The 57671-nt window shown below is 38.4% G+C and carries 52 protein-coding genes, 1 tRNA gene and 2 pseudogenes (1 of these 55 running past the window's edge); 24 read left to right on the plus strand and 31 right to left on the minus strand.

Translation table 11 applies throughout. The features are described from left to right. The first annotated feature begins 429 nt into the window (after nt 1-429). A complete protein-coding gene (gene cobT / locus H6G59_RS21785; protein ID WP_242038948.1) occupies nt 430-1644 on the plus strand; it encodes a nicotinate mononucleotide-dependent phosphoribosyltransferase CobT in 1215 nt (404 codons plus the stop codon). A gap of 318 nt (nt 1645-1962) precedes the next feature. Here the strand turns inward: cobT and H6G59_RS21790 are convergent, their stop codons facing one another. After that, entirely contained in the window at nt 1963-2337 is a 375-nt protein-coding gene (locus H6G59_RS21790) for a hypothetical protein (RefSeq protein ID WP_190718330.1), read from the minus strand. Between the two features lie 348 nt (nt 2338-2685). Between H6G59_RS21790 and H6G59_RS21795 the strand changes: the two genes are divergently transcribed. Further along, the gene (locus tag H6G59_RS21795) at nt 2686-3837 is read left to right on the plus strand and encodes an extracellular solute-binding protein (protein WP_190718333.1); all 1152 of its coding nucleotides are present in this window, start codon (nt 2686-2688) and stop codon (nt 3835-3837) included. 215 nt (nt 3838-4052) lie between these two features. Here the strand turns inward: H6G59_RS21795 and H6G59_RS21800 are convergent, their stop codons facing one another. Next, nucleotides 4053-4592, minus strand: a complete 540-nt coding sequence (locus H6G59_RS21800; RefSeq protein ID WP_190718336.1) for a hypothetical protein — start codon at nt 4590-4592, stop codon at nt 4053-4055. Between the two features lie 133 nt (nt 4593-4725). On the opposite strand from H6G59_RS21800, the gene H6G59_RS21805 reads away from it, so the two are divergent. The 5 genes from H6G59_RS21805 (at nt 4726) to H6G59_RS21825 (ending at nt 7957) form a co-directional block, all read left to right on the plus strand. Next, complete coding sequence (locus H6G59_RS21805; RefSeq protein WP_026104076.1) at nt 4726-4962, plus strand: DNA-directed RNA polymerase subunit omega; 237 nt, start codon at nt 4726-4728, stop codon at nt 4960-4962. A gap of 90 nt (nt 4963-5052) precedes the next feature. Next, nucleotides 5053-5547, plus strand: a complete 495-nt coding sequence (locus H6G59_RS21810; protein ID WP_190718339.1) for a hypothetical protein — start codon at nt 5053-5055, stop codon at nt 5545-5547. 47 nt (nt 5548-5594) lie between these two features. Then, nucleotides 5595-5960, plus strand: coding sequence for a DUF1818 family protein (locus tag H6G59_RS21815; RefSeq protein ID WP_190718342.1), 366 nt, complete (start codon nt 5595-5597; stop codon nt 5958-5960). A 125-nt stretch (nt 5961-6085) separates the two neighbouring features. Next, a tRNA-Pro gene (locus H6G59_RS21820) sits at nt 6086-6159 on the plus strand. 151 nt (nt 6160-6310) lie between these two features. Then, nucleotides 6311-7957, plus strand: coding sequence for a metallophosphoesterase family protein (locus H6G59_RS21825; RefSeq protein WP_190718345.1), 1647 nt, complete (start codon nt 6311-6313; stop codon nt 7955-7957). 24 nt (nt 7958-7981) lie between these two features. Here H6G59_RS21825 and mdh read toward each other — a convergent pair whose 3' ends face one another. The 6 genes from mdh to H6G59_RS21855 all read right to left on the minus strand — a co-directional run bounded on the left by mdh (nt 7982) and on the right by H6G59_RS21855 (nt 13084). After that, nucleotides 7982-8965: a malate dehydrogenase gene (gene mdh / locus H6G59_RS21830; protein WP_190718348.1), complete on the minus strand. Its 984-nt coding sequence runs from the start codon at nt 8963-8965 to the stop codon at nt 7982-7984. A 58-nt stretch (nt 8966-9023) separates the two neighbouring features. After that, nucleotides 9024-9239 (minus strand): NAD(P)H-quinone oxidoreductase subunit O, encoded by a 216-nt coding sequence (gene ndhO, locus H6G59_RS21835; RefSeq protein WP_190718351.1) that lies wholly within the window; start codon nt 9237-9239, stop codon nt 9024-9026. A 285-nt stretch (nt 9240-9524) separates the two neighbouring features. Then, nucleotides 9525-10448 carry an RpnC/YadD family protein gene (locus H6G59_RS21840; protein WP_190718354.1) on the minus strand — a complete coding sequence of 308 codons (924 nt, stop codon included), beginning with the start codon at nt 10446-10448 and terminating at the stop codon, nt 9525-9527. Nucleotides 10449-11011: 563 nt separating this feature from the next. Continuing rightward, nucleotides 11012-11848: a DNA-formamidopyrimidine glycosylase gene (locus H6G59_RS21845; RefSeq protein WP_190718357.1), complete on the minus strand. Its 837-nt coding sequence runs from the start codon at nt 11846-11848 to the stop codon at nt 11012-11014. Nucleotides 11849-12018: 170 nt separating this feature from the next. Further along, a complete protein-coding gene (locus H6G59_RS21850) occupies nt 12019-12234 on the minus strand; it encodes a photosystem I reaction center subunit IV (RefSeq protein ID WP_190718360.1) in 216 nt (71 codons plus the stop codon). A 265-nt stretch (nt 12235-12499) separates the two neighbouring features. Continuing rightward, nucleotides 12500-13084 carry a PAP/fibrillin family protein gene (locus H6G59_RS21855; RefSeq protein ID WP_190718363.1) on the minus strand — a complete coding sequence of 195 codons (585 nt, stop codon included), beginning with the start codon at nt 13082-13084 and terminating at the stop codon, nt 12500-12502. A 240-nt stretch (nt 13085-13324) separates the two neighbouring features. On the opposite strand from H6G59_RS21855, the gene H6G59_RS21860 reads away from it, so the two are divergent. Next, nucleotides 13325-13570, plus strand: a complete 246-nt coding sequence (locus tag H6G59_RS21860) for a DUF3134 domain-containing protein (protein WP_190718366.1) — start codon at nt 13325-13327, stop codon at nt 13568-13570. A 76-nt stretch (nt 13571-13646) separates the two neighbouring features. After that, entirely contained in the window at nt 13647-14750 is a 1104-nt protein-coding gene (gene mraY / locus H6G59_RS21865; RefSeq protein ID WP_190718368.1) for a phospho-N-acetylmuramoyl-pentapeptide-transferase, read from the plus strand. 76 nt (nt 14751-14826) lie between these two features. Here the strand turns inward: mraY and H6G59_RS21870 are convergent, their stop codons facing one another. Together H6G59_RS21870 and psb28 are read right to left on the minus strand one after the other, a co-directional pair. Further along, nucleotides 14827-15336, minus strand: a complete 510-nt coding sequence (locus H6G59_RS21870) for a MogA/MoaB family molybdenum cofactor biosynthesis protein (protein WP_190718371.1) — start codon at nt 15334-15336, stop codon at nt 14827-14829. Nucleotides 15337-15496: 160 nt separating this feature from the next. Then, nucleotides 15497-15832: a photosystem II reaction center protein Psb28 gene (psb28, locus tag H6G59_RS21875; protein WP_190718374.1), complete on the minus strand. Its 336-nt coding sequence runs from the start codon at nt 15830-15832 to the stop codon at nt 15497-15499. A gap of 68 nt (nt 15833-15900) precedes the next feature. Between psb28 and H6G59_RS21880 the strand changes: the two genes are divergently transcribed. Then, the gene (locus tag H6G59_RS21880; protein ID WP_190718376.1) at nt 15901-17667 is read left to right on the plus strand and encodes an alkaline phosphatase; all 1767 of its coding nucleotides are present in this window, start codon (nt 15901-15903) and stop codon (nt 17665-17667) included. 99 nt (nt 17668-17766) lie between these two features. On the opposite strand, the gene H6G59_RS21885 is transcribed toward H6G59_RS21880, so the two are convergent. Continuing rightward, complete coding sequence (locus H6G59_RS21885) at nt 17767-18888, minus strand: CobW family GTP-binding protein (protein WP_190718379.1); 1122 nt, start codon at nt 18886-18888, stop codon at nt 17767-17769. 83 nt (nt 18889-18971) lie between these two features. Then, nucleotides 18972-19188 (minus strand): annotated as a pseudogene (locus H6G59_RS27460) (Uma2 family endonuclease); the annotation flags it as partial. A 247-nt stretch (nt 19189-19435) separates the two neighbouring features. Here H6G59_RS27460 and cysS point away from each other — a divergent pair. The 3 genes from cysS (at nt 19436) to H6G59_RS21900 (ending at nt 23847) form a co-directional block, all read left to right on the plus strand. Then, nucleotides 19436-20896, plus strand: coding sequence for a cysteine--tRNA ligase (gene cysS, locus H6G59_RS21890; RefSeq protein WP_190718382.1), 1461 nt, complete (start codon nt 19436-19438; stop codon nt 20894-20896). 70 nt (nt 20897-20966) lie between these two features. Beyond that, entirely contained in the window at nt 20967-22403 is a 1437-nt protein-coding gene (locus H6G59_RS21895) for a TldD/PmbA family protein (protein WP_190718385.1), read from the plus strand. Between the two features lie 94 nt (nt 22404-22497). Next, a complete protein-coding gene (locus H6G59_RS21900; RefSeq protein WP_190718387.1) occupies nt 22498-23847 on the plus strand; it encodes a TldD/PmbA family protein in 1350 nt (449 codons plus the stop codon). Between the two features lie 203 nt (nt 23848-24050). Here the strand turns inward: H6G59_RS21900 and H6G59_RS21905 are convergent, their stop codons facing one another. The 9 genes and pseudogenes from H6G59_RS21905 to H6G59_RS21945 all read right to left on the minus strand — a co-directional run bounded on the left by H6G59_RS21905 (nt 24051) and on the right by H6G59_RS21945 (nt 34160). Next, nucleotides 24051-24431, minus strand: a complete 381-nt coding sequence (locus tag H6G59_RS21905; RefSeq protein WP_190718388.1) for an STAS domain-containing protein — start codon at nt 24429-24431, stop codon at nt 24051-24053. Nucleotides 24432-24605: 174 nt separating this feature from the next. Then, a complete protein-coding gene (locus H6G59_RS21910; RefSeq protein WP_190718391.1) occupies nt 24606-26951 on the minus strand; it encodes a SpoIIE family protein phosphatase in 2346 nt (781 codons plus the stop codon). Nucleotides 26952-27030: 79 nt separating this feature from the next. Further along, nucleotides 27031-28617, minus strand: a complete 1587-nt coding sequence (locus H6G59_RS21915; RefSeq protein ID WP_190718394.1) for an Hsp70 family protein — start codon at nt 28615-28617, stop codon at nt 27031-27033. A gap of 162 nt (nt 28618-28779) precedes the next feature. Then, a complete protein-coding gene (locus H6G59_RS21920; protein WP_190718397.1) occupies nt 28780-29331 on the minus strand; it encodes a nucleotide exchange factor GrpE in 552 nt (183 codons plus the stop codon). 157 nt (nt 29332-29488) lie between these two features. Beyond that, entirely contained in the window at nt 29489-29701 is a 213-nt protein-coding gene (locus H6G59_RS21925; RefSeq protein ID WP_190718400.1) for a DUF2997 domain-containing protein, read from the minus strand. A gap of 157 nt (nt 29702-29858) precedes the next feature. Next, nucleotides 29859-30233, minus strand: a complete 375-nt coding sequence (locus H6G59_RS21930; protein WP_190718403.1) for a DUF1257 domain-containing protein — start codon at nt 30231-30233, stop codon at nt 29859-29861. Nucleotides 30234-30378: 145 nt separating this feature from the next. After that, nucleotides 30379-31969: pseudogene (locus H6G59_RS21935) on the minus strand (AAA family ATPase). A 66-nt stretch (nt 31970-32035) separates the two neighbouring features. Continuing rightward, a complete protein-coding gene (locus H6G59_RS21940; RefSeq protein ID WP_190718406.1) occupies nt 32036-32761 on the minus strand; it encodes a hypothetical protein in 726 nt (241 codons plus the stop codon). A gap of 316 nt (nt 32762-33077) precedes the next feature. After that, entirely contained in the window at nt 33078-34160 is a 1083-nt protein-coding gene (locus H6G59_RS21945) for an SUMF1/EgtB/PvdO family nonheme iron enzyme (protein WP_190718409.1), read from the minus strand. 293 nt (nt 34161-34453) lie between these two features. On the opposite strand from H6G59_RS21945, the gene H6G59_RS21950 reads away from it, so the two are divergent. The 4 genes from H6G59_RS21950 (at nt 34454) to H6G59_RS21965 (ending at nt 36057) form a co-directional block, all read left to right on the plus strand. After that, nucleotides 34454-34705: a UPF0175 family protein gene (locus tag H6G59_RS21950; RefSeq protein ID WP_190718413.1), complete on the plus strand. Its 252-nt coding sequence runs from the start codon at nt 34454-34456 to the stop codon at nt 34703-34705. After that, nucleotides 34698-35198, plus strand: coding sequence for a PIN domain-containing protein (locus H6G59_RS21955; RefSeq protein WP_190718416.1), 501 nt, complete (start codon nt 34698-34700; stop codon nt 35196-35198). The genes H6G59_RS21950 and H6G59_RS21955 overlap by 8 nt, the downstream gene beginning before the upstream one ends. 202 nt (nt 35199-35400) lie before the next feature. Beyond that, nucleotides 35401-35661, plus strand: coding sequence for a hypothetical protein (locus H6G59_RS21960; protein ID WP_190718419.1), 261 nt, complete (start codon nt 35401-35403; stop codon nt 35659-35661). A gap of 57 nt (nt 35662-35718) precedes the next feature. After that, the gene (locus H6G59_RS21965; RefSeq protein ID WP_199332112.1) at nt 35719-36057 is read left to right on the plus strand and encodes a type II toxin-antitoxin system VapC family toxin; all 339 of its coding nucleotides are present in this window, start codon (nt 35719-35721) and stop codon (nt 36055-36057) included. A 184-nt stretch (nt 36058-36241) separates the two neighbouring features. Here the strand turns inward: H6G59_RS21965 and H6G59_RS21970 are convergent, their stop codons facing one another. After that, nucleotides 36242-36910 (minus strand): ATP synthase subunit B family protein, encoded by a 669-nt coding sequence (locus H6G59_RS21970; protein ID WP_190718422.1) that lies wholly within the window; start codon nt 36908-36910, stop codon nt 36242-36244. Further along, complete coding sequence (gene coaD, locus H6G59_RS21975) at nt 36820-37371, minus strand: pantetheine-phosphate adenylyltransferase (protein WP_190718425.1); 552 nt, start codon at nt 37369-37371, stop codon at nt 36820-36822. The genes H6G59_RS21970 and coaD overlap by 91 nt, the downstream gene beginning before the upstream one ends. A gap of 253 nt (nt 37372-37624) precedes the next feature. On the opposite strand from coaD, the gene lgt reads away from it, so the two are divergent. The 5 genes from lgt to rlmN all read left to right on the plus strand — a co-directional run bounded on the left by lgt (nt 37625) and on the right by rlmN (nt 47207). After that, the gene (lgt, locus tag H6G59_RS21980; RefSeq protein ID WP_190718428.1) at nt 37625-38497 is read left to right on the plus strand and encodes a prolipoprotein diacylglyceryl transferase; all 873 of its coding nucleotides are present in this window, start codon (nt 37625-37627) and stop codon (nt 38495-38497) included. 709 nt (nt 38498-39206) lie between these two features. Next, nucleotides 39207-40004 (plus strand): precorrin-4 C(11)-methyltransferase, encoded by a 798-nt coding sequence (gene cobM, locus H6G59_RS21985; RefSeq protein WP_190718431.1) that lies wholly within the window; start codon nt 39207-39209, stop codon nt 40002-40004. Between the two features lie 114 nt (nt 40005-40118). Further along, the gene (locus H6G59_RS21990; RefSeq protein ID WP_190718434.1) at nt 40119-40472 is read left to right on the plus strand and encodes a phenylpyruvate tautomerase MIF-related protein; all 354 of its coding nucleotides are present in this window, start codon (nt 40119-40121) and stop codon (nt 40470-40472) included. 194 nt (nt 40473-40666) lie between these two features. Next, on the plus strand, nt 40667-46090 hold the full coding sequence (locus H6G59_RS21995) for a trifunctional serine/threonine-protein kinase/ATP-binding protein/sensor histidine kinase (protein ID WP_190718437.1): 5424 nt from the start codon (nt 40667-40669) through the stop codon (nt 46088-46090). Nucleotides 46091-46136: 46 nt separating this feature from the next. Continuing rightward, nucleotides 46137-47207, plus strand: coding sequence for a dual-specificity RNA methyltransferase RlmN (rlmN, locus tag H6G59_RS22000; RefSeq protein WP_190718440.1), 1071 nt, complete (start codon nt 46137-46139; stop codon nt 47205-47207). Between the two features lie 95 nt (nt 47208-47302). Here rlmN and H6G59_RS22005 read toward each other — a convergent pair whose 3' ends face one another. Further along, nucleotides 47303-47482, minus strand: a complete 180-nt coding sequence (locus H6G59_RS22005) for a replication restart DNA helicase PriA (RefSeq protein WP_127053603.1) — start codon at nt 47480-47482, stop codon at nt 47303-47305. Nucleotides 47483-48089: 607 nt separating this feature from the next. Between H6G59_RS22005 and H6G59_RS27465 the strand changes: the two genes are divergently transcribed. Both H6G59_RS27465 and H6G59_RS27470 read left to right on the plus strand, forming a co-directional pair. Further along, a complete protein-coding gene (locus H6G59_RS27465) occupies nt 48090-49139 on the plus strand; it encodes a DNA cytosine methyltransferase (RefSeq protein ID WP_190718443.1) in 1050 nt (349 codons plus the stop codon). A 143-nt stretch (nt 49140-49282) separates the two neighbouring features. Continuing rightward, nucleotides 49283-49762 carry a hypothetical protein gene (locus tag H6G59_RS27470; protein ID WP_190718446.1) on the plus strand — a complete coding sequence of 160 codons (480 nt, stop codon included), beginning with the start codon at nt 49283-49285 and terminating at the stop codon, nt 49760-49762. Nucleotides 49763-49784: 22 nt separating this feature from the next. On the opposite strand, the gene uvrC is transcribed toward H6G59_RS27470, so the two are convergent. From uvrC to H6G59_RS22050, 7 genes are all read right to left on the minus strand, one after another. After that, the gene (uvrC, locus tag H6G59_RS22020) at nt 49785-51662 is read right to left on the minus strand and encodes an excinuclease ABC subunit UvrC (RefSeq protein ID WP_190718449.1); all 1878 of its coding nucleotides are present in this window, start codon (nt 51660-51662) and stop codon (nt 49785-49787) included. Nucleotides 51663-51775: 113 nt separating this feature from the next. Next, nucleotides 51776-52966: an NF038130 family PEP-CTERM protein gene (locus tag H6G59_RS22025; RefSeq protein WP_190718452.1), complete on the minus strand. Its 1191-nt coding sequence runs from the start codon at nt 52964-52966 to the stop codon at nt 51776-51778. A gap of 502 nt (nt 52967-53468) precedes the next feature. Continuing rightward, on the minus strand, nt 53469-54719 hold the full coding sequence (locus H6G59_RS22030) for an LL-diaminopimelate aminotransferase (RefSeq protein WP_190718575.1): 1251 nt from the start codon (nt 54717-54719) through the stop codon (nt 53469-53471). 287 nt (nt 54720-55006) lie between these two features. Next, the gene (locus H6G59_RS22035) at nt 55007-55342 is read right to left on the minus strand and encodes a thioredoxin family protein (RefSeq protein ID WP_190718455.1); all 336 of its coding nucleotides are present in this window, start codon (nt 55340-55342) and stop codon (nt 55007-55009) included. A 259-nt stretch (nt 55343-55601) separates the two neighbouring features. Beyond that, a complete protein-coding gene (locus tag H6G59_RS22040) occupies nt 55602-56393 on the minus strand; it encodes a PspA/IM30 family protein (RefSeq protein WP_190718458.1) in 792 nt (263 codons plus the stop codon). Between the two features lie 86 nt (nt 56394-56479). Next, the gene (locus tag H6G59_RS22045) at nt 56480-57307 is read right to left on the minus strand and encodes a PspA/IM30 family protein (RefSeq protein ID WP_190718461.1); all 828 of its coding nucleotides are present in this window, start codon (nt 57305-57307) and stop codon (nt 56480-56482) included. Between the two features lie 132 nt (nt 57308-57439). After that, nucleotides 57440-57671 carry the final stretch of a hypothetical protein gene (locus H6G59_RS22050; RefSeq protein WP_190718464.1) on the minus strand. Its footprint extends 947 nt past the window's final position, so only the last 232 of its 1179 coding nucleotides appear in the window; its start codon lies beyond the right edge, outside the window; the stop codon is at nt 57440-57442.

A 57671-nucleotide genomic window follows, 5' to 3' on the forward strand; every position in this document is an offset into this window, starting at 1 on the left:
CCTCACAAGGGTAGGTTTTTAATATTATCTGTGAAGGCAGGACTTGGAAGACAAGGAGGGAAGGTAGACAAGGAAGATTTTATACGCACAATGGTCTTTTGACGGACTGTTCTTGTTACCAAGAGAATATGATTTTGTACGGTTTTCCTCCTTTGTCCACTGTCCTTCCTTGTCCACCAAGTCTAGCCCTCACGACAATGTAAAATACATACCCTTGTGAGCTGCCCCCTGCCCCCTGCCTATTTATTCCCTGTTAGAAAGTTCCCTGTTAGAAAGTTCCCTGTTTACGAATTACGGAAAGCGGTAGCCTGCGGTCGGCATTATTACGAATTACGAATTACGTTGGCGGTAGCCTGCCGTAGGCACTATTACGAATTACGGAAAGCGGTACTAGTACAACTTCCCTGCCATAAGTGATAAATGACGATAATGATTAATATTTATACACAAATCGAACAGGGTGAAGCATGGCTACGGCGTTATCGCGGTAGTTTACCTATTTTTGCCTGTATTTTAGGTTTTACAGACACCTGTTTACTCCCTGGTATTTCTGCCGCTGGTTTAACTCCAGAGGATCGAAAATATACGGCTTGTGCGGATGCTGAATTTTTATATTACGGTGCAGAACATCAGCCTGAGTTTCCTTTACCACCTTTGACGGCGGGGGCTTCCCCTGTGTTAATTTCCCGTGCTGTAGTTGCTGCGCTCAACATCCCACTGTATTTATTTAATGCGGGATTGCTCAAGATTCCGGCTGTGCCAATAATTGATTTAGGTGGTAGTCCGGCTAGGTGTTTAAGTACAGGTGAGGCTATGGAAATAGCAACGGTAAAACACCTGCTGGAACAGGGGTTGCTGTGGGGTTCTCGACTGAGTGCTGAGATTTCACATGGGTATGTGATTTTAAGTGAGTGTGTGGTTGGTGGGACTACAACTGCCTTGGGGATTTTATCTGGTTTAGGTATTGATGCCGCCGGAAAAGTCAATAGTAGCCACCCTATTTGTAACCATGAACAAAAGTGGGGGCTGGTGCAAGCAGGGCTAGAAAAAATCCAAAATCCTATAGATCCTTTACAACTTGTGGCAGCGGTAGGAGATCCCATGCAAGTGGTCGTGGCTGGGATGGCGATCGCAGCGAGTCGTTCTTGTGGAGTTTTATTAGCTGGTGGTACACAAATGTTGGCGGTTTATGCTCTGATTCAAGCGATCGCTCAAACTTACTCTTTACCTTGGCATCCAGAAGCAATAGTCGTGGGTACAACCCGTTGGGTAGCAGAAGATCCGACCGGCGCTACAGTTGACTTAGCCCTTAGCTTAGGCCAGAAAACCACAAACCAGGGTGAGACTATTCCTCCCCTGTTAGCTACACAATTGAGTTTTGCTGATTCCCATTATCCCCAACTTCAAGCGTATGAGCAAGGTTTTGTCAAGGAAGGTGTTGGTGCAGGAGCCGCTTGTATAGCCGCCTATCTAAGTCACAATTGGCAGCAAGATCAACTTTTGGTAGCCATTGAAGCCCAACTTAAGCAATTAGGGTTTGCTGAAAAAGTCTTTTCGTTAGGGGTTAGGAGTCAGGAGTCAGGAGTCAGGAGTCAGGAGTCAGGAGTCAGGAGTCAGGAGTCAGGAGTCAGGAGTCAGAATTAGAAGCAGCTTTTGAATAGTTGCTTTGGGGGAAAAGTGATCAGTTTTTGATGGGTAAAATGTCTATTCCTTGCACCTTCTTAACCTTTTTACCCCTGAATCCCTTGATTTATCTAGGTTTTACATTTATATGCCTAACGGCACGCTCCGCGAACAGCAAGCCCCAATTAAATCATAGCCAAATGATGACCAATAAAAATTGAAAATTGAAAATTAAAAATTAAAAATTTAAGACAGTTAGAGTAGGGGACACTTACCCCAACTCAACTGAGAGTACCTATAGACATAGGGGTCTTAAACTCTTGAATTTATGATAAATAATTAGTGGATTCTTTCTCTCATTAATTGTTCTTCTAAAGCTGCAATGCGATTGTATGCTGCTGTTAATTGCGCTGTAAGTCGTTGGATTTGAATTTCTGGGGTTATTTGCTTATCTCCAGCTTGAAAATTCATGTCTGGACAAATGCTATCTATCAGGACATCCTTATGCTCTAATTCTGAACTAAAACTGATACGTCCTTTTAACTGATAACGTTCAGTTTCGTTCTTTTCTTGATAATTATCTCTTGCCTGTAGTTGCTCTAAGGAACACTCAGATAACCTCTGAGATACTTTAGTGTCCAGGTTTTCAATCACCTGACAGAGGGCATCCAGTTTCTGGCTCAAAGTCAGTATCTGTTTTTGTAATGGCTCCATTTAACACCCTCATTTTAAAATAGTTTTTCTATGTTATTCAATTTACTGGCAATGTTAACTTTACTTAGGATTTATTTAATCTTTCATATAGTAATCCAAATAGAGTTGTGATAGCTGGCTTGGCGTAGCCATACGTACTCGTGGAGGTAGCACAGGGCAGAATTAAAAATTAGATATTAAAAATTAAAAAAGCCGATTATACAAGCTTTTACGGGATTTTTACTAGTCAGTTATTTTTGCCTGCCTGCACTAGGTGTGTAGTTGGTTTTTTCAAAAATCAAATAAGAGTCCCATATCTTTTTTGAGAATTACTTAATATACTAAGTGTAGTTGCAAATTTCAAAATCAATGGATCGACGGTCTTTTTTGGTAGGTACAAGTGGACTAGCAGTGTCTCAACTGCTAATTGGGTGCGCTGGAAAAAACCAGATACAACTCAATGTGCAGTTATTAAAAAATTCTATACCTGGTCAGGTTGTTAATCAATTTCGCAAAAATATAAAATCTGAGGCACAGTTAAAGTTTTCCCCAATCGATCAGATTAAAAATTTATTTCAGCAATTACAAACTTGGCATCAAGTAAAAGCCGAAAATCAGCAAGGATTGACTCGTTTCCTCCGAATGCTTCCAGGTCAAAAAACACCAAAGGCTGACTTAGTGACATTGGGAGATTATTGGCTAAAAGCTGCTATTGAACAAAAAATAATTCAACCGATAGAAACAGAACAAATCAAACAGTGGTCAGGCTTAAGTGAAAAGTGGCAGCAACTAGTACAGCGTGACAACCAAGGGAATCTAAATCCGCAAGGAAAGGTGTGGGGTGCGCCTTATCGCTGGGGAAACACAGTAATTGTTTATAATCGTGATAAATTTAAAGAATTTGATTGGCAACCAAAGGATTGGGAAGATTTGTGGCGAAGTGAATTGCGATCGCGTATTTCTCTACTCAATCAACCCAGAGAAGTCATCGGTTTAGTTTTAAAGAAACTAGGAAAATCCTACAACACAGAAAATCTTGACCAAATCCCTACACTGGAAACAGAATTACAGGCTTTAAATCAACAAGTAAAATTCTATGATTCTACTACCTACCTAGAACCACTAATCACTGGAGATACTTGGTTAGCCGTTGGTTGGTCAAGTGACATTATTCCTATCCTAAATCGCTATCCAAAACTTGCCATGGTTATTCCCCAATCAGGAACAGCAATTTGGGCAGATTTATGGGTAAGTCCCGCAGGTGTTGAAAAAAAGGCTTTAGCATCTGAATGGATTAATTTCTGTTGGCAACCAAATATAGCCAAGCAAATTGCCATACTGACTAAAACTAATTCGCCTATCGCTATAAACATTTCTGCTGATGAACTTCAGGAAACATTGAATAACCTTTTACTACAGAATCAAAAAACATTAGAAAAAAGTGAATTTTTACTACCATTATCATCAGCAACAACTAAACAGTATGAGTCTCTATTTATAAAGATGAAAAATTTGGGATGATATACCGGAGGCTCTATAGCAAATTATTTTAACTAATTCAGCCTTTAAGTCCCCCGCTTTTATAAACGGCAAGTATGTTAGGCGAGGTCTTTCTTACAAAGTTCAGATCGCCGATTTCTGGCGATCCGACTTGGCGCTAAATCTCCGTTACACAAATTAATTACGTGGAGTAGCCTGGGGTCGGCATTATTACGAATTACGAATTACGAATTATTTTAATTTTCCTGAGTGACTTGACGTAAGCCCAACCTACTTTGATTGTTCATTTGAATATTGCATAACTCTGGACTATTACTAAAGTTACAAGTGTAAGTTGCTAAAGGTTCTTGTTGATAATTGAAAATTCGGATATTATAACCAAAATTCCTAGCCATACTGCCCATTTGGTTAACAAAGTTGTAGCGTTCGAGATAGTCTAATAAACTCCAAATTTGCTGATTTACTATCAAGTCTACACGGGCTGGTTGTTTCTCAGAATTTGGATAAGCAATCCAGTTATCTAAAAGTTTGTTTTCCGAGTTTTCTTTTGCCCACCATAAACTAGGAATAGTTAATCCTTCTGGGTTAATGGTGTTAGCTGTAATTACCGAACCTGTTGGCTTATTTAATAAATTTAGTTCCAGTGGTGCATCAGAAGGCTGGGGTATACTTTCTGCACTTGAAGGTAGGATTGGTGACAGACAAAAAGTAGTGAGACTCAGGTTTAGTAATAGTGTCAGCGATTTATGTCTACTGATTGCGTTGTATTTAGGCATAAGTTGATTCAATATCTTAAGTTGTCAGTGAATGTGAGATTTAAATACTCAGATTTCAAAAAGTATTCTATTGTTTCCAGGATATGTAATTCAGTGCTGCTAAACTAGGGTAGAATCTCAGAAGTCACTAACTATGCTTAAGCGTTCCAAGTTCGAGACAACTCAGTCTCAGATTATGCTCCGTGCTGAGGAGCTTATTAGTGCCGCCTCAAATCGCTACCGCATTACGGTTCAAGTAGCAAATCGAGCCAAACGTAGGCGTTATGAAGATTTTGAAAATAACGAAGATGCGATTATGAAACCCGTACTCAGAGCGATTCTGGAGATGTCTGACGAAATGACTCAGCCAGAAATTATCGGCGAACTGTAAAAAACTCCGGCAATTAATTACTGAGATGAAAATTACCCATTCTGAGTAAAAAACTCTCAGTATCACTTTCATCTCAGAATCTTTGAAGCTATGCAAAAGAAAAAACCTTTATTTTGGCGGTTCAACTCAGCGCTCATAATTACCTTAATCACAGTGGGCGTAATAATTTTAGGTACAGCAAGTACTAGTTTACTAAGTATTTCCCCCGCCGTAGCTCAGAGAATCAGTCCTAGCGATGTTTGGCAACTAGTGTATCAGCAATTGCCTGACCTGCCAAAAGAAAATCAATATATCAGTAAAGAAACTAAGAAAGTTGCTGAAAACAATACTTTAGCTAGTCGGATGATTCGCTACCACATTTACGTGAAAGGGAGATCACCCTTATATCGCCTAGATTGGAAGTTAACTTTGGCGGATTATCTAGATGCAAATGAAACCATGTATGAATTATCCTATCCAGGTAATGATACATTACAGCAAAATCCAATTGAAAGCGATCGCACCGCTATTGCCAAACTTACCCGCAAGCAACGCAATAATCTAGTCCAAGTCCTAGTTGATATATTTAACCCTGTTCAAAATTAAAATAGGCGAGAATCTCCTCAGCATTCCTTGGCATTAAAGAAGCACCCATGCAACGAGTTATCAAAAGCGGAACAGGTTGGCGCATTGGCTGGAATCCCGACGCAGCAGAATTTAAAGGCTTAGTGGGTACAGACGATTGGGCGCTAGAATTAACCGAAGCGGAATTAAGTGACTTTTGCCGACTTCTCGCAAAATTAGCCGATACCATAAAGCATTTAGCCACAGAATTAATGGATGAAGAAAAAATTGCCTGTGAAGCGGAAAGCGATTTATTATGGATGGAGGTAGAAGGCTATGCTCACGCCTATAGTCTGCGCTTCATTCTGAATACAGGACGATGTGTAGAAGGTAAATGGGATGCCGCAGCCGTGCCAGAGTTAGTGCAAGCGACAGAGATTCTCAAATTTTTTTAAAAAAAGCTTGCAATTCTCCTTAACCTTGTGATATTCTCGTAAGAGTGACTTAAATAAGTTTTAGATCCACAAATTTGGATAAACCCTAAATCCAAAATTTAATCTAAAATCCGAAATTAAGTAGACGGGGCGTAGCGCAGCTTGGTAGCGCGCCACTTTGGGGTAGTGGAGGTCGTGGGTTCGAATCCCGCCGCTCCGATTGATTGAAGACTCATAAATTGACATTGCTGTGTTTCTTCACAACAGTTATGTTTAAAAGCGTAAACAGCAATCAAAGCTACTTAACTGCTGTACTTATTCTGTTGTTATGCCTTACTCTAGTAAGCGTGCGTTCTTTTGGGCAAACACTCATGATATCAGCACCCCAACTGCTGACCGACCCATTTTTGCAACTACCAACTGAAACTTCAGTGCGAGTAGTTTGGTTTACTGAGTTTGTAGGTGATAAACACTTAGTCATCTATGGTGAAAAACTTGATAAAAGTGCAATTGCAAAAACTACCAAACTCAGCCGCACCAGAGAAGACCAACAATCAAGAGTAGCAAATCAAACCAAGAATGGGCAAATTTATCAAAAACCTGTAAAACGTGAAATTTGGCGACACGAAGCCGAAGTTACAGGTTTAGTTGCTAATGTGCGGATTCCCTATCAAGTCACTAGTATACGAGAAGATGGCGCAAGGGTTAGCAGCGAAGTTTTTACTCTTGCACCCACTCCCAAACCTGGTACACCATTAAAAATCCTCCTCACCTCTGACCACCAACTTAAACCAATGACAGCAGCGAATCTGCAAAAAGTAGTAGAAACAGTGGGAAATGTGGACGGGGTATGGTTTGCAGGAGATTTAGTTAATGTACCTGACCGCGCTTCCGAATGGTTTGATGATAACCGAGGAAATGCTTTATTTCCAGGTTTGCAAGGTCGTGCTAATTATCAAATGGAAAATAACGGTGTAAAAGTAACTTACACCGGAGGGAAAATAATTCAAAATGCCCCTATGTTTACTTGTATTGGTAATCATGAAGTCATGGGTAGATTTGCCAGAACAGCAAGTTTAGATGATGAATTTAATGATACTATTCCTCGTGAAGTTGCCCAAAAATTGTATGGAGAAACAACACTAAAAAATAATTCTTTTAATACTTACACTTACGAAGAAATTTTTACATTACCCCAAACTAAAGCCGGGAGTAAAACCTATTATGCAGTTACATTTGGTGATGTCCGCTTGGTAGTTTTGTACATTACGAATATGTGGCGACATCCTCAATTAGATTCAGGAATTAAAGGTAGATATATAGAACCAAAAAAAGATTTTAACTATCCTGAAAATTGGGGTTATGGACAGTTAATTTATGAGCCAGTTTTTGCAGGTAGTCAACAATATAATTGGCTTAAACAAGAATTAAACAGTTCTGAGTTTGAACAGGCAAAATATAAAGTCGTGATGTTTCATCATCCGCCGCATACATTGGGTGATAATATTGTTCCAGCTTATACTAATCCAGTAACTATAATTGAAAGAGATAACGAAGGAAATATCAAAGCAGTTCGTTATGAATATCCTAAAAGTGCAGATTATATAATTCGTGATGTTATCCCTTTATTAGAAGCTGCAAATGTGCAGTTAGTATTTTATGGACATTCCCATTTATGGAATCGCTTTGTAAGTTCGAGTGGAATGCACTTTTTAGAAACTTCTAATGTTGGGAATTCTTACGGTGCAGCTTGGGGTGAAAGAAAGCGAGAAGTACCAACAGGTTATCCAGAAAATTATACAGCAATTGGCGATCCTAACGGTTTAGAACCAGTATTACCAACTATTGCGCCATTATTAGGAGAAGATGGAAAACCGATGCCTTATATTGCTAGTAATGAGATTACAGTTTTCAGCATTTTCGACACAGGAACAGGCATAATTAGCAGCTATCGTTTTGATACGAGAAAGCCTAATTCTGAAGTTTTGAAATTTGATGAATTTAAGATTAATTCGTAATTCGTAATTATTTACTTTCACCTGTCACCTGTCACCTATCGCAGATAAAATTTCCTGCGCCCTTTGAATATTTTGGCGCACAGAATGGGCTGAAGTTTGCAAAGCTGCGTTTTCTTCATCACTGAGAGTTAATTCTAAAATATTCTCAACTCCAGCACATCCTAAACGACAAGGAACACCAATGACAATATCATTTAAACCATATTCACCTTGCAGATAAGCTGCAACTGGCAACAAACGCGACTGATTTAACAAAATTGATTCTACCATCAGGGAGGTGGCAGAAGCAGGTGCAAAAAACGCGCCTCCGGTATGCATTAATTCTACAATTTCTGCGCCACCGTTGCGGGTTCTTTGTACTAAGCGTTCAATTGTGGCTGCGTCTAATAATTCTGTAATAGGAATACCGTTCACAGTTGCGTAACGGGCTAAAGGAACCATTAAATCACCGTGGCTACCTAAAACCATTGCTTTTACGTCCGCAGGTAAAACTCCCAATTCTAAAGCGATGAAAGTTTCAAACCTAGCTGAGTCTAACACCCCAGCCATGCCCATTACTTGATTTCTGGGTAAATTTGTAGCTTGCCAAGTTAAATAAGTCATCACATCCAGAGGATTGGTGACGACAATAAAGATAGCATGGGGAGAATGTGCGATCGCATTTTTGGCGGCATCAACTACAATCTTGGCATTAATTTTCAGCAAATCATCCCGACTCATTCCGGGTTTGCGGGGAAAACCAGCAGTAATCACCACAATTGCAGAATTAGCCGTATCTGCATAATTATTAGTACCGCTAATTTGCCGATTATGTAATTCAAGTCCCCTGGCCTCTAGCAAATCTAAAGCCAAACCTTGGGGCATTCCCTCCACAATATCTAATAACACCACATCAGCCAAATTTTTCTCTGCAATGCGTTGGGCTAAGGTGCTACCAACTCTACCCGCACCCACAATAGTCACACGGGGGGATTTACACAAAACTGTGGAAGAAGGGAAATCAGACATAATCATTTATCAGTTAGTAGGGTGGGCAATGCCCACCACCAGCATAGCTATGGAAAGCCTATTTAAACTCTTCCAATTGTTCTAATTTTAACCAAATATTGGGCGTTGGCACTTTTCCAAACTTCACCAAAGCGTAATCACCCTTGATATCTACCACTTCCCCTTGACTATCAAATAAATAAGCTGGGAAGCGAGAATCACTAGCTTTAGCTTCTAGACTATTTTCCAACTTTTCGCGGATAGCCCGCACCATATTTCCCTTTTTAACAGCCATGAGTTCCCCTCGTTCCAAAATAAACGCTTTTACTCAAAATTTTATCTCGCGCCAAGACGTAAAGGCGCAATTTCTTTCCTCAAATAAGATAACCGCCTATTCTCAGGTAAGCGGTTGAGGAGAAAGTTTATATTGTTTATTGCTAGATAGTTCTTCCTTATCGATGTCATGATAACAAATCTAAAATCAATTGTCAACCCTCCCCATACCTATATTCTGGACTTTGATTAATTTTCAAATTCTTTTAGAAATTGCATATTTGTCCATGTTTTTCCCATCAATTATTTATTGGGCAAATCTAGCTAATAATTCCTCACGAGATGATTGTAGAAGCAAAGGAGTAAATTCTTCTCTAGTCATGGCAATCAGAAAGTCGATAATTGCTGCTAATTCTGAATCAACTTCCCCAAAACGTACTTGCATGATACTTTCAATCATAGCGCGTCGTTCTCTTTCTATACCTTCTTGTCGTCCTTCCTGGAGTCCTTGTTTTTTTAGTTCTTCTAATTGTTGTTGATAAATTTCTGATAGTTTCATAATCAACTCCTGGTCATCTTTATCAATATCTTGCTCTTGACGTTGACGAGCCGATAAAACAGCAATCAGGTCATGTACTAATTGTACGATATGGGAAAGGAACGCACTGTTTTTAGGTATTGCTTCTAATTCTTCCACTGCTTGTCGTTGAACTTTCCCTTTACCTAATATCCTGAGAAACAGGGTTTCTGGTGTGCTGGGGAGTTGGTGAATAGCAATAATTACGGTTTTTAAGCCCTCTCCCAAAAAATAAATGCCTTTACTCCAGTTTTCTTCATCGACTGTAGTATTAAAACTTGTTAGTAGTTCCACTGAAGCCGTAGGAGAAAAAATCCACAACCTGGGTAATTCTGCCTCATTTATACGGGTATTGTTGCGGTTAGATTGACGCTCTATGTCCGCATGAATGTCAAATAATTTACCCATACAACTGCGAATTTCGCTTTTGGTGACTGCATTGCGGAATGGTTCAAATATAGCATAATTTGTCGCCATTCTTCCTAGTAGTCCGAGTATTTCTAGACTTTGTGTAGGTTGAGGTGAAGGAATAAATAAAACGTCAATTTGTCTTACTTCTGCTGTGATATCTTTGCTGGTTTCTACTTGACCATAAGGTGTTAATAGTTCCGTTAGATATTGTTTGGCAAATTGGTCATGTATAAAGCGAGTCATCAGATTTTGGATTTTGGATTTTGGATTGATTCCACAATGTAGGGGTTTAGCAATGCTAAACCCCTACCCGATAATTATTAGACATTGACCGAATTTAAATATGCATGATCCAGAACCCTTGTAGAGACGTGACCTGGGCAGGGATTCTCGGCTCTACAATCTTTTTCGGACAGGTAAGTAGATTGGCGTTAAAAATTGTCGTTGGGATAAGGCAGGGGGCAGTATTTAAGTGTATATATGTAGGGCTTGCTGTTCGCGGAGCGTGCCGGGCAGGCATATAAAGCTAAAACCGTTTATTAATAAGAGTTTCGCGGATTTTTATCACAAAAAAGTGCAAGGTTTTGGCAAATGGAGTCTCAAAACAGTTGCATTTTTCCTTGTCGGATCTGGAAAATTGAGGATATCCAGATAGCTGAAACTGTTCCCTGTTAAGAGTTCCCTGTTACCTCCCCTCACAGACAACTTTTATGGCTAACGCCTCCCGTAAGGGATACAGCAAACCCTATGTAGAAAATTGGTTAACGATTGATGATGGGGAAAAACTCTTTCCTATCACCTGTTCCCTAACTTTGACATTGAGAACAAAAATGACTAGAACGCCCACCTAACTTAATTCGCCCGATGATATTACCACAAACTTTACAAGGTTCCCCAGCGCGGTTATAAACCCACGCTTCACCGCCATAATTACCGTTAACACCTTTAACATTAAGGAAATTACTAAAAGTTGTCCCACCTGCGGCAATACTTGCGGATAAAACTTCAATTATTGCTGTTCTTAAAAGTTCGATTTGTGGGCTTTGTAAATCTGCACAGAGAGTAGTTGGTAAAATCCCACTTTTAAACAAAGCCTCATCTGCATAAATATTACCCAATCCTGCAACTATCGACTGATCTAACAATGCAGTTTTAATGGGACGACGAGATTTTTGCAGCTTATTGGCTAAATACTCAACGGTGAACTGTGGTGAAAATGGATCTACAGCCAGTTTTGCCAAACCTGTAATAATACTTTCTACTGCTACACCAGGGGGAACATACCACATTTGTCCGAAGGTGCGTTGGTCAACAAAGCGTAATTCTTGTTCTTCCCCAAAAAATAACCGAACTCTGGTGTGTTTATGCAAGGGTTCATCTCGGTTTAGCCAGAGTAATTGACCTGTCATTCGCAGATGCGCTCCTAACCAGGTCGAAGGAGGAGAAAGTTCAGCTAAAAGATATTTACCACGACGATGCCAAGATATGATGGCACTTCCTTTAATTTTTTCTATAAACTCTTCAACAGAAAACGGGTAGGCGACAGTGCGTTCTAGCAGCACATCTCCCCCCGTAATTGTTTGATTCAGGGTTAATTGATTTAAACCCCGTCGGACTGTTTCAACTTCAGGCAGTTCAGGCATTTTTAGAGTAATGATGGCGGTACAAGCCCAGAGGGAGGCTTCCCGCAGGGTGTGCTGAGTTCTGAGCAATGCTTCACGAAATAAATCGTAAAGATGGAACTAGCATATATATTTTACTGCTTTTCCCAATTTTTATACTCAGGACTCAGCACCGAACACTGTGCGAATGTTTACTTTTTCGCTGCTTTAGCTGGTGGAGGTGCAACCTCTAGTAATTCATCAGCAGCAAAGTTATTGGTATTGATCCCAGAGTAATTGACCTTATCAAACCGGACAATTACGGAGTACTTGATACCGCTTTGGTCAATAGAGGCCACAGTTCCTACATCTTGAAACCAGTAGGATTCGGGGCGGAGAACACGTACTTTAGAACCACGTTGAACCATGATTATTTTCCCTTTGAATTATCAATTGCCAATAAATTAGGGCTAATTGATTTCACTCTACAACCTGAAGGTCGTTGCTAGAGTGTTTGTTAAGTTATTTGTCATATTGGGGAATAGGGAACAGGGAATGGGGAACAGGAGGCAGGAAACAGGCTAATCTCCTCAACTGTCCTTGTCCCTTACACAAAACAATATCAAACTCTACTTGACAAAGTACCTATAATACAATAAGGTCGTTCGCAAACACTTCTTGCGAATAAATGCCCTATGCCTTACTCAAGACGAATACGCTACCCTCGTTACCTCTGCCAATGCGTAGATCATTATCTATATAGGTGATGTCCAACCATCCTTGTTGTTTGTCACTCTGAATAGGAAAATCAAGTGCAGTAAATTTTTTTCCGGATTCAATTTGTTGGATAAAAGTTGCAGGTGACTGATAGTCAATCAGCTTTTGTAAGCCAATAATAGAACGCTGGAATTTTACTTGAACTCGACGTTCTGAGACTGGTTCAAATTTAGCAGCTACGCTAACTAATCCTTCCAAAGAAGGTAGTCCGTAAATTTCTGCTATGTTATAAACGCTAGTAGTTTCTACTCGAATACATTGGTAAATTTGTCCAAGTTTGCAAAAGGGAAAACGATCCAAATTGAGTAAAGCCTTACTTGTGGTGTAAAGTAATCGCCAATCACCTTCTAGTAAGTAGCTGGCTGCCAAAGGGCGCGGTGTGGGGTTAAAATCCTCCAAACTAGCGATCGCTGCTAGAATAGCCTGTTTTTGGGTTTCAGTTGCCAGCAAACCGCGATTTGTAAGTGCGATCGCATCCAGGAGAGTAGATTTTGTCATCATTGCCCTGTACCTCAAAATATGCCTATGAAATCAGAATTAACAAGATATTAATGCTTTATGTATATAGCTATGCAATTCAACCGTTGAAGGGCTTACTGTTAGCGATAGGGTAATTAAATAATCTTTTTTGTTTAATTCGGATTTATCAATCAAAGAGTTGAATCATTAATTAAATTATCCCGTATCAAATGATAGACTCTTAATGTCTAGTTACATAAATCTCTTCGTGTCTTCGTTGATATGTTAAATTCGCCCCTACGTGAGGAACCCCGCAACCAGCGAGCTACTGTAATTCCCTCAAAGCAAGAGTCCTCTATATTAGATTGGTTGCAGTCTAGCCGTCGTCTTATAGCGCGTGACGTTCACGAACCTAATTTTTCGGAAGCGGAAGCAGTAATATCCGATTTTTTGGGTGGAGAAGACGGAATTGGCGATCTTGATTTTGATGACGATGACGGTATCAGCATAGATGAGGATGAGCCTTAAGAGGTGTGGAGACAGAGTTTTATCAATAGTCTCTGTTTGTCGGTTTTTTTAAGTGTGGAGTGAAGGAAAATTTTCTGTGGACGCTAAACTATCTCCTGACCAAAGTATAAATATTTCTGGAATTGGGCTGGCCTCTATGTTAGCCCTCTTGCTCAGTACAGCAGCCTTGACTTTAGATTGGCTGGGGAATAGACTACCCTGGCAACCTACATCTCTGACTTTGCCTTTATTGCTATGTGCCGTAGGTGCTGCGGCTGTGGGAACATGGGTAGTACCTCTACTGCAAGCGCTGAAAACAGGGCAAATCATCCGGGAAGATGGTCCCCAAGCCCATCTCAAAAAGGCTGGTACGCCAACTATGGGTGGTATTTTTTTCATACCTGTAGCAGTGATAGTTGGCTGTATATTGTCTAATTTTCATCGAGACGTACTGGCTGTATCGGCTTTAACAATTAGCTACGGTTTGATTGGCTGGATTGACGATTGGCAAATTTTGCGCCGTAGATCAAATAAAGGTATATCTCCAAAAATGAAACTGGCTTTGCAGATAATTTTTGCGGCTTGTTTTTGTGTGTGGATAATTTTTAACCGAGATTTTAGCATAACAAATATCGCCTTACCTTGGGTGAGTTTTACCCTACCTTTAGGATTCTGCTTCTGGCCTTTAGCTGGTTTTGTGTTGGTAGCAGAAAGTAATGCGACTAATTTAACCGATGGAATTGATGGGTTAGCAGGGGGAACGGTAGCGATCGCAATTTTCGCATTAGGCGCTGTCATTGCACCCACCTCACCGGAATTAATGATTTTCTGTGCGGCTATGAGTGGTAGTTGCTTAGGATTTTTAGCCCATAACCGGAACCCAGCCCGCGTTTTTATGGGAGATACTGGTTCTCTGGCGCTAGGAGGTGCTTTAGCTGCTGTCGCGCTGTTGACTAACAGTTTAGTAGCCTTGTTTATTCTGAGTGGGATCTTCTTTGTGGAAACCCTGTCTGTAATGGCGCAAGTTAGTTATTACAAAGCCACCAAGGGACCAGATGGTAAAGGTAAGCGGCTGTTTAAAATGGCTCCCTTACATCATCATTTAGAGTTAACTGGCTGGTCGGAATTGCAAGTAGTTGCTGTCTTTTATATAATCGCCGCGATTTTGGCTACCATCTGCTTGACAATTATTAAATTTTGAGATTTTTGATATTTGGGGAATATAGATCCCCGATTTCTCGGTGTAGAAGTCGGGGATCTTGTTTTTGTTTTGTTGATTATGATAGTTTTTGCATTTGAGTAACGAGATGAACGAGTTCGGGTAAAATCAGTTTTTCCATGCCGAGTAGTACTGCATTACTAGAACCGGGAAGAGAGAAGATAAGTTTATTTTTATAAATACCAGCTACAGCACGAGATGCGATCGCTCGTGAACCAATTTCTTGATAACTTAAAAAGCGAAATAACTCACCAAATCCCGGTAAAGTCTTTTCTAACAACTTTTCTATAGCATCGTAGGTGGTATCTCTAGGTGCAATTCCTGTCCCACCATTAAAAATTAAAGCATCTATATTGGCACTTTTACCCAGCAATTCTATCTGTGCTTGAATCTGTGCGGGTTCATCTTTGATAATTTTGTAAACTCCGACAGCATAGTTAGCACTCAAAAGCAATTTTTGAATCAGTTGACCACTCTTGTCTGTTTCTGTGGTGCGGGTGTCGCTGACGGTAATAACAGCGCAAGTTACAGTTATTTCCTGGGAATCTGGGTGTGGTTGGAGTTTCATCGGTATTTATTTAATACCCGGACAGAAAAATGATAGTGACAGATGAAAGTGGTAAAACACTTGTTTACTAACTCTTTGACAACCCCAAATCTAAAATGGTATAAGTTTTAGCCAGTGACCAATGACCTGTTTGACCAATGACCAATGACTAAGTGACTACTTAGGATTTACTCAATCCTAGATCGTTTTCCTGGGCATAACGATCCATAAAGCGCATAAATCGCTCCCATTCTTCGGGGGTTTTCATCAGGTAAACGGCTTCTAAAGCTTCTGGTCTACCGTTAACAAATTTACCCTTAACTTCACGAGTAATTATTTCCCCCTCTTCGTCAATCATGTACATCCCGGTGATTTCTTCAGTATTACCTTGTCCCAAAATCTGGGGATTGGTAAAAATAAATGTTGCTGTACCTTGATCACCACTGCGCGATCGCGTTAAGCGTACCTCTGGAACTACTGCTTCGTCAACGCCTTTAGAAAACTGGATTTTTGCCATGATAAGTGAATTTTAAGTTTTGTGATCATTATGTAATATTCTCTCATCATAGAGGAGGCATTTTACCTATGGCAGTTAAATCTAGTCCAAAAATTCGATTAGCGGGTAGTTTATTAGCTGGGATCTTAACCCTGGGAATTATTATAGTCGGAGCGATCGCTTCTAATTCCACCCCAGCTACAACCACAACTAACACCAAAAACGTAATTCTGATGATTGGGGATGGTATGGGTTGGGAAATGGCGCGCGCTGCTGCGATTGCCAAAGGATATAATTACACATCAGGGAAAGGACAAGGACTCAGCTTTCAAACCCTGGATAATTATGCCCTAGCTACAACCTATGGTACAACTGTTGCTCCTGGTAATGGCGTGTTCAGTACTGGTAACTCTGCATTAGATAACTCTATTTCTATGACAGGTGCTAGTCCAGTTTTACCGGGGTTCAAATTCCAACCCAAATTTAACCCAGGAAATAAACCATCTGGTGGTACAGAAAACCTCAGTGCTGATGCAGTTGGTAACTTAGTCGGTTATGATCCTGTTCGTGGTGGGATAAATCCTTGGACACCTGGAAATGACCCTGCATACATCAAGTACAGTTATCCTGATTCAGCAAATACGGCTACTACTCTTTACACCGGAGTTAAAAGCTATAACAACGCTATTTCCGTAGATATATTTGAGAAACCACTAGAAACAATTCTCAAAACTGCGGCTGATGCTGGTAAATCTACAGGAATTGTCACTTCTGTCCCCATTGATCATGCTACTCCTGGTGCAGCAGCAGCTAACGTCAATCGTCGAAATAAATATGATGCTGATTTTCCCAGTTTAGACAACATCTTACAGCAGGAACTCCGCATTTATCAACCTACTATCATTTTAGGTGGTGGTCATCCCCTGACAGGTGCTGGTAGCGAATCTTTACCAATGGGAGTAGAACCACCAACAAAATTTGAATATATTACTCAATCGACCTATGCAGAATTGAGTAAAAACCCCAATAGTAACCGCTATGATTATACATTTTTAGAAAGGGGGAAAGATGCTGCGGCTAAGTTAGCCATGACTGCGAATAAGTTAGATCCTCAAAAAGGCGATCGCTTGTTAGGATTATATGGAGCCAGGGGACAAGAGGGAAATCTCCCTGTGAGTACAGCGAATGGAGACTACAGCAATACAGGTTTGAGTATCTTTTCTCTGTTTAGTTCTCAAGGACAAAAACCTGATACAGTTCGTCCGCTGCTTCCTGGGGAAACAGACAAATCATTTATTGCTAGAGAACTTAATGAAAATCCCACTCTCCAGGATTTAACTAAAGCCGCTTTAGAAGTTTTATCTAAAGACAAAGATGGGTTTTGGTTAATGGTAGAAAGTGGTGATATTGATTGGGCTGCTCATGATGATAACCTAGATAATTTAATTGGGACAGTATTGGATTTTGATAAAGCCGTCAAAACCACAATTGACTGGATTAAAAATAACGGTGGTTGGGAAAATAACCTCCTCATTGTCACCGCAGATCATGACCATTACCTAACTTTAAATCCCAATTTTGAGGAACTTCTAAAAAACCAAGGTGCAGAAGCTTTAACTGCTGAATCTGAACCTATAAAAGCCGGTCATTTTTGGGGTTCAGATCCTCAAGTTAAATATGGTTGGGGAAGTCACTCTAACCGTCCAGTTCCGGTTTATTATCAAGGTAAAGGTGCAGAGGTTTTAACTAATTCTATCAGTAAGGGTTTTAAAAGTTATGGTTTTGATGTTCCGGGAATTGATGGTTTAGTAGACCAAATTCACATTTATCAAACTCAACTTGCAGCGATTAAATAAAGTTTTTAAATGTTGGGTTTTCTTGCGTCAAACGCCATTCGCCTCTACAAGCCGGGGAACCCGTCCACAGCGATGGCTCCCCAACCTACTGTCTATTTACTATTTCCCAAATCCTTTACCTCTACTGGTAGAAGGAAGACAAATACAGTTTTCTATCTGCTTGAGTAAAGTTTCACTATCTAGATTTTGACCAATTAGCACTAACTGATTTTTCTTTTCACCTTTCCACTCATCATCATCAATTGTGAAGCGTTTACCGCAAAGGTGGAAAATATGACGTTGGGGACTTTCATCAAACCACATAATCCCCTTAGCGCGAAAGACATTTGTGGGTAATTGGTTATCTAGAAAATATTGAAACTTGCGAATAGAAAAAGGTTTTTCGCTTTGGAAAGATATGGAAATAAAACCATCATTTTCTAAGTGGTTGGAATGATGGTGATGATGTTCATGATCATGATGGTCATGTTCACAGTTAGAATGATCGTGATCATGGTCATGTCCACAGGTAGAATGATCATGATCATGGTCGTGATGTTCTTCATGTTCTTCTTCCTCTGAATCGAAATATTTATCAGACTCAAACAAACCCACACTGAGAATTAAAGGAAGTGGAACTTGAGATTTTGTAGTCCGAATAATTCTTGAACCTTCCTTGAGGTCATTGATTTTTCTTTCCAATTCCTGCAAAGTGGTTTCATCAACTAAATCTGTCTTATTAAGAATAATTACATCACCATAGGTAATTTGACTTAAAGCGGCTTGAGAATTAAATAAATCCAAGCTATAATTTGCCGCATCAACTACAGTAATAATAGAATCCAACCGGGTCAAATCTCGTAATTCAGAACCCAGAAATGTCATAGCTACAGGTAGAGGATCTGCTAAACCAGTTGTTTCTACAACTAGATAATCTAGCTTTTCTTCCCTTTCTAAAACTTTGTAAACAGCGTCAACTAAGTCATTATTAATGGTGCAGCATATACAGCCATTACTTAATTCCACCATGTTTTCATCAGTAGCAACAACTAATTCGTTGTCGATACCAATTTCACCAAATTCATTCACTAAAACAGCAGTTTTCACGCCTTGCTGATTTGTGAGAATATGGTTGAGTAAAGTCGTTTTACCGCTACCGAGAAAACCTGTAATGATTGTTACTGGTAAACCTTGTTTGGGAGCGTCCATTGCGTGAGATTCTGAACTAACTGTTGTTTGCATAATCATGAACTATGATTTTGGTCTATTTGGGTGTATTTTAAATGTTATCTTGATTTTAGCTAGTTGGCATTAAGGTAACATATTTACATATCGGCTTGAAAAATCCGGTTAGCAGTTAAGCTCAATTTTGGAAAAGTTGGTGATGCTATAGTTTCATTTTTTCTAAATTGACTAACTTGATATTCCCCATTGATTAAATTCTAAATAGAAATAGTTGGTTGTTTGGGATTTCCTATATAGTGAGTTCCACTATTAAGCTAGGTAATCAATAATCCAATATTCAGGAATCTCAATTTCCTCCTAGTCTTTCACTTTACCTCCGGGTGTTGACAATATTACTATAGTGATCGTAAATGAATCGTGAACACAAATGTTGGGTTACGACGCAGTTTTATGATTTATGTGTGAGTGTTATAAATTAATTACCTCGTCTAACCCAACCTACAAGATGTTCACAACTATTGTGAGGTTACAAAATTTTCGTCTGCTCCCTCGCCAGCAACTTGCGTTATTATTGTTTATCGTCTGATTGTCCCATTACTCTGTTATGACCCTAACTCTCTACAATACTCTCACCCGTCGTCAAGAACCTTTTACTACCGTCGAACCTGGCAAGGTTAAGATGTACTATTGCGGTGTGACGGTTTATGATTACTGCCATTTGGGTCATGCTAGAGCGTGCATTGTCTGGGATGTAGTGCGTCGCTATCTTCAGTTTATCGGCTATGATGTGCGTTATATCCAAAATTTTACGGATATTGATGATAAAATTCTCAGACGCGCACGAGAAGAACATTCTTCAATGGAAGTTGTTGCAGAACGCTACATTCAAGCCTATTTTGAGGATATGTCCCGGTTGGGAATTAAAGAAGCTGATGAATATCCCCGTGCAACACACACCATGAACGGTATTCAGCGATTAATTCACGATTTAGAAACTAAAGGTTTTGCGTATCCATCTGATGGTGATGTGTATTATTCTGTACAGAATTTTGCGGAATATGGCAAACTTTCTGGACGCAAATTAGAGGATATGCAAGCAGGTGCGAGTGAACGGGTAAACGTCGAAGACGCAGAATATCAAAAGAAGAAATACCCCTTTGATTTTGCGTTGTGGAAGGCTGCAAAACCTGGCGAACCCGCGTGGGAGTCTCCTTGGGGAAAAGGCCGCCCAGGATGGCATATTGAATGCTCGGCAATGGTACGCGATCGCTTGGGTGATACTATAGACATCCATGCTGGTGGTGCTGACTTAATTTTCCCACACCATGAAAATGAAATTGCCCAATCGGAAGCAGTAACTGGTAAACCTCTTGCTAATTATTGGTTACACAACGGCATGGTGAAGGTAGATGGTGAAAAAATGTCCAAATCCTTGGGTAATTTTATCACTATTCGGGAATTGCTAGATCGAGGTGTAGATCCAATGGCCTTGCGGTTATTTGTGTTGATGGCACACTATCGTAAGCCTATAGATTTTACCGATGATGCGATCGTAGCAGCAACCAACGGCTGGCATACTATCAAAGAAGGTTTACTCTTCGGTTATCAACATAGTAAAAAACTAGGCTGGGACGAATCGAACCTCATCCAAAATCCAAAATCTAAAATCCAAAATTCCCATATTGAGAGATTTAAAGAAGCAGTTAATGATGATTTTAACTTTCCTGGTGGGTTAGTAATAATTTTTGAATTAGCCAAAGAACTAAATCGGGAAAGAAACATCATTGTTCATCAAGGAAAAACTGAAACCCCAGCCAATGAATTACTCCAAAAATGGCAAACCCTGGTAACATTAGCAGACGTTCTAGGTTTAACTGCCCAACCAGAAGCCGAAACTCCTAAACAGGATGGTATAAGTAATGCAGAAATTGAGGAGTTAATTCAAAAAAGATGGGAAGCAAGAAAAGCAAAAAACTTTGCAGAAAGCGATCGCATTCGTGATGAACTATTAACAAAAGGTATTACCTTAATAGACAGTAAAGAAGGCACACGCTGGCACAGATGATTAAATCAAAAAACTCTCTCTGTGCCTCTGCGTCTCTGCGTGCAAAAACTCTTAATTTTGAATTATAATCATGTTATCTGAACTTACAAAAGCAATTTCTCAACTCAATATTCCTGCTGATTGGATTGGGATTAGAGCCGTAAAAGAGACATCTAGATCTCATTATGTTCGTGACGGATTACCCCAAAGCAACGGACAATCCTTGACAATGGGAGCAATGCTAGAAGTAATGGTAAACGGCTGTTTGGGTTATGCTGCTACCAACTCCTTAGCATTACCATCCCTGCAAAATGCCGCCGAAATAGCCTATAAACAGGCATTAGCAGCTAGTGAATGGTGGATATATCCCGTTAGTGAAAGTATACGTCCCAAAGTTGTCGGTGAATATAAATCACCCTTCCTAGAACCATTAGATGCTGTTAGTCCAGGAGAAATCAACGATTTACTAATTCGCATTTGCCAAAAGCTGAAAATCAACGATAAAATAGTTCAAACCACCGCCACTGTTGCGACTAGCGATAAAGAAACTTGGTTTGTTAGCAGCAACGGCTCGGAAGTATATCAGAAAATTATCGCCCTGAATACGCATTTTGGTGCGATCGCTCAAGATGGTGCAATCGTCCAGCCACGCACCAATAACGGCGCTCATGCAAACTCTTATCAAGGGGGATGGGAACTTCTAAAAACCGATAATTTATGGCATCGAGTGCAGCAAGTTGGCGAACAGGCATTAGAATTATTGACTGCCGAAGAATGCCCAAATATTCGCACTAATTTAGTTTTAGCACCAGACCAAATGATGCTGCAAATCCATGAAAGTATCGGTCATCCATTAGAAATTGACCGCATTTTAGGAGATGAGCGCAACTATGCTGGTGGTAGCTTTGTCACCAAAGATGATTTTGGCAAACTAGAATATGGTTCGCCATTAATGAATATTACCTTTGATCCCACAGTAGAAGGTGAATTTGCTAGTTATGGTTTTGATGATACGGGTGCAGTAGCTACCAAAGAATATGTCATTAAAAAAGGCATTTTACAACGCGGTTTAGGCAGTTTAGAAAGTCAAGCCAGAGCAGATTTACCAGGTGTTGCTTGCGCTCGTGCTTCTTCCTGGAATCGACCAGCAATAGACAGAATGGCCAACTTAAATTTAGAACCAGGAAATGCTACCTTTGATGAAATTATAGCAGGAATAGAACATGGCGTTTACATGGAATCTAACCGTTCTTGGTCGATAGATGATCGTCGTTACAAATTTCAATTTGGTTGCGAATACGCTAAGTTAATCGAAAACGGTAAATTGACCAAAACTTTACGTAATCCCAACTATCGAGCGACAACACCAGAATTTTGGCACAGTTTAATTCAAGTTGGTAATAATTCTAATTGGCAGATGTATGGGACTCCTTTTTGTGGTAAGGGAGAACCTAATCAGGCTATTTGGGTGGGACATGGTTCTCCTGTTTGTGTATTTGCTAATGTGGAGGTTTTTGGGGGAGGTTAAGAGGAGTTTTTTAAACGCAGAGGTACGCGGAGGTTAGCGCGGAGGTGCGCTGAGAGTTTTTGCCTATTTGCTTGTTGTGATTTTAGGGTAATTTATGAAAGTTGAAGAATTAGCGATTTTAGAAAGTAATTTTAATCAATTAATAGAAACTCTGCTGATTAAAAAATCGGAAGGTGAACATTTTACTGTTAGGTTGAATAGTGAAGGCAGTCAATTTACTCGCTTCAATCATGCCAAGGTTAGACAAACTGGTTTTGTGGCTGATGCTTCTATTGTACTGACTTTAATGGCAGATAAGCGCAGGAGTTTTCGTCATTTTCCCTTTAGTGGAAATTGGGAAATAGATTGGCAACTAGCATATTCTGCTTTACAAGAATTACGTGATGAATTGCCTTTATTGCCTATTGATCCTTATTTAGTTTTACCTTCAGGAACTAATACTAGTCGAGAAGTAAATATAGGAAAGTTATTAACTCCAGAAATAGTTGTTAGTAATATTTTAGAATCTGTAGCTGATTTAGATTTTACTGGACTTTATGCTGGTGGTGTTATTATTAGAGCTTATGGGGATTCTAGCGGACAAAAACACTGGTTTGCTACTGATTCTTTTACGTTAGACTATTCTTTGTTTATGGAATCAGGACAAGCTGTTAAAGGAACTTTTGCCGGCAGCAATTGGGATGAATCTGCTTATCTAGCCAAAATAAATGATGGGAAAAAGCAATTAGCAATGCTATCTCTTCCAGTCAAAGAATTACCAAGAGGAAAATATAAAACTTATTTTGCACCTGCTGCTGTTGCTGATTTATTGGCTATGCTTTCTTGGGGTGCTATCAGTGAAGCAGACATTCAACAAGGTAATAGTGCTTTAGCTGTTTTATCACGTCAAGAAAAACAACTTTCACCAAAGTTTAATTTGCAAGAAAACTTCCAACTCGGTTTAGTTCCCAGATTTAATGAATTAGGAGAAATGGCTGCACCGGAATTACCGTTAATAGAAAAAGGAGTTTTGAGCAATACTCTAGTTAATTCTCGTACCGCTAAAGAATATAATAAACTCGCTAACGGTGCTAATGGTTCAGAAACATTACGTTCTCCAGAAATCAGCCCAGGAAATTTAGCATTTGATGATATTTTACCCAGTTTAGATACAGGATTATATGTTTCTAATTTACATTATTTAAATTGGAGCGATCGCCCTGCTGGTAGAATTACAGGTATGACACGTTATGCCTGTTTTTGGGTGGAAAATGGCGAAATAGTCGCCCCCATTGAAAATCTGCGTTTTGATGAAAGTCTCTACCGCTTTTGGGGTGCAGAAAATTTAGTAGATTTAACCGATTTTCAAGAATTTATTCCCGAAGTCGGAACCTATGAAAGCCGGCAATTAGGTGGTAGTTTAGTTCCTGGGATGTTGGTAGAAGACTTCACTTATACTTTGTAAAAATATAGTTTGTAGTTGCGCTGTCTTCACCCAACCGTAACTACCAACATCAACATTAAATTCATCATTTTTATTGCCAGCTTCATCAGTTGGGTGAACTAGATTTTTTCTGCATTGTTAGGTTGTGTTTTTAACTAATTCTTGCGGTCTAAATCTCCGTTACAAAACTTAATTACGTATCCTTAACGGAACCGTAGGCTGTATTAAGAATTATTTTCCTGATTTACACCAGCTTGCATGGCTGTTAAGTAGGCATCTAACTCCTGAGTATTGGCAAACACCTCAGAAAGGGGAACAGCTTTGACAATATCAAATACTTTTTGAACTTGAGGGGTAGGATGGGTAAAATATACCTTACCCTCTCTTGATTTCATCGTTTTTCGCGCCTTGGCCAACACACGTAGTCCAGCACTAGAGATAAAACTCAAGTTCTGGAGATTTAAAATCAGAGTTTGGATGTTAGGTGTCAAGCTTTTTTGAATAGATGTATCCAAATCAGTAGCTGTCAGCGTATCAAGCTTACCATCCAAAGCTAAACACAAGGTGGTAGAGTTAGTATTTTCTACGTGGATTTGCAATGACATAGATTTTATCTGGCAATTCAGTATTTATTTGTAGTTTAGCTAAAATTGGGTGATTCTAAGTATAATATTTCATTAATTCATAGCGGATTCTCAGCGTAACTCTGCGTGTACCTCTGCGCCACTTTGCGTTTAAATTTCTATAGTTAATTAGCCACCATCTTACCCAAAGCTGTACTAAGCTAATTGAGCGATCGCTTGGCGGACTGTCAAAATGTTCTTACCATTGAGATAAACATAGTCTACTTGCTCTGCGAGTTCTTGCACCAAGAAAAAGCCAAATCCGCCTAGAGAGCGATCTTCATCATCCATCATCATATCTGGTGAGGCAATTTCAGTTAAAGGATTAAAAGGCTTACCACTATCTTTAAAAGTCATCGTCAACTGTTGATCATTCATCTCAATCCGCAAATCGATACAACCGTCGCTGCGATTTTCATAACCATATTCAATAATATTGACCAAAACCTCTTCCACAATTAACTGGGCATCTTCAATCAATTCCACTGTCAGACTAGCTGCTTGCAAAATCTTGCCTAAGCTTTGTTTTACTTCCTCCAACTCGGTTAACTCACTATTGAGAGTCAGGTTCCATTCCATAACATTTGCCGCTTGAGAAAAAGGACTTGATGGTAGATACTGCACAGCTAACAAGGTAATATCATCTGATTGCGGTGCATCTCCCACAAACTGCTGGCAAAAATGCACAATTGTGCGAACTGCACGGGCTGGGTTGGTGGGAGGATAGGAAGTCATAATCTCAATTAACCGTTCCTCAGAAAATATCTCACCCTCGCGGTTCATCGCTTCTGTGATGCCATCAGTATAAAGTAGGATTAAATCGTTAGGTGCAAGTATACATTCACTTTCTGCAAATACTGAATCATCATATAACCCTAGCGGTGAACTAGTTTCCAAATCTAGATACTGAACTTGTCGATTGTGTATCAATAAGGGGGCATCATGACCGCCACTGGCGTAAGTAAACTTGCCGCTGCCTAGATCGATTACACCGCAAAATACGGTAACAAATAAACATTCTTCATTTTCGGCACATAGTTCCTGATTAACAGTGTGTAGGATTTCCCTAGGGGTATTGAAGGGTTTGGTGAGAGTGCGAATCAAGGTGACTGTGCGTGCCATTAGCAGTGCAGCGGGAAATCCTTTGTCAGCGACATCGCCAATAATGATGCACAAGCGATCGCTTCCTAAAAGAAAAAAGTCGTAGAGATCACCACCCACAATCCGCGCAGGTTTCAATAAGGCAGATATCTGATATGGCGAATTGCAACTACTGTCCACAGTAGTCCGGGGAACCATTGTGCGCTGAATTTGGGCAGCAATAGAAAGTTCGCTCTCTAGTTTTTGTTTAGCAGCAGTAGTCTCTTGCAGGTTCTGAATATAGAGTTGCAGACAATCGCGCATTTGCCGAAAAGATTGGGTTAAACGCCCCACTTCATCATCGGAAGTCACAGGAGGTAGGGTGGTATCAAGGTTTCCCTTAGCCATTTCCTGTGTGCTGGTGTTGAGTTTACGCAGAGGGCGGGTAGTCAGTTGAGAAATTAAGGCAATCACCACACACATCAACACCATATCCTTAGACATAGAAGCAATTACCAACCACAGGTATTGTTGCTCCAACTGTTCTGACTTAGCAGCAGGAAATGTGATACCGACAATCCAATCTGTAGAGGTAACAGTTCTCGTCATCAACAGTTCTTGAAAATTAGTTTTGGTGTTAATCAACCCTCGACTTTGTTGGCTATTATTTAAAATAATATTTTGCTGAGATAACCACGACTCAACTAATTGCGGATTTGCTGGTTTAACAATCCATTGCCTATTTGATGGTGAAAATACAAAAGAATTGCCCAATTCAAGATCATGCAATTCATTTGACTGGGCTAACTTTTCTGCTATAGTCGGAGATACCCAATCCAAATTTACCTCAATTGCCAGCCAACTTATAGTTACTGAATTAGTAGATAGAGGAATGCAATAGGTAATGGCTGATGAATTATTAACGGAATAGGGTTGCGTCCAAAACGGTGAATTAGCAGGTTTTTTACCATTGATTGTGCAACGAGTGAGCCAAATATTAGTTATTTCCTGGTTGAGATTGGTATATTTTCTCTGTCGGTCATAGTACCATCCAGAGTCAGGAATATTGTTAGCATTAATGAGTGCAATCGCCTGGAGTTTAGGCTGTTTTTCAAGCAGGGTTTTTAGCCGTAGCAAGAGTTCATTTTGATAAACAGAATTGGAATTTTTTTCTACCTTTTCAACAGAATGAATCGACAGGAAAATACTTCGCTCAATGGCTTGTAATTTTCTTTCGATCTCGTTTGCTACAGTGTTAATTCGAGACTGAGATAAATCAATCAACCAAGTACCTACAGTTTTATGCATCAGTTGGCGGGCTTGCCAATAGGAAACTCCATAAATTCCTATCGCCGCGACAACACAACTAAAGATCAACCGATGGGTAATACTTTTAAATCGCAAGATGGATGGCTTTTTCATAACTAATTTTTTTATAAAATGGTGTGAATAAACTCATATTTGCTATCATACTTAATGAGGATTTATTATTAATTACAAATTAGTTTAACTTATAAATTGCACTCCTATTCACCAACACCTCTCCTGTTAATAAATCCTTCACAGTGGCTAATAAAGTCCGTCGAGAGTCAACCTCAAATAACACCGATATTCTATCAATTCCCGCTTCGCCAGGTGGGTTAAGTTTAGCGACACAAACCTGTTGATTTTGAGTATCTAAAGAACGGTAACTTTCTTGATATTGAAGAGTGCTGCAAGTCATTTTTCCTGAAGCATCAAAAGCAATTTCTGTTTGTGACATATCACCTAATTCACCAATATCTAAACGAATCTCTTTTTGTCCATGATTAGCAACTTGCAGATTTAACCATTCTTGACGTTGACAAGGATATTTGTCACCTTTGGTAAATAACCGATGATAAATATAACTTTTGCTATAACTTTCCCATAATCTAATTGCGTAACTATGACGGAGAAAATCATCTATTTCAGTAATCTGCGTTATTGCTAACGCACCATGACATACAGCATCAAAAGGCTTATTTAATTTTACTTTATTTTTACCAAAATAGGAAATAATTAATTGTTGGACTGCGGGAATTAAACAACTTCCTCCTACTAATAAAACCTGTTCGATATCATTTTTACCAATACCCTTTCTTAAAGCAAAATTTAAAACCTCATCTAAAGCATCTCGTAACTGTTGTAAAAACTGTTTATATTCTAAAATCTCTTCTAACTTTTCTCGATTAACTTTTAATTCATAAGACATAAAAGATTCATCATCAAACCAACTTTCAGCTACAGATTGATTTTTTGATAATTGAATTTTTAAACGTTCTGCAATTTCTAATAAATTTTGATACCCAATTTTTCCAATTTGTTCCGGTGTTAAATTTTGAGAATGCAAATAATCATCAACTATCCAAACATCAATATCTTCACCACCAACATAAGCTTCCGACTTAGCTAAAACCTCAGCGCGTAAACTGTTAATTTCATCAGAATTAGTCACAGTTTTCACTAAGCTTAAATCTAGAGTTCCCCCACCAAAATCAACGACTAAAATTAACTTACCGGGACTTTTTACCGCATATCCTAAAGCCGCAGCAGTAGATTCATCAACAATGGAAACTTGAGGAACATTTAATTTTGTCCCTAAATCTCGAAACCAATCTAAATAACGTTCAAAAGCACCAACAGGAACAGTAAAAACTAAATGAATAGGTTCAATATTCTGCTTTTTGAGTTCCTTCCAAATAGTTTGGATAAACAACTCAGAAACAGCAACAGAATTATAACTTATTCCATCAATTTGACGTGGTGGTGGTTGATAATCTCCAGCTAAATCACGTTTAAACTTTTTAAATAACCGTTCTGGAGGGTAATTTTGAGAAAGTCCTAAACGTTGACTTTTCACAGCTTCACCTAATATAATATTATCAGGTGATTTAATAAATAATAAACTAGGAATAGCAGGAAATTCAAATCTTTCACCTTGAGGAGTGACACCCACAAATACACGGGATAAATTAGGAAAACGTAAACTTTTAGGTTGTTGAGTATCAGGTTCTAAAATACTAATTACAGTATTACTTGTACCAAAATCAATTGCAACAATAGTCATAATTAATAGTAGGTTGGGTTGAGGAACGAAACCCAACAAAAACAATAAATAATATCATCATGCTGAGTTTAAACAGAATAGATAAATTCTTTGCATCTTTGCGCGAACAAAATATATGATGTTGGGTTGCGCTTTGCTTAACCCAACCTACGATATTATCATTTAATTATTATCAAATCCTGCGGGTAGAGTGCGACTAACCTTAGCAGGATAGAGAATTTTATCACCATTTTGATAACCAATAAAACGAATATAGACTAATTCCCCTTCTTGAATATCATCACTATCAGCTTGATGTAATTGGGGATTATAATTAACTTGTTCCCAAGTTTCACCAATAGCATTATAACCCCAAGTTGTAATTAAATTATCTAAAGATGTTAATAGGGAAATTAGGTTCTTAGCTGGTAATTCAGGTTTAGCTAAAGCCATTTTTTTGACTGTAGGATAGTTGCTGAGTAAGGTTTGTAATTGGGTAAAGGTTTCATTTTGAAAATCGCTTTGTAGTTGTTGAGATTGTTGTTTTAATTCCTCCCTTAGTCGTTGACATTGAATTTCTAACTCTTTAATCTTCTGTTCTGTGTCTGGAGAGGTTACAGATTCATTATTATTAGATGTATCTTGATTATTTTCTGGGAATAATATCCGCAGAATAACATAAACGATGATTACGAGAATTACAGCAAAACCGATATGATTAATTTGTTCTAGCATATTATTTGTTTATGTAGTTTGTCTGCAAATCCCCGACTTTTTATTCTCGTTCTCAGTCTCCAGACTGGGAATGCAATTCTAGAGGTTCTACCTCTATTTTATCAGAAGAGGCAGAGCCTCTATATTGCATTCCTTGTCAGAGACAAGAAACGAGGAATTATTGTTGTTGTAAAGATTGATTTTCTGAAGTGGTAATTAACTCATCATCTTGATAATATTCTGATAACAATTTCTGAGATTCTATTTCTCCCAAGGATTTTTCTAACCCTTTTGTTGTTTCCACACAACTAGAACCAGTTGCATTTAAAACCCGTTCCACAATTTTACCATCTTTACCAATGCGATATTCAATCTTTTGATATTCAGCCATAATGATTTTTCCTGGTTAATAATATTAACATTTTAGATCCCCCTAAATCCCCCTTAAAAAGGGGGACTTTGAAGAATTTAGCCCCTCTTACCTTAAAAAGGGGGACTTTGATATTTAGCCCCCCTTAATAAGGGGGGTTGGGGGGATCAATTCTTATTTAAACCCATCTACCAACTAAAACCCGCACCGTACCATCTGCTAAAACTTCCTCTTCTTCCACATTAAAACCCTCCATTTGTATAGTTTCCATCAAAGTTTTATGGGCGTATTTTTGACTAATATTATTAATAAACTCCTGCTGATTAATTTTCGCACCCCAAAAATCAGCAACTAATTCATAACCTTCTCCATTTTTACGAAAACCTAAATCATAACCATTAGATTGCTTAATCACATATTCAGCATTAGTTCTATCACCCATATAACCGCGTACATTTGTATTTTGTTCAACTTGATAACCCAACTCTTTTAATACTTGAAGCAGCACTTCACCCTGTTTAATTTGCACCTTGATAGTTGTAAAATGAGACATAAAAAATTAACTCCTATAAAAAAATCTCTCTCCAAAACCTCTTCCCTATCTCTCCGAGACGCTGCGCGAACGTTCCTTCGTGGTTCATTTTAACTCTTAATTACGAATTACGAATTACGAATTACGAATTACGAATTACGAATTATTAATCCACCTCCAAAGGACCCAAACCTTGCTGCTGAGAATAAACCTTCAACTCCTCAATTAGCAGTGTATCAATAGAAGCCGTTCTTGCGCCAGCTTCCGCAGCCCAGCGTTTTAAAATGGTAATTTGTTCCTTAGCAATAGCCGCCAAAGGAACAGTTTCCGATACCGCAGCTAATATATCTTCTGTATTAAAATCCCGCCTATTACCATCAATTAAACTACCAAAAGCGCGGTGCATTCCATCAATAATTACTTGTTGAATTTCCGCACCGCTAAAGTTTTCGCTATTTTTGGCAAGTTTCTGTAAATCAAATTCTCGCAGTCGGGAAGGACGGATTTTATGAATGTGGACTTTAAAAATATCATGGCGTTCTTTTTCTGTAGGTAAATTTAAAAAGAATATTTCATCAAATCGCCCTTTTCTTAATAACTCCGCTGGTAATATTTGCACATTATTAGCAGTAGCCACCATAAACACCGGACTGGTTTTTTCTTGCATCCAAGTTATTAACGTTCCAAATACTCGGCGCGATGTTCCCGAATCACCATCAACCCCACTATTAATATTACCAAATGCTTTATCTATTTCATCCATCCACAATACACAGGGTGATATTGCTTCTGCTAATTGAATCATTTGGCGAATGCGATTTTCACTTTCTCCGACTATGCCACCAAATAATCTACCCACATCTAAACGTAACAATGGTAAACGCCATTCATGGGCGATAGTTTTGGCTGATAATGATTTACCTGTTCCTTGTATTCCTACTAATAAAACGCCTTTGGGGTTGGGTATGCCATAACGTCGTGCTTCTTCGGTAAAAGCATCTTGACGCATTCGCACCCACTGTTTAAGATTTTCCAAACCACCGACGTTTTTTAATGATTCATTGGACGTGTAAAATTCTAAATATTCCTGTTTGGCGAACTGCTTGTTTTTTCTCTTCTAAAACTCTATCAATATCTGTTTCGTTGACTTGTCCTTTTGCTGCTAAAGCGGCGGCTAAAACTCTTCTAATTCTGGCGCGACTTAATCCTTGACAGGCTTTGATTAATTGTTCTTTTCCTAGTCCATTTAAGTTAAGTTTTTCGGGGACTATTAATTGATGAATTAAATAATCTATTTCTTGGATGTTGGGTAAGGGAAAATCAATTACTGTAATTTCTTCTTGTAGTTCTGGGGGAATGGTTAATGTATGACTGGTGAGGATGAGGGTTTGGCGTGTGCATTTGAGTTGACGGGTGAGGTTTTTGATAGCACGAATTACGGGCGCATTTTTTTCTGTGTCGGGGTTTTTGAGGATAAAATGTATGTCTCGCAATACAAATATTGTGGTTGTATTTTCTGGGGTTTTGGTAATTCTTGATAATGCACCCATGACTGAACCTTTATCAGTGCCATTATCATCCCAACCGGTGACGATATCCCATAATAATAGTTGTCGTGGTGTCTGGGATATTTGGGTGAGTTGTTGGAGGACTTGTTCTATTGGTTCTTCTTCGACTCCGACTATATATAGTAGGGGATAGCGGGCGCGAAGCATGAGGTCTATTTGTTGGAGTAGTTGTTGATGGGGGTTATTCATTTATATAAATAGGGTGGATAGTTGTTAGTTTATTGGGTTTGCAGATACAGATAAAAAACCTATATTTCATTTAACTCCATCTGCTTGCTTTCTCTTAGCCCTCTGCTTGTCGAGCCTTTTCTGTTTTAGTTGTTGGATTGTATCGAAAAGAGACTCGTTAGCTTTTTTTGCCTCCATAAGATGTCTATTTAACTCCATAAGATGTCTCGTTGACTTGATCATTGAAGAAAATGCAATTTCCATTTCCGTAATTTTATGTTTAACGCTCTCTTCCTGTATATTCAAATCTTCAAGTTTTTTCTGCTCTTTGGTCTTTAACTTTTCTGTAGCGATCCTTAACTTCTCCGCAGTAAGCACATCAATTAATCGAGTAACTTTGATTAAATACCCTAAACTGAAATCTGCATCTGAATCTATTAATGCTTGATTAACTTTCCCTATTAATCTTTGTTCACTATTTTGATGTGTTGGGGTTTTAAAGATCAATTTTCCTATTTTATCAAGCAAGCCCAAGTCTGGTAGTTCATGTTTTTTAGTCCAAGCGACTAACAATGAATAAGCTTTTAATTGCACTTCTATAAATTCATCTTTTAATAATTCAATTACTAAATCTAAACCTTGTTCTCCATAATTCAAAGCTTGCTCCAGTGCAGCAATTCTCACACTTGAATGTGGATTTTTCAACCGCAATTTTACCCCATCAATACCACCTAAAACTGCTGCACCTTCTAGGGATGGAATATTACCTCCAAGCACAGCATCGTATTCTCGCGGTTGTTGGGGATTATTCATGATTGGTTAATAGTTGGTTTCATCTATACTTGATTAAAAATAGCATATTATTGTCTGAATCAGGATGACCAGGATTTGAGGATGTACAGGATGTAATTGTTTGATTATTTGTTAGTTGTTGATGATTAGTATGGAGAGAAACGAATATTTATGAAGTGAGATGGAAGAATAAATATATGAATCTCATCTATCAACCATCAAATTACAATCCTGTAAATCCTTTAATCCTGGACATCCTGATTCAGACAAAAAATTTTCTCCCTACGCGAGAGAGGTAAAAAAAGAAAAAGCAAGAGGGCAAAAGCGCATAGTGATACTAAGTCCCCGCCGCACCACTACATACCACCCGAAAACCGAGATTGTTGCTTCTGCCGTTACTGCTGTAGTCTTGGCTATAACCAGAACGGCAATTGCCAGGAATATAGTCCCACGAACCACCGCGCTTCGGTCTTCTGTAAGCATTCTCTTCAATATCTGGATGATTTTGACACCACTCCCATACATTGCCGTGCATATCGTATAATCCAAAGTTATTGGCTACTCCAAAACTCCCTACTTCTCTTGTTTTTTCTCTATAAACTCCTATTGGTTCTTGTCGATAAGTATAATTACCATGATAGTTAGCTAAATCTGTGGTAATCGTATCTCCAAAGTGAAATGGTGTGGTAGTTCCCGCTCTACAAGCATATTCCCATTCGGCTTCACTAGGTAATCTGTAGTTTTTTCCTGTCCTTTGGCTTAATTTTTGACAAAAAATACCTGCATCATACCAACTAACTCTTTCAACAGGGCGATTACTATCTTTGAAACAAGAAGGGTTATTTCCCGTGATAGCTTGATATTGTGCCTGTGTTACCGGATATTTTCCCATAAAGAAACTAGGAACTGTAACTTGATGCTGAGGACTTTCATCATCACGTCTTCCTATTTCATTTTCTGGTGAACCCATCATAAAAGTACCACCAGAGATTGCAGCCATTTCTAAGGTAACGCCATTACCTAAATCTTCAGTAAAATATCTAGCTATACGCGGCTGACGTTGAATAATTTCACCAAATTTGTCAACTGTAATTACTTCTATTTGTTCTAGTGTTAAACCTTCATGATTAGGCTTTTCTAATATTTGTTTAATTCTTGGTTCTGTTCTTTTATTTAATATTAAATAAGCTGCATTTTGTACATCCCAAGATTTATCTTTTAAACCTGCAATTACCAAATCTAAACCCTGTTCTCCATAATTCAATGCTTGCTCAAGTGCAGCAATTCTCACCTTTGAATCTGGATTTTTTAACCGCAACTTTACCCCTTCAATACCACCTAAAACCGCCGCACCTTCTAGGGATGGACTATTACCACCAAGCACAGCATCGTATTCTCGCGGTTGTTGTGGATTATTCATGATTGGTTAATGGTTGGTTTCATGTATGCTGTATTAAAAATAGCATATTATTGTCAGAATCAGGATGTTCAAGATTTAAGGATGTACAGGATGTGATTGTTTGATTATTGGTTAGGTGTTGATGATTAGTATGGAGAAAGGTTAATTTTTATGAAGTGAGATGTAAGAATAAATAAACGACAGCCATATTAAGTATCAAATAATCATCCTGTAAATCCTCTCATCCTGGTTATCCTGATTCTGACTATAATAAAGATTAATCAACACCCCAAACCCAATTAGACAATCATATTATGAGTACCGTATCCTTAGAAATACCTGAAGAAATCTTAATTAGTCTCAAAGAAACTCCAGAAAGTCTGACTAGAGAAATACAAATTTTAGCAGCAGTTAAACTTTTTGAACTTGGTAAACTTTCATCAGGAAGAGCAGCACAATTAGCGGGAATGTCACGGGTAGAATTTTTAACAATTTTAGGACGTTATCAAGTTTCTCCCTTTTCTTTAACTTTAGAACAATTAGAAAGAGATGTTAACAATGCCTGAATCTTTAGTGATTGTCAATACTTCTCCTTTACTATATCTTCATCAAGTTGGTTATTTAGAACTACTGCAAAACTTGTATGGAGAAGTTATCACACCTCCTGCGGTAATTGCAGAATTAGCAGTTGGTAAAAATCAAGGAATTAATGTTCCAGATATTCATTCTATTGAATGGATTTCTATTACTTCCGTTAAATCAAGCAGTTTAATTCCTGCTGTTATAGATTTAGGACAAGGAGAAGCAGAAGTATTAGCATTAGGATTAGAAAATCCTGGTAGTTTGTTGATTTTTGATGATCAATTAGCCCGAAGAATTGCTAATATATATCACTTAAAATATACAGGAACAGTGGGTGTTTTAGTTAAGGCGAAAAAACTGGGTTATTTGTCTTCTGTTGCTTCTGTAATTACCATACTACGACAACAAGGAATGTGGTTGACAGATAGCATTATTAATGATGTCCTCAAATTAGCTGGAGAATCTAAATTAGATTAGCATATTTAGCCTGGGAATAAATTCCCAGTCTCATAGCGAAAGTCCGTTAAAACGGACTAAAGAAATTTTGTAATAAACATCCTGTAAATCCTTCCTGGTTATCCTGATATGGCTTACGCCACGCTACGCTATCATACAATATGTTACAATCGGAATAGAGGTAAAATCAAAAATTCCGTAATTAAATTGATCAGAAAAGACAATGCAACAAATTAATTTTGATGCTCGTGTAGATGAAAATGGTTGTTTATACTTGAAACTTCCCCCAAATTTTGCCGGGATGGCAATAACAGGAAAACTTTTATATCAAGTTCATCCTCTTTCCTTACCAAATCATAAAGAGAATAAAATTGATATTAATCTTGTTCGGAGTATTTGTCATCAGATTAGAAACTTACCAGTTCTTAATAGCAGAACTCCTGATGAAATTATTGGTTATAACGAATTTGGAATCCCAGAATAATGGTTATTGATACTTCTGCTATTATGGCAATAATTTATTTATGCTGAACCTGAAGAATTGATATTTATTGAACTTATTAACGAAAGTGTAGATTGTTTACTTTCTTCTCCAGGTTATGTGGAAGCATCTATCGTTTTAGGTACTAAACATGGTCAGCAAGGTGTAGAAAATTTGAATTTATTAATTGCAGCATTATCTATAACTATTGTACCTTTTACTGTAGAACAGGCACAATTAGCAAGTGCCGCATTTTTGAAATTTGGTAAAGGCCGTCATCCTGCAAAACTGAATATGGGAGATTGCTTTTCTTATGCTTTAGCAAAATCTACAAATCAACCTTTATTATTCAAAGGTAATGACTTTATTCACACCGATATTGATCAAGTAAATTATTAATTGATGCTCTATTTGATGTAGACAATAAACATCCTGTAAATCCTATAATCCTGGGTATCCTGATTCTGACATTTTAATGTTTATAATAGATAATCATGAATGTACAAAGAATTGGATGCAATACCCAGAAAGGTAAGGCATCAAGATAATTTTCAACTTCGCCATAATTATGAATTAAGAATTATCATCTCTTTTTAGGATTGGGTGAATTACGCTGCTTGGGAATATCTCCTCGCAGTTGTAATCTGCCATTAGTAATAATTCGCAACATTTCTTGAAGATCCTGTTCGATATTTTCCAGGACATTATCAGCATATTGATCAGCACCATCTTCAATTTCTTGAGCTTGTGCGATCGCACTTTGTCTCATTTCCTCCAATTCTTGCATACAAGCACGCCGTTTACGCTCAATTTCCGCCTCCGTGTCTTGCATCATTGCGTCACACTCTTGCTGGACTTTTCGCCGCAGTTGTTCAGCTTCCCGTTCAGCTTGTCTGATAATATCGCTTTCCGCTAAAATTTGCGCTCTTTTAGCTTGCGCTGCTTCCACCACTTGCTGTCCATATTCCTCAGCTTCCAGCATGATTTCCTCCTTGTGTTGGAGTAGTTCTGCTGCTTCCTGAAACACAGATGGTAAGGAAAGACGGACAAAATCCAGCTGTTCTAGGAGCTTTTCTTCATCTATGAGCGTACGTCCCGTCAGCGGAATTCGTAAACTAGAGAGAACCATATCCTCTAGACGGTTGAGTTCCTGCTGAATATCTACCCCTGGCTGTCCATTGGGATGGTCTTGGGGGAGAGGATTGTTGCCGTTGTGATTGGACTCAGGACTGGAGAGTTTTGGTTGTAGCATTGGTATATATCCAGGGCAATGTGTGGGGGAACAAGATGATCAACAGAGCCACCAAACTTTGCAATCTCTTTTACCACACTACTACTTAAAAAACTATACTCATTGGAGGTAGCCAGAAAAACTGTCTCTATCTGAGTAGAAAGTGTTTTATTGGTGTGGGCCATTTGTAGCTCGATTTCAAAGTCGGAAACTGCTCTTAAACCCCTGATTAAAACTTGTGCTTGTCGCACATTGGCATAGTTGACAGTCAAACCATTAAAGCTATCTACTTCCACATTTGGTAAATGTTTTGTAGTTAGACGAATCTGTTCTAGCCTTTGCTGCACTGTAAACAGTGGCGTTTTGTTAGGATTTCCCAATACGGCGACTATCACCTGCTCAAACAGCCGACTACTGCGCCGAATTATGTCAAGGTGTCCCAAGGTGATGGGGTCAAAACTACCAGGATAAATCGCAATCACAATCGTAGATGCATCAATGTACTTTAGGTGATTATATCGACATAATCTAATTTAACTTACTTAAATCTAACATTTACGGCCAAAGGGAAGAAGGAGGATGCAGACGGTAGGTGTGCTTATGAATTTTGAATTGATTTGTCCCCATCTCCCCAAAATGTACAAATTCAAATCACGACAGCTTATGATTTTTAGGGTGGGTAGCGCCTAAGAATTTTAAAATCCTCCCGTAATCCAATCTTTTAGGTAATTTTGCATGGAACTGGATTTTTCCGCTTTGCCCTTAGCGTTTCAATTTACTTCTCCAGGACCAATTCTGGTAAAAATAGGGCCAATAGTTATCCGCTGGTATGGCTTGTTGATTGCCTCAGCCGTGTTAATTGGTGTGAGTCTTTCCCAGTACCTGGCCAAGCGTCGTCACGTTAATCCAGAGTTGCTGAGTGATTTGTCAATTTGGCTGGTAATTGGCGCTATTCCAGCAGCCAGGATATATTATGTTTTATTTCAATGGTCAGAATACTCCCAACACCCAGAGCGAATAATTGCTATTTGGCAAGGAGGTATTGCCATTCATGGTGCAATTATCGGTGGTGTAACGGCGGCGTTAATTTTTGCCAAACTGAAAAACATATCTTTCTGGCAATTAACTGATTTGGTAGCGCCTTCACTGATTTTAGGGCAAGCGATCGGACGTTGGGGAAATTTTTTCAACTCTGAAGCTTTTGGCGGACCGACAAGTTTACCTTGGAAATTGTATATTCCCCCAGAGCGTCGTCCCCCCAGCTTGGCTAGTTTTGAATACTTTCATCCCACCTTTCTCTATGAATCTCTGTGGGATTTAATGGTGTTTACCCTACTTTTGACTTTATTTTTTCGGGCTTTATCTCATCAGCCACGGCTGAAGCTCGGGACGCTGTTTCTAGTTTACTGGGTAGCCTACAGCTTAGGGCGCTTTTGGATTGAAGGCTTACGCACAGATAGCTTGATGCTAGGTCCACTGAGGATTGCACAAATAGTCAGTTTAAGCGGCATTATTTTTGGATTAACTGGTTTAGCTTGGCTTTATTTGCTGAAACGTCCTTTACCCGATGTAGTTCCACCCTCAAAAAGTGATATCGTGTCTGATTGAATATTGATTCTTAACGGCAACGCTCTGACGTGGGAGCATGGGAAATAAATCAGTTAATATGTTTTTAACTTGTATAATCTGCAGTGTTAGCAATACGCGCTGAGTCAGGCACAAAGAGACGCGGAGAGGGGGAGACCTCACAAGGGTAGGTATTTTACATTGTCGTGAGGGCAAGACTTGGGGGACAAGGAAGGACAGTGGACAAGGGAGGAAAACCGTACAAAATCATATTCTCTTGGTAACAAAAAACCATTGTGCGGAGAAAATCTTCCTTGTCTACTTTCCCTCCTTGTCTTCCTAGTCCTGCCTTAACAGATAATATTAAAAACCTACCCTTGTCAGGAGGGGGAGACGCGGTGACGCGGAGAGATTGTCCCTTTCTCTTTCTCCGTGTCCCTGTGTCCCCGTGTCTTCCTTCTTTTCCCTGCTCCCTGCCCCCTTGCTCTTTCCCTCCTGTCCCCAAAAATAAAAAATGCCCCAGAGTTTTCTCTAGGGCTTAACCAGGGTGCATCTACCATTTCTTTCTACAACGCTAAAGGGGGTAATCCGGAAAGGTGCTGAAAGATTTGCCAAAAGAATTTTTTGCGGAATTACTGTGGAGTTGTATATCTAATGAATATACAGCATCTTAGTGGTGCAGGAGGTACAAAATTTAAGCACAAAACCTGATGGTAAGAGACTTTCAACCCTATTCCCTATTTCCTGCTGTATGAGTAAGTTGAGTGATCAAACTAAGTTAGATTATTTAGAACCAGCCGTCTATATTGTGGGTGCAGGACCCGGAGATCCTGATTTATTAACGGTTAAGGCTCACAAACTGCTGGCTATGGCTGATGTGATTCTATTTGCTGATTCCTTAGTACCAACACAGATTTTAGATATTTGTCGCCAAGATGCCGAGATAATTCAAACGGCGAATCAGACTTTAGAAGAGATTTTGCCGATTATGATTGAGGGAGTGCGATCGCATAAATCTGTGGTTCGTCTTCATTCGGGAGATCCTAGTCTCTACAGTGCTATCCACGAACAAATGCAGCTTTTAGCCGCAGCTAACATCCCTTTTGAAGTCATCCCTGGCATCAGTGCCTTTCAAGCTGCCGCAGCTAAACTGAAAATCGAATTAACTATCCCTGGATTAGTACAAACTATCATCCTGACTCGCATTAGTGGACGTACAGAGGTTCCCGCTACAGAAGAATTAGCCAGCCTAGCAGCACATCAAGCTAGTCTCTGCTTGTACCTCAGTGCGCGTCATGTTGTCGATGCTCAAGCTAAACTACTAGAACATTACCCACCACAAACCCAAGTAGCGATTTGTTTTCGTGTCGGGTGGCCTGATGAAAAAATCCGGGTTGTCCCACTTCAGGAAATGGCTAGTTGTACCCATGAAGAACAATTACTACGGTCTACACTTTATATAATTAGTCCTGCACTTTTACCCGTAACCGGTCGCTCTCGTTTATACCATCCTGAACATAATCATTTATTTCGCTCATCTCATCACTAAATAAGAAATAGAAAGGTAAAATTAATAGCATGATTGCTACCATTTGTGTTAGCAATTTGAGATTTTCAATTTGAGATTTTCAAGTTCCAATTTTCAAATTTTCAATTGCCTATTATGCCATTAATTAAAGTCCAAACTTCTGTAGCTGCTCCAGAAACAACTGTAATTCAATCAATGCTCAAAAGTCTATCAGCCAAATTAGCTAAACACACAGGTAAACCAGAATCTTATGTGATGACGGCTTTTGAGCCAGCAATCCCTATGACTTTTGGCGGAACTACTGACCCAGTTTGCTATATCGAAATTAAAAGTGTTGGCACAATGAAGCCTGAGCAAACCGCAGCTATGAGCCAGGATTTTTGCCAGCAAATTAACCAAGTTTTGGGTATACCAAAAAATAGAATTTACATAGAGTTTGCAGATGCCAAAGGTGCAATGTGGGGTTGGAACAGTACAACTTTTGGTTAATGTTTTCACGATTATCCAAGCTGCTATCTGGTTGACACTGGTAGTGGGTAATTGCTCAAAACTCTTACCCATTAACCAATTACCAGTATTTTTCTGAAATTTTGAATTAATTTTTCTCCATGATTTTCTTATTTTGAATTTTGCGAAAGTGTCCTGCTGTAAGCACTATTTTGAATTGATTTGACCCCAGCTTTATGAGCAAAAGCCATATTCCTGCTATCACCATTCCTGGTTATCGAATTACGGAAGTCATTCATGTTAGTTCTAGAACTACTGTTTATCGTGGTGAGCAAGAGAAGACACAGACTCCCGTCGTTATCAAAACATTGAATGCACAATATCCCCAATTGCGCGAGTTGATATCGTTAAAAAATCAATTTGCCATTGCCCAAAAAATAGACAATCCAAATATTATTAAATGTTACGGTCTAGAACCATATGGTAATAGTTATGCGCTAATTCTAGAAGACATTGGCGGAATATCTCTGAATCAGTATGCTAATTCCCAACCATTAAGCCTAGAGCTTTTTTTGACTATTGCTATTCCCATTACTAAAGCATTAGAGTTTCTTTATCAACAAAATATTATTCATAAAGATATCAAGCCTAAAAATATTATCATTAATCCAGAGAATAAACAAATTAAGCTGATAGATTTCAGTATTTCCTGTCTATTGCCCAAAGAAAACGCCGAAATAAAAAGCCCGAATGTATTGGAAGGGACATTTGCTTATATGTCACCTGAACAAACAGGAAGAATGAATCGAGCGATAGACTACCGTACTGACTTTTACTCTCTCGGCGTTACTTTTTATCAACTACTCACAGCCAAATTACCTTTTGATAGTAAAAATCCCTTAGAATTGTTACATTGCCATCTTGCTAAAGAACCCAATAGTCCGAAAGAAATTAATCCTCATATTCCTGACATTGTTGCAGATATCATTACTAAGTTAATGGCAAAAATGCCTGAAGATAGATATCAAACAGCGAAAGGAATTAGACATGATTTAGAAATTTGTCAGCAGATGTTATTAAAGCACGGAGAAATTTCTAATTTTAAATTAGCAGCAGGTGATACATCAGAACGCTTTCTAATTTCTGAAAAAATTTATGGTAAAGACAATGAAATTACAAATTTGTTAAATGCTTTTGAAAGAGTCAGTCATGGCAATAAAGAATTAATGTTAGTTGCAGGTTTTTCTGGAATTGGAAAAACGGCTGTTATTAATGAAGTTCATAAGCCTATTATTCATAAACAAGGTTATTTTATTTCTGGTAAATATGACCAATTTCAGCACAATATCCCTTTTTCGGCTTTATTACAATCATTAGATAGTTTATTAAATCAACTATTAACTGAAAGTACAGATAATTTGCAAAAATGGAAAGATAAGATTTTATTAGCCTTGGGTGAGCAAGGAAAAGTCATAATTGATGTTATTCCCAAATTAGAAAACATCATTGGCAAACAACCTAATGTTCCAGAACTTATCGGTACTGCTTCTCAAAATCGCTTCAATTTGTTATTTAGTAAATTTATTCAAGTATTTGCTGCCAAAGAACATCCATTGGTAATTTTCTTAGATGATTTACAATGGGCAGATGCTGCTTCTTTGAAGTTAATTCAATTATTAATGAATGAAACAGATGTACAATATCTGTTGTTAATTGGCGCATATCGAGATAATGAAGTTAATCCGGGACATCCTTTGGGACTAACATTAGATGATATTCGTCAAACTCAAGCTATTGTCAATCAAATAACTCTCAAACCTTTAGATGAATCGCACATTAATCTTCTGATTACAGACACTCTAGGTTGCTCAAAAGAAGAAGCCACACCTTTAACTGAATTACTTTTAACAAAAACCCAAGGTAATCCCTTTTTTAGTAATCAATTACTAAAATCTCTTTATGAAGATGGGTTAATTAGTTTTAATTATCATCTTGGTTATTGGCAATGTGATATTAATGAAGCGAAGGCTTTACATCAATATGATGATGTACTGCAATTTTTAGCTATACAGTTACAAAAGTTATCAAATCATGCTCAGGATATATTAAAAATAGCAGCTTGTATTGGCAACCAATTTGATTTGCATACTTTATCTATAGTCTGTGAAAAATCCCATACAGAAACGGCAGCAGACTTGTGGCCAGCTTTACAAGAAGGATTAATTTTACCACAAAATCAAGTTTACAAGTTTTTTACAGATAATATTGCTGTGTCCACCGCAGATTTAGAAATTAATAACTCTGAAGAAATAATAGTTAAATACAAATTTCTCCATGACAGAGTTCAACAAGCAGCTTATTATCTCATCCCCGAAACTGATAAACAAGCAACTCATCTAAAGATTGGTAATCTCATTTTACAAAATACAAATGCTGTTGAACTAGAGGAAAATATATTTACAATAGTAAATCAGCTAAATCTGGGAATTGATTTAATTACCACTGAGTCAGAAAAATATGAATTAGCTAGACTTAATATAATTGCCGCTCGTAAAGCAAAATCTGCGACAGCTTATGATGCTGCTGTTAGATATTTGAATGTGGGTTTGGGACTGTTAGCAAAAGATAGTTGGCAGCATGAGTATCAATTAACATTAAATCTTTACGTCGAAGCTGTAGAAGCAGAATATTTAAATGTCAATTTTGAACAATCTAGTACTTATGTAGAAATAGTTAAACAGAATGCTACTAATATACTTGACAAAGTACAAGTTTATGAAGCTCAAATACAAATGTATATGGCTCAAGTACAAATGCAACTAGCAATTGATACGGGGTTAAATATATTGGATATACTTGGAGTTAGTTTAGAACAAGCACCTCCTCAAATAGTAAACATTGAGGATTTAATCAATTTACCAATCATGACGGCTCCCGATAAACTTGCAGTCATGCGGATATTAATGAGTGTTAGTGCAGCGGCTTATTTTGTGAATCCAGAATTGTTGCTACCAATTATATTCACTATGATACATCTATCTGTTGAATATGGCAACTCTTCAACTTCTGCTTACGGTTATGTTGTCTATGGTTTCCTCCTGTGCGGCGCTTTTTCGGAGATAGATACTGGATATCGTTATGGTGAACTGGCATTGAATTTATCAGACAAATTTAATGCCAGCAATATCAGATTTAGAGTTATACTTTTTTGGTATGCAAATATCAGATGTTGGAAACAGCATTTTCGAGAATCGATACTTCCTTTACAAGAAAATGTCAGTTACGGTTTGGAAATTGGCGAAATAGAATATGTCGGCTACTGTTCGGCTAATCATGTATTTAAGTTAGTATTCGCTGGTCAGAATTTAATAGATATATGCCAATCCATAGATCAGCATCTTGCTTTAATGATTAATCTCAAACAACAATGGAGTATTAGTAATCAAAAGATTTGGAAGCAGATGATATTTAATCTGATGGAAATCACTGATGATCAATATGAATTAAATGGTGATTTTGTCAATGAGGAATTATATTTATCATTTGTTGAGACTAAAAATTATAATTGTCTATTTGCATTTTATCTAGCTAAAACTATCCTATTTTATTTGTTTAGAGAAAATAAGCAGGCTGTTAATAGCGCTATTTTAGGCAAACAATATACAGCGGCTGTAAATGGACAAATTCTCGTCTGTGAACATAATTTCTACTATTCTTTGGCTCTTTTAGCTGCATATCCTCACCAAACAATCAATGAACAAGAACAATATTTACAACAAGTTTTAGAGAATCAAAACCAAATGCAAATTTGGAATAATTATTCTCCCTGTAACTTCAAACATAAATATGATTTAGTGGAAGCTGAAAAAGCCAGAGTTTTAGGGAAAAATTGGGAAGCGGTAGAACTATATGAGCAAGCAGTTAGGGGGGCTAAGGAAACAGGATACATTCAAGAAGAAGCTCTAGCTAATGAATTAGCTGCTCAATTTTTTATTAATTTGGATAAGGAAAAAATTGCTCAAGTATATTTAATAGATGCTTATTACTGTTACGTTAATTGGGGTGCTAAAGCGAAAGTTGAAGATTTAGAAAAATCCTATCCTCAATTACTAGATCCCATCCTTAAGCAGAAAGAAATTATACTTCACCAAAGTGAAGCACCTGCTTTTGTCAGCAAGATTATATCTGAGCCAAATAATACAGGCGCTTCTGCTATTTTGGATTTAGAAACTGTTACTAAAGCATCTCTGGTTATTTCTTCAGAAATTCAGATAGACAAATTATTGTATACGCTCTTGCAAGTCATTGTCGAAAATGTAGGAGCAAAAAAAGCTGCTTTGATCTTGCAACAAGGAGGAAATCTAATCCTGGTAGCACAATCTAGTGATGATCAGCAAATTGGATTACAATCTATCCCTATTAATAATAGCCAAAATATACCTTTAAGTATAGTTAATTATGTTTACAATACGCGAGAATCTTTATTAATTAATAATGCTAGTGTTGAGGAGGATTTTATTGCTGATCCATATATTATTAAATCTCAACCCAAATCGATATTATGTAGTCCTATTATTAGTCATGGAAAAATTGCTGGAATTATTTATTTAGAAAATAATTTAATTACAGGTGCATTTACTCCGGAAAGATTAAAAATATTACAACTTCTATCTTCTCAAGCAGCTATTTCCCTAGAAAATGCTCAATTATATAGTAAGTTAGAAGAAAATGTGGCTTACCGAACCCAGGAATTAAATGAAAAAAATCTTTTTCTAGAAAAAACATTACATGAATTAAAGTTGACACAATCCCAACTTATTCAAACAGAAAAAATGTCTAGTTTAGGGCAAATGGTTGCAGGTATTGCCCATGAAATTAATAATCCTGTAAATTTTATTTATGCCAATATTGAACACGCGAGTAACTATATTCAGGCTTTAATAAACTTACTCAATCTCTACCAACAAGAATATCCAACTCCTCCTAGTATTGTTCAGGAAAATAAAGTAGCTATTGACTTTGATTTTATCATTCAAGACTTGCCCAAAGTTCTAGATTCAATGAAAGTAGGAGCAGAACGGATTCGCAAGATTGTTCTTGGCTTACGTAATTTTTCCCGACTTGATGAATCCCAGATGAAGCCTGTAGATATTCATGAGGGTATTGAAAGTACATTAATGCTTTTACAGCCTCGTTTTAAGGATAAGTTAGGATATTCACAAAATATAGTGATTAAGGATTATGCTGAACTACCTTTAGTTACTTGTTATCCTTCTCAACTAAATCAGGTGTTTATGAATATTCTTAGCAATGCTATTGATGCACTACATAAATATGAGCAGAATTTATCACCAGAAACAAGAAAAATTAATTCTAGTCAAATTATTATTCATACCCAAGTCATTAACCAGGATTGGGTAAGAATTGCGATCAAAGATAATGCAATGGGAATGAGTTTGGAAGTTAAGCAACGTATATTTGATCCTTTCTTCACGACAAAACCTGTTGGTGAAGGTACAGGTTTAGGATTGTCAATTAGTTATCAAATAGTGGTGGACAAGCATGGTGGTAAGATAGAGTGCATATCTGAACCTGAAAAAGGAACAGAATTTTTAATTGAAATTCCTATCAATTTGAGTCAAAAAGCCAAGACAAGTTGAGATGGCAGGTGTAGGATAGAGATCCAGCATCAATCCGTGATTTTTTATGTCTGCTACACCGTTTGTATCTCCAGTAGATTCACCCAATTCCGAAAAATCTGAACTTATTCCCCCCCTTATCGGTGCTTCGGTAGCGGAGTTGACTGCTTGGGTGCAGCAACAGGGACAGCCTGGTTATCGGGGAAAGCAATTGCATGATTGGATTTATAATAAGGGAGTGCGATCGCTTGCTGATATTTCTGTCTTCCCAAAAAATTGGCGTACACAAGTTGCAGATGTCCCCATTGGCCGCTCAACTCTACATTACCGTTCTGTTGCCCCGGATGATACGGTAAAATATTTACTCAAGCTTGCAGATGGGGAAATTGTGGAAACTGTGGGTATCCCCAGCGAGAAGCGGTTAACGGTATGCGTTTCAACTCAAGTCGGTTGTCCGATGGCTTGTGATTTCTGCGCTACTGGTAAAGGTGGTTATAAGCGTAATCTTAGCTGTGCAGAAATTGTTGATCAAGTTTTGACTGTGCAAGAAGATTTTCAAGAACGGGTAAGTAATGTGGTGTTTATGGGGATGGGTGAACCGTTGCTGAATACGGAAAATGTCATCTCTGCGCTCAAATCTATTAATCAAGATGTGGGAATAGGTGCGCGATCGCTGACTGTTTCTACTGTAGGCATCCGCGATCGCATTCGTCAACTAGCTGAACACCGATTACAAGTTACTCTCGCTGTCAGTCTCCACGCACCAAACCAAGCATTACGTGAACAACTCATCCCCAGTGCTAAACCCTACCCCATAGAAGATTTACTAGATGAATGTCGAGAATATGTAGAAATCACTGGACGCAGAGTTACCTTTGAATACATCCTCTTAGCTGGGGTGAACGATTTACCAGAACAGGCTTTAGAACTATCAAAACGTCTGCGAGGTTTTCAAAGTCATGTAAATTTGATTCCCTACAATCCCATTGAAGAAGTAGATTACAAAAGACCAAACCGCGATCGCATTCAAGCCTTTGTTAACGTTCTCCAACAACAAAATACTGCGGTTAGTGTCCGTTATTCTCGCGGTTTAGAAGCTGATGCAGCTTGTGGACAATTAAGAACTACTAAAAGGTAATTCGTAATTCGTAATTCGTAATTCGTAATTCGTAATATTTCCTTCGGTCCCGCTAGGGATACGTAATTCGTAATTACAAATTATTCATCAGTCTCCTATCTTTTGGCATAAATGCCTGGGGCATAAGCCTCAATTACTTTACCAGTCCGAGTGCAGGTGATCATCAAATAATCACAGCTTGGGCATTGTGTTCTTGTAACTTGACTCTCAGCAATGTAGTGACGTTCAGCTGCACTGCCGCAATTTGGGCAGTGAATTTTTTGTGATACTTGCATTTTAAAACCCCTGGATTTAATAAAACTTTAGAAAATTTGAAAAAAAAAGAATCTTTCGTCACTCAATATTTCAGCCGTAATATCGGCTAATTCTTTTTAAGAAACTTTAACAGTGAAAAAAATTGATATTTACATTTACTATCATAAATTTTATAGTTTTTGTCATCACACTTCAGATATATAAATTTACTTGAATGTAACTTTCTCTTAGTTTTAGGGTGATCCCTATTACTTTAGCCTTGAGATAGTCTTGTTTTTGCTCTTGGAAAAATTAGTTGTTTTTGTATTCAAGCGCTACCAGATAGGAAAAACTGTAGCCCAAGTTACAAAACGTGTTTTTTTATATTTAATTAATATTTGGTAGACGACCAATCCCCGAATTCTTAAAGATGTGAGAAATTTTATACCGGATGAAAATAATCATAAATATCTTGTGCTAAACTTGTCCCAATTCCCGAAACTTAAGCAAGTTGTGCCGGTGTCGCTTGACGGATATAATCAACAGAACGAAAATGGAATAAAAGCAACTTTTGACGATGTTGTCCTAAATTTTGCTATAATATTGAACCTCTTGATTTGGTATCAAATAGTATTTGACTAATTTTTTATGGGTAAATTTAGGCTCAAATTTGCTGACCTCTTCGCAGGTATTGGAGGTTTTAGATTAGGCTTTGAAAAAGCCGGGTATGACTGCGTATATTCATGTGAAATTAATGAAGCTTGCCAAAAAGTTTATTTTAATAATTTTGGAGAAATTCCCGAAGACGATATCAGAAAAATTAATTTTAAAAACCTACCCTATTTCGATGTTTTAACGGCTGGTTTTCCTTGTCAGCCTTTTAGTATCTGTGGTAGAAAAAAAGGCTTTCATGATACTAGGGGAACTTTATTTTTTCATATGTGTGAAATCATTGAATATATAAAACCTCCTGTAGTTATCCTGGAAAATGTTAAGCATATATTACATCATGATCAAGGTAAAACATTAGAAGTAATATTATATTCTTTGGAAGATATAGGTTATATAGTTAATTACGAGATACTTAACTCTAAGGATTTTGGTTTACCACAAAATAGAGAAAGAGTAGTCTTTGTTGCCACAAAAGACAAAAAATTTGATTTTGGGCTTCTCAATAAAACTCATCCGTTTCCCAAGCTAAGAGAATTTTTGTGTAGTTCTGGAGAATTTGAATATTTAAACCCTCAAGAATACACAATGATAGATAATCCAAAAGAACAACCATCTGGTTTAATTTTTGTAGGATATCGTAATAAAAGTATCTGGAAAACAGGTGTGAGGCCAAACACAGAACATTTATCAAGGGTTCATCATCAGCCTAATAGAATATATTCTATAGAAGGGGTTCATCCAACAATACCTTCTCAAGAAACTTCAGGTAGATTTTTTATTTATATCCCAGAAGAAAATGCAGTTCGTAAATTAACGCTGCGAGAGTGTTATGGAATTATGGGTTTTCCTGATAATTTCAAAACTCACAATAATTTAGCAGAATGTTATAAACAAATAGGTAATTCTGTATCTATACCAGTTATGTATGAACTTGCTAATCAAATCAAAGAACAAGTTTTTACTGATAGTAAGATGCAACCTGAAATAATCAATTTCAAGGCTGAATATCACCTTAAATCACAATAGAAATAATTAAATTAACTAATCCTGAAAACTTAGATATAAAAAGTTTAATCAATGCTTTAGAAGAGCATTTTAATTATAAATATGAAACTAAGGGTGGCTCAAAATTACCTGTTATTGCTTTTTATGCTATTTATCAAATTTTAGTGAGAGAAATTTCTAGGTATAATTCCTGCACACTAGGAAGATTAGGTAGTCATACAGCTTCAGACAGAACTTCTAAAACTGCTGGAGATATTGAAATCTTTAATAAAAATAATCATCTTGTTGAAGCTGTAGAAATAAAACATGGACAAGAAATAACTCTGCAAATTGTTTATCGCGCTAAAGATAAAATTCTGAAATATAATCCTGGCAGATATTATATTTTTGCATCAAAAGACGTTAAACAATCCGAAGCTGCACAACAGCTTAATGCAGTTATTAAAGAAATGGCATCAGAACATGGATGTCAAGTAATTGTTAATGGAATTATCCCCACGATTAAATATTATTTAAGGTTAATCATGTCTATCACTGATTTTATTGAGCTTTATTCTAAATTAATTGAATCAGATACTGAAATTCAAAAAATTCACAAAGAAAAATGGAATGAAATTTTAGGTAGATTAATGATTGATGATTAAAGTAGAAATAAAGTTAAATTCCTTAACTTGGATGAAAATAATCATAAATATCTTGTGCTAAACGCGTTCCAATTCCCGAAACTTCAGCGAGTTGTGCAGGTGTCGCTTGACGGATATAATCAACAGAACGAAAATGGGCTAAAAGCAACTTTTGACGATGATTTCCTAAACCGGGAATTTCATCTAAACGCGATCGCTTTAATTTATCACTTCTTTGCTGACGATGGAAACTCACAGCAAACCTATGTGCTTCATCTCGCAAGCGTCGCAGCAACTGTACTCCCGGTTGTTCTGCTTCTGTTTTTAAAGGTTGAGATGAGTCTGGTAAAAAGATTTCTTCTCGTTTTTTTGCTAAACTCACAACGCGCAAATCTGACAATAAATCCATTTCTTGCAAAATACCAACCACCGCAGATAACTGACCTTTACCACCATCAATCATAATTAAATCAGGCCAGTCAGAATTACCCACTCGTGATAATTGGGGATTTTCAAGATATTTACGAAAACGCCTATTAATAACTTCCGCTAAACTAGCAAAATCATCTGAATGTCCGATAGTAATATCGGGATTTTTAATTTTGTAATGACGGTAATATTGTTTAGCAGGTAAACCATCAATAAACACAACTTGAGAAGCTACCGCATTAGAACCTTGAATATGAGAAATATCATAACCTTCGATGCGATGGGGTAAATCTGGTAAATCAAGAATAGCAGCTAAATCTTCTAGAGATTGTTGATTAACTGCACCCAATTTTTGGCTTCTCTGTAATTCATATTGGGCGTTTCTTTCCACCATCTCTATTAATTCTGCCTTCGTTTGTCGCAAAGGAGCTAAAATTGTCACTTTTCTACCTTTGCGTTCAGTCAAAACATCTGCCAATATTTCCCCATCTGGTAAATCATGTTGTACCAAAATTTCACTAGGAATTTCTACATTTTCCGCAGTTTGGTAATGTTCTTCTAAAACTCGTTGTAAAATAGCTCCAGGTTCAGGATGAGCATCAGCCATAAATGCTAAACGTCCCACTAACTGACCTGCACGAATTTGGAATAATTGAATATGGGCGTGTTGGTCATCTGTAGCTAAAGCAATGGCATCCCGTGATACAGTATCATCAGGTAAGGATACTTTTTGCTGTGCATTCAGAGATTTTAAACCAGTAATTTGATCACGAATTCGCGCTGCTGTTTCAAAATTCAATTCTTCCGCAGCAGTTTCCATTTGTGCTGTCAAAATATCAATTAGTTCCTGAGTTCTTCCTTGAAATACCATTGCTACCTTTTGGACAATTTTTCCATATTCTTCTGAAGAAACTAATTTTTGACAGACACCAGGACAGCGACCAATATCATAATTTAAACAAGGACGGTCTTTAAATAGAGGTTGGGGTCTTTGTCTGAGGGGAAAAATGCGTTTACATAAATGAACAACTTCCCGTAATAAACCAGAATCTGTATAAGGCCCGTAATATTTATCTTTGGCTTTTCCTAATTGACGTTTGCGGGTAATGAAAATACGCGGATAGTCTTCTGACCAAGTGATGCAGAGATAAGGGTATTTTTTATCATCCTTGAGTAGGACGTTAAAGTATGGCTGATGCTGTTTAATTAAATTGGCTTCTAGCGCTAAAGCTTCTACTTCGGTGTCGGTGACAATAAATTCAATCTCTGTCACCAGCTTCACCATTGTGTTGATGCGTTCCGTCTTGTTGGTGGAGTCACGGAAATAGGAACGGACACGCGATCGCAATTTTCGAGATTTACCTATATAGATTATGCGATCGCTCCCATCTCGCATCAAATAAACCCCCGGTTCAGCGGGAATTTCTCCAAGACGGTTTTCCAGCCTTTCGGGATTTTTAACTAGTGGTAGAGTTTGAGCAGATAAAGTCACGGTTAAAGTTAGGTAATTTTACAAATATACCCTTCTCCATTTTAATGAAAATTCTGTTGAAGATAAAAAAAAGGAGCTAATCGCTCCCTCTCTGGATTAATAAAATCTCCATCTTAACCAGATACTTTTTTCAACTTGCGTTTTGCAGCTAAGATACCAGCGACACCAAGAACACCAAAGATAGCAGAAGGTTCTGGTACTGCCGCTGCTTCGTATCCAGGTGTATTCCAGGTATAAATTGCGTTGTAAGATACGCCGTCATCAGAAGCTGTAATTCCAGATGCCGTGGGATTAAAACTGTAAGCATAGTGAGTTTGACCACCAGTCACAACCTTAGCAATTTCACTGGCTTGGAGTGGACCTTGGTATCCGTTTAAGGTAGTTTGTAAAGTCAGTACGTCCTTGAAAGATGTCAATTGGGTTGTTTGAGCTTGCAGGGTTGAGTTTAGAGTATTTAGGTTATTTATTGCCGTTGTCAGTTGGTTTTTCAACGTAGATGCAGGAAGAGAATTTTTAATCGCTGTAAGTTGTGCAATCTGACCTGGAAGTGCGACAATTTTTGAACTCAGGTCTGTAATTTGTGAAACGGTTGGTACACTCGCTTGAGTTGAAAGTGTTGAAAGCAATGTAGAAAGTGCTGAAAATTGTGTTGAAAGGGTTGAAAGTGCTGGAACACTTGGAACACTGGGAAGAGTTGGAATAGTTGGAATACTTGAAAGTTGTGATTTCACTCCATTCCATGATTCAGTAGCTTTAGTAGAAATGGTAGTCGATAGTTTGGATTTCACATCCAAGTGACCAATCAATTTCAGTTCTACACCGCCATTTTGACCGAATGCAAAATTACCAATGTTAGGATCTCCCATGCCCAATAGAGGAAAATAACCTGTAACTAATGATTTGGTATTTGCCGAAAAACTATTCCATACGGATTGAAATGGTGTATATGTACTTAATAAATCACCTAACCATTGAGAACCAAAAGAATTCCAGTCACTAGCTGTAACACTGGTGACGGTAGCGCTATATGCTCCTTGTGTAGCGGTAAAGCCAACATTGGCTGTAGGATTTTCGTCAGAATACCAAAGTTCCACGTTGGAGGTGACATCACCATCAGTTAAAGCATTGGTAGCTGCTGCGGTATTATTGGGGATGAAAACTCCATTTGACCCACCTGTGTAGGTTTTAATTTGATTGGGGTTGTTGTAACTAAAGGATACAGCTTGTGCTGGGTTAGCAGCAGCTGCACCGAAACCAATAGCCATTGACGCACCAACTAACAATTTCCCAAAAGTGTTTTTCATTTTTTTAGAGTTGTGTTTAATACTGTGTCTATGTTTGAGCCGAGTTAACCAAGTATATTGGTGTTTTATTAATAGGGTTGGGATCAAGCAGCAGTGCTATTCCCGATTTAGTAGCTGAACACACAAATCTATCTTACGAGAATCTCGCAGCTGATTAGATAAAGATACTGTATTTTTTCAATGAAAAGACGAAGAATGTTTCCGTAATTCTCTACGTTTAATTACTGACATGACTTAACTTTCTTGAAATTATAGTAGCTGACAGGAAGTGACTCTTGACAGTCTGAAAAGTCTTTTGGTGTCTAGGTTTTATAATCAGTTGGTGTCCTAACCGCCCTGTCCGTTGCTATACATTGGCATAACAGCATTTATAAGGTTTTATACTAAACACGGTTGAGATTTGTAGCGGTAAAGCCAGTGCTAAACCCCTACCTACAGAATCAAATAATTAAGCCGTGTTGAGTATAACTGAGTAAAAAAATTTAAATTTATACCATTGTTGCTAAAGCGGAAACACTCCTGAATTAAGAAATTCAGCTATTTTCTCGACAGCAGTTTCTAAGACTTTTGGTTCTTGTACCAATGCAAAGCGAACATAACCTTCACCAGATTTACCAAAGCCAGCACCAGGGGAAGCAGCAACACCAGTTTGTTTAACTAACTCTGTACAAAATTCAATGGAATTATTACTCCATTGTGTAGGTAATTTTGCCCAAATGTACATTGTGGCTTCGGGTGTAGGGACGTTCCAACCAATGTGGTTTAAGGCATTAATGAAAGCATCTCGACGCTGACGGAATGTATCAACGGCAGCTTTGACACTATCTTGATTTCCTGTGAGTGCTGCGATCGCACCGTTTAATATTCCTAAATACTGATTAAAATCAACGGCAGCTTTTACTTGCCTTAAAGCTTGAATAAGTTCTGCATTACCGATCGCATAACCAATGCGGAAACCACCCATATTGTACGACTTGGACAGGGTAAAAAATTCAATTGAGACGCTTTTTTCTGGATCAGCTTGCAAAATTGAAGGAACTGGGGAATTGGTAATTGGTAATTGGTAATTGGTGATTGGTGATTGGTGAGAACTTTGCCCATTCTCAGCAAAAACTAAATCGACGTAGGGGAAATCGTGAACAAGAACAATATTGTGTTGCTGACAAAAAGCTACAGCTTCTTGGAAAAACGATAAAGGAGCGATCGCACTGGTAGGATTGTGGGGATAACTCAACACCATCAACCGCGACTGAGCCAAAACTGAAGCGGGGATATCAGCCAACACGGGTAAAAAATTATTTTCTGCCTTTAATGGCATTGGGTAAATTTGCCCACTAGCTAAATAAACTCCCCCCATATGAGAAGGATATCCTGGATCTAATAATAGAGCAAAATCGCCGGGATTGAGGATAGCTAAAGGTAAATGGGCTGTTCCTTCCTGAGAACCAATTAGGGGTAAAACCTCAGTTTCGGGATTTACTGCAACACCAAATTTTTGTTCATACCATTGGGCTGCGGCTTGGCGAAATCCTTGCGTACCGCGAAACAGCAAATAGCCGTGAGTACTGGGGTCATAGAGAGATTTAGCGATCGCTTCAATTACATGATTCTGGGCTGGTAAATCCGAAGATCCCAAAGACAAATCAATTAATTCTCTTCCAGCAGCCACAGCCGCAGCTTTGGCTCTGTCCATATCGGCAAATACATTAGATTGTAGGGGTTGTAAACGCTTTGCAAATTGCATTTTAGTTATTAGTCATTGGTCATTAGTCATTGGTCATTAGTCAGTTGCTAAGTTTTGTCTTCGCTAAAGACTACTGACCAGGAATTTTAGATTTTAGATTTTAGATTTTAGATTTTAGATTAAAAAAAATTGGGTATAGGTTCCCCGTCCTTGAGGACGGCAAAATACTCGCTGCGCTGCGTAGGCTTCGCTAACGTAAATCCAAAATCCAAAATTTTCAAGCTCTACACTTGAGGGTGGAGTCAATCCAAAATCCAAAATCGTAAATCCAAAATCGAGTGACCCCTGACCATCGACTAATTCTTATTTAAATGCGGATCTAGAAGACTGAGTAATTTATCTTTACTAATCACTCCCTCAGTTGATTCTAATAGTTGATCTCCTTTCACTAATCTGAGAGCGGGGACACCTTCCACCTGGAACTGTTTGACAGTTAAGGGATTAGGGTCAATTTCCATTTTTACGATTTTCAAGCGATCGCTATATTTAGTCGCAGCATAGTTAATCACTGGTGACATCAATTGACAAGGCCCACACCAGGAAGCCCAAAAGTAAACTAATACAGGCTGCTCGGCCTGCAACACTTCGGTTTCAAATTCGGCATCAGTGATAGTGATTACACCCGTACTCATGACAGTCTCCATTAGGCGGCATTGATCAAAGTTGACACACAGAACACTTTATCCCAATCAGAGGGAACAGGGAACTCTTAACAGGGAATAGAGAGCAGAGGGAGAAGAATTTTCGGATTTCTGCACACACAAGTTATATCGCAAGTGATTATGCGGACATGATATTACCAATCACCAATCACCAATTAACAATTACCAAGGAAACAAAATCCCACAACCAAGAGGTGTGGGATTCTCTCCAATGATGTTTCTGCAAAGGTTACAGTTGATCTAATTGCTTGCGAAGGGCTTCCAAATCACGATCAACAGGTTCAGGAGGTTTAGCTGTACTTGTTGGTTGTGCTGGGGATGCGGTATTTGGTTGTTCTGGGGTTAGTAATTTTGGCTCAGGGGCAGGAGCTAAGGATGCTTTTAAAGCTGCCAATTCATCATCTACATCACTACCAGATTCTAATTTTGCAAATTGGGTTTCTAAATCTGCACTTGCCAACTCTCCCATAGACTGAGCGCGGGCTTCCTGGAGCATGACTTTTTCTTCCATGCGCTCAAAGGCAGACATGGCACTACTGGTGTTCAAACCACTGACCATGCTTTGGAGTTGCTCTTGGGCTTTAGCGGTAGTAATCCGAGCCTTGAGCATTTCTTTCTTGGTCTTAGCTTCCGAAATTTTGCTCTCTAACTGGATTAAATTGCGTTTGAGGGTATCTACCTGAGTAACTTGCTGATCAAGACTGGCTTTGAGAGCGGTACTAGTTTCTGTATAGGTCTTTTTGCGCTCCAAAGCTTGGCGTGCTAGGTTTTCATCACCTTTTTGTAGAGCTAGTTGGGCGTTGCGTTGCCATTTATTGATTTCATTTTGGCCATCATTGTACTGTTTCTCAGTGCGTTTTTGGGCTGCGATCGCTTGAGCAACGCCCTGACGCAACTGTACCAAGTCTTCCTGCATTTCCAGGAGGGCTTGTTCTAGCATTTTTTCTGGGTCTTCGGCTTTACTGATTAAATCGTTAACATTAGCACCAACTACTCGTTTAAGGCGATCAAATAATCCCATAACTTTTTTCCTTTTGAGGTTTACGCGCTTTGTTGGACAATTAGCTTTTTTACTGTTTAATAGCTACCTATTTCAATTTAATCTTTTCAGTTTGGCTTGGTATTCTCTCTCCATTCTGAATCATGATGCGATGAATCAGCCACATTAACTTCCAAATTTACAACTCCCTCTGGTTTGGGTAACTGCTGTTGGTGTGTCAGCACCTGACTGGAGTTACTTTCTGGCAAGCTATTCTCTGCTTCTGTGTTGTTTATATCACTTAAAATCTGAGTTTTCATTACTGCCAGTTCAGCATCAATGTTATTCATAGATTTCAACTTAGCAAATCTTGTTTCCAGATCGTCACCACTAAGTTGACCAATTACTTCAGCTTGCGCTTCCATCTGTAAAACTTTTTCTTCCATTCGCTCGAATGTACCCATGCTTGCTGTAGCAGAAACTTCGTTGAGCATTTCCTGAAGTTTATACGATGCCTCAGCAGAACGAGCGCGAGCAATATACATATCTTTTTTAGTTTTTATCTCAACAATTTTCAACTCCATCGTCCGCATATCTTGTTTAAGCTTGCCCACCACATTTTTTTGCTGCTCTATTTGGTTAAACAGGGCTGTAGCAGTTTCTTGGTAAGCTTGGCGTTTAGTGAGAGCTTGCCGTGCTAGATGTTCGCTACCCTGTTGCAGCGCTATTTGGGCGCGGCGATACCATTCTTCGGCTTGGGATTGGGCTGCTGCGGCTTGGCGTTCGGTGCGTTTTTGGGTAGCGATCGCCCCTGCTACACCTTGCCGTAATTGCACCAAATTTTCCTGCATCTTCAGAAAGGTTTGTTCCAGAATTTTTTCTGGATCTTCTGTACTGCTTACCAAACTATTGAAATTAGCATTAATCACCCGCAGGATACGCTTCATCACTTTCATCTTGGCTTTGCTCCATTCACTTTTTGCCAGCTGCTAGAAAACTCCCTCAATTGAAGAAGACACGGGGATAATCTCTCCGCGTCACCGCGTCTCCCCATCTCCGCGTCTCCCACTCTGGAGCGTCCTCTTCGGTCATTGCTGTATGCGGGCTTGAATTCCTTTTGCCTGTAGCTGCTGCAACCTGAGTTTTACTTCATCTTTGGTCTTCAATGCACCTAGATAAATGTACTTTTGGTTAGGAGATAAATAAGCATCAGCAACAACTTGCCGCGCCTTAGCTAAGGCACCATCTCCTTTATTATCAATTACTACATAATAAAATCCATCCGCTGACGGTTTAATTTCTCCAGTTGGCGTTGGTAAG

Origin of the sequence: Anabaena lutea FACHB-196, from assembly GCF_014698305.1 — a bacterium.
Taxonomy (GTDB): Bacteria; Cyanobacteriota; Cyanobacteriia; order Cyanobacteriales; family Nostocaceae; genus Anabaena; species Anabaena lutea.

Coding starts and splice junctions, on each gene's coding strand:
- H6G59_RS21790 (WP_190718330.1), bottom strand. CDS start 2,337: ATGGAGCCATTACAAAAACAGATACTGACTTTGAGCCAGAAACTGGAT.
- ndhO (WP_190718351.1), bottom strand. CDS start 9,239: ATGGCTGTTAAAAAGGGAAATATGGTGCGGGCTATCCGCGAAAAGTTG.
- H6G59_RS21815 (WP_190718342.1), top strand. CDS start 5,595: ATGCAACGAGTTATCAAAAGCGGAACAGGTTGGCGCATTGGCTGGAAT.
- lgt (WP_190718428.1), top strand. CDS start 37,625: ATGGAACTGGATTTTTCCGCTTTGCCCTTAGCGTTTCAATTTACTTCT.
- H6G59_RS21955 (WP_190718416.1), top strand. CDS start 34,698: ATGCCTGAATCTTTAGTGATTGTCAATACTTCTCCTTTACTATATCTT.
- H6G59_RS21845 (WP_190718357.1), bottom strand. CDS start 11,848: ATGCCTGAACTGCCTGAAGTTGAAACAGTCCGACGGGGTTTAAATCAA.
- H6G59_RS21870 (WP_190718371.1), bottom strand. CDS start 15,336: ATGAAACTCCAACCACACCCAGATTCCCAGGAAATAACTGTAACTTGC.
- H6G59_RS21900 (WP_190718387.1), top strand. CDS start 22,498: ATGAAAGTTGAAGAATTAGCGATTTTAGAAAGTAATTTTAATCAATTA.
- H6G59_RS21950 (WP_190718413.1), top strand. CDS start 34,454: ATGAGTACCGTATCCTTAGAAATACCTGAAGAAATCTTAATTAGTCTC.
- H6G59_RS21860 (WP_190718366.1), top strand. CDS start 13,325: ATGTTAAATTCGCCCCTACGTGAGGAACCCCGCAACCAGCGAGCTACT.
- H6G59_RS21885 (WP_190718379.1), bottom strand. CDS start 18,888: ATGCAAACAACAGTTAGTTCAGAATCTCACGCAATGGACGCTCCCAAA.
- H6G59_RS21805 (WP_026104076.1), top strand. CDS start 4,726: ATGCTTAAGCGTTCCAAGTTCGAGACAACTCAGTCTCAGATTATGCTC.
- H6G59_RS22005 (WP_127053603.1), bottom strand. CDS start 47,482: ATGCAAGTATCACAAAAAATTCACTGCCCAAATTGCGGCAGTGCAGCT.
- H6G59_RS22035 (WP_190718455.1), bottom strand. CDS start 55,342: ATGAGTACGGGTGTAATCACTATCACTGATGCCGAATTTGAAACCGAA.
- H6G59_RS21940 (WP_190718406.1), bottom strand. CDS start 32,761: ATGAATAATCCCCAACAACCGCGAGAATACGATGCTGTGCTTGGAGGT.
- cysS (WP_190718382.1), top strand. CDS start 19,436: ATGACCCTAACTCTCTACAATACTCTCACCCGTCGTCAAGAACCTTTT.
- H6G59_RS21990 (WP_190718434.1), top strand. CDS start 40,119: ATGCCATTAATTAAAGTCCAAACTTCTGTAGCTGCTCCAGAAACAACT.
- H6G59_RS21905 (WP_190718388.1), bottom strand. CDS start 24,431: ATGTCATTGCAAATCCACGTAGAAAATACTAACTCTACCACCTTGTGT.
- H6G59_RS21810 (WP_190718339.1), top strand. CDS start 5,053: ATGCAAAAGAAAAAACCTTTATTTTGGCGGTTCAACTCAGCGCTCATA.
- H6G59_RS27465 (WP_190718443.1), top strand. CDS start 48,090: ATGGGTAAATTTAGGCTCAAATTTGCTGACCTCTTCGCAGGTATTGGA.
- H6G59_RS21795 (WP_190718333.1), top strand. CDS start 2,686: ATGGATCGACGGTCTTTTTTGGTAGGTACAAGTGGACTAGCAGTGTCT.
- H6G59_RS21930 (WP_190718403.1), bottom strand. CDS start 30,233: ATGTCTCATTTTACAACTATCAAGGTGCAAATTAAACAGGGTGAAGTG.
- psb28 (WP_190718374.1), bottom strand. CDS start 15,832: ATGGCAAAAATCCAGTTTTCTAAAGGCGTTGACGAAGCAGTAGTTCCA.
- H6G59_RS21855 (WP_190718363.1), bottom strand. CDS start 13,084: ATGATGACAAAATCTACTCTCCTGGATGCGATCGCACTTACAAATCGC.
- cobM (WP_190718431.1), top strand. CDS start 39,207: ATGAGTAAGTTGAGTGATCAAACTAAGTTAGATTATTTAGAACCAGCC.
- H6G59_RS21825 (WP_190718345.1), top strand. CDS start 6,311: ATGATATCAGCACCCCAACTGCTGACCGACCCATTTTTGCAACTACCA.
- H6G59_RS21945 (WP_190718409.1), bottom strand. CDS start 34,160: ATGAATAATCCACAACAACCGCGAGAATACGATGCTGTGCTTGGTGGT.
- H6G59_RS21915 (WP_190718394.1), bottom strand. CDS start 28,617: ATGACTATTGTTGCAATTGATTTTGGTACAAGTAATACTGTAATTAGT.
- H6G59_RS21970 (WP_190718422.1), bottom strand. CDS start 36,910: ATGCTACAACCAAAACTCTCCAGTCCTGAGTCCAATCACAACGGCAAC.
- H6G59_RS21850 (WP_190718360.1), bottom strand. CDS start 12,234: ATGGTTCAACGTGGTTCTAAAGTACGTGTTCTCCGCCCCGAATCCTAC.
- H6G59_RS22040 (WP_190718458.1), bottom strand. CDS start 56,393: ATGGGATTATTTGATCGCCTTAAACGAGTAGTTGGTGCTAATGTTAAC.
- H6G59_RS21910 (WP_190718391.1), bottom strand. CDS start 26,951: ATGAAAAAGCCATCCATCTTGCGATTTAAAAGTATTACCCATCGGTTG.
- H6G59_RS21840 (WP_190718354.1), bottom strand. CDS start 10,448: ATGACTCGCTTTATACATGACCAATTTGCCAAACAATATCTAACGGAA.
- H6G59_RS21880 (WP_190718376.1), top strand. CDS start 15,901: ATGGCAGTTAAATCTAGTCCAAAAATTCGATTAGCGGGTAGTTTATTA.
- H6G59_RS21925 (WP_190718400.1), bottom strand. CDS start 29,701: ATGGCTGAATATCAAAAGATTGAATATCGCATTGGTAAAGATGGTAAA.
- H6G59_RS21995 (WP_190718437.1), top strand. CDS start 40,667: ATGAGCAAAAGCCATATTCCTGCTATCACCATTCCTGGTTATCGAATT.
- H6G59_RS22025 (WP_190718452.1), bottom strand. CDS start 52,966: ATGAAAAACACTTTTGGGAAATTGTTAGTTGGTGCGTCAATGGCTATT.
- mdh (WP_190718348.1), bottom strand. CDS start 8,965: ATGTCTGATTTCCCTTCTTCCACAGTTTTGTGTAAATCCCCCCGTGTG.
- H6G59_RS22045 (WP_190718461.1), bottom strand. CDS start 57,307: ATGAAAGTGATGAAGCGTATCCTGCGGGTGATTAATGCTAATTTCAAT.
- H6G59_RS21800 (WP_190718336.1), bottom strand. CDS start 4,592: ATGCCTAAATACAACGCAATCAGTAGACATAAATCGCTGACACTATTA.
- rlmN (WP_190718440.1), top strand. CDS start 46,137: ATGTCTGCTACACCGTTTGTATCTCCAGTAGATTCACCCAATTCCGAA.
- cobT (WP_242038948.1), top strand. CDS start 430: ATGATTAATATTTATACACAAATCGAACAGGGTGAAGCATGGCTACGG.
- H6G59_RS21920 (WP_190718397.1), bottom strand. CDS start 29,331: ATGCTAGAACAAATTAATCATATCGGTTTTGCTGTAATTCTCGTAATC.
- H6G59_RS21960 (WP_190718419.1), top strand. CDS start 35,401: ATGCAACAAATTAATTTTGATGCTCGTGTAGATGAAAATGGTTGTTTA.
- H6G59_RS21895 (WP_190718385.1), top strand. CDS start 20,967: ATGTTATCTGAACTTACAAAAGCAATTTCTCAACTCAATATTCCTGCT.